At 53.6% G+C, this 57,671-nt stretch carries 52 protein-coding genes (1 of these 52 running past the window's edge); 9 read left to right on the top strand and 43 right to left on the bottom strand.

What is annotated here, in order from left to right; genetic code table 11:
* From phoU to BUA65_RS03235, 8 genes are all read right to left on the bottom strand, one after another.
* Positions 1–258, bottom strand: the start of a protein-coding gene (phoU, locus tag BUA65_RS03270; protein WP_072867342.1) for a phosphate signaling complex protein PhoU. The gene continues 402 nt to the left of window position 1, outside the view; the window shows 258 of its 660 coding nt (coding positions 1–258); its start codon is at positions 256–258; its stop codon lies off the left edge, out of view.
* Between the two features lie 71 nt (positions 259–329).
* Positions 330–1,091 (bottom strand): phosphate ABC transporter ATP-binding protein PstB, encoded by a 762-nt coding sequence (gene pstB, locus BUA65_RS03265; protein WP_072867341.1) that lies wholly within the window; start codon positions 1,089–1,091, stop codon positions 330–332.
* Positions 1,092–1,185: 94 nt separating this feature from the next.
* The gene (gene pnpS, locus BUA65_RS03260; protein ID WP_114281452.1) at positions 1,186–2,577 is read right to left on the bottom strand and encodes a two-component system histidine kinase PnpS; all 1,392 of its coding nucleotides are present in this window, start codon (positions 2,575–2,577) and stop codon (positions 1,186–1,188) included.
* 3 nt (positions 2,578–2,580) lie between these two features.
* On the bottom strand, positions 2,581–3,291 hold the full coding sequence (locus BUA65_RS03255) for a response regulator (RefSeq protein WP_072867340.1): 711 nt from the start codon (positions 3,289–3,291) through the stop codon (positions 2,581–2,583).
* A 25-nt stretch (positions 3,292–3,316) separates the two neighbouring features.
* Positions 3,317–4,135 (bottom strand): peptidoglycan editing factor PgeF, encoded by an 819-nt coding sequence (pgeF, locus tag BUA65_RS03250; protein ID WP_072867380.1) that lies wholly within the window; start codon positions 4,133–4,135, stop codon positions 3,317–3,319.
* 83 nt (positions 4,136–4,218) lie between these two features.
* Positions 4,219–5,781, bottom strand: coding sequence for an MBL fold metallo-hydrolase RNA specificity domain-containing protein (locus tag BUA65_RS03245; RefSeq protein ID WP_072867339.1), 1,563 nt, complete (start codon positions 5,779–5,781; stop codon positions 4,219–4,221).
* 318 nt (positions 5,782–6,099) lie between these two features.
* Positions 6,100–7,806, bottom strand: a complete 1,707-nt coding sequence (locus tag BUA65_RS03240; RefSeq protein WP_072867338.1) for an SSO2105 N-terminal domain-containing protein — start codon at positions 7,804–7,806, stop codon at positions 6,100–6,102.
* Positions 7,769–8,434, bottom strand: coding sequence for an IS607 family transposase (locus BUA65_RS03235; protein ID WP_072867337.1), 666 nt, complete (start codon positions 8,432–8,434; stop codon positions 7,769–7,771). The genes BUA65_RS03240 and BUA65_RS03235 overlap by 38 nt, the downstream gene beginning before the upstream one ends.
* Positions 8,435–8,661: 227 nt before the next feature.
* On the opposite strand from BUA65_RS03235, the gene BUA65_RS03230 reads away from it, so the two are divergent.
* The gene (locus tag BUA65_RS03230; protein WP_072867336.1) at positions 8,662–8,892 is read left to right on the top strand and encodes an FmdB family zinc ribbon protein; all 231 of its coding nucleotides are present in this window, start codon (positions 8,662–8,664) and stop codon (positions 8,890–8,892) included.
* 108 nt (positions 8,893–9,000) lie between these two features.
* On the opposite strand, the gene nrdG is transcribed toward BUA65_RS03230, so the two are convergent.
* The 35 genes from nrdG to BUA65_RS03055 form a co-directional block, all read right to left on the bottom strand.
* Complete coding sequence (nrdG, locus tag BUA65_RS03225) at positions 9,001–9,510, bottom strand: anaerobic ribonucleoside-triphosphate reductase activating protein (protein WP_072867335.1); 510 nt, start codon at positions 9,508–9,510, stop codon at positions 9,001–9,003.
* 24 nt (positions 9,511–9,534) lie between these two features.
* The gene (gene nrdD / locus BUA65_RS03220; RefSeq protein ID WP_072867334.1) at positions 9,535–11,553 is read right to left on the bottom strand and encodes an anaerobic ribonucleoside-triphosphate reductase; all 2,019 of its coding nucleotides are present in this window, start codon (positions 11,551–11,553) and stop codon (positions 9,535–9,537) included.
* Between the two features lie 98 nt (positions 11,554–11,651).
* Positions 11,652–12,116 carry a transcriptional regulator NrdR gene (gene nrdR / locus BUA65_RS03215; RefSeq protein ID WP_072867333.1) on the bottom strand — a complete coding sequence of 155 codons (465 nt, stop codon included), beginning with the start codon at positions 12,114–12,116 and terminating at the stop codon, positions 11,652–11,654.
* Positions 12,117–12,390: 274 nt separating this feature from the next.
* Positions 12,391–12,687, bottom strand: coding sequence for a YlmC/YmxH family sporulation protein (locus tag BUA65_RS03210; RefSeq protein WP_072867332.1), 297 nt, complete (start codon positions 12,685–12,687; stop codon positions 12,391–12,393).
* Between the two features lie 104 nt (positions 12,688–12,791).
* Positions 12,792–13,673, bottom strand: coding sequence for a stage II sporulation protein R (spoIIR, locus tag BUA65_RS03205; RefSeq protein ID WP_072867331.1), 882 nt, complete (start codon positions 13,671–13,673; stop codon positions 12,792–12,794).
* 181 nt (positions 13,674–13,854) lie between these two features.
* Entirely contained in the window at positions 13,855–14,628 is a 774-nt protein-coding gene (gene sigG / locus BUA65_RS03200) for an RNA polymerase sporulation sigma factor SigG (protein WP_072867330.1), read from the bottom strand.
* A gap of 124 nt (positions 14,629–14,752) precedes the next feature.
* The gene (gene sigE / locus BUA65_RS03195; RefSeq protein WP_072867329.1) at positions 14,753–15,484 is read right to left on the bottom strand and encodes an RNA polymerase sporulation sigma factor SigE; all 732 of its coding nucleotides are present in this window, start codon (positions 15,482–15,484) and stop codon (positions 14,753–14,755) included.
* A gap of 37 nt (positions 15,485–15,521) precedes the next feature.
* On the bottom strand, positions 15,522–16,433 hold the full coding sequence (gene spoIIGA, locus BUA65_RS03190) for a sigma-E processing peptidase SpoIIGA (protein WP_072867328.1): 912 nt from the start codon (positions 16,431–16,433) through the stop codon (positions 15,522–15,524).
* A 140-nt stretch (positions 16,434–16,573) separates the two neighbouring features.
* Positions 16,574–16,720 (bottom strand): hypothetical protein, encoded by a 147-nt coding sequence (locus BUA65_RS18145; RefSeq protein WP_165613184.1) that lies wholly within the window; start codon positions 16,718–16,720, stop codon positions 16,574–16,576.
* A 106-nt stretch (positions 16,721–16,826) separates the two neighbouring features.
* The gene (gene ftsZ / locus BUA65_RS03180) at positions 16,827–17,879 is read right to left on the bottom strand and encodes a cell division protein FtsZ (protein WP_072867326.1); all 1,053 of its coding nucleotides are present in this window, start codon (positions 17,877–17,879) and stop codon (positions 16,827–16,829) included.
* Between the two features lie 36 nt (positions 17,880–17,915).
* Positions 17,916–19,133: a cell division protein FtsA gene (ftsA, locus tag BUA65_RS03175; protein ID WP_072867325.1), complete on the bottom strand. Its 1,218-nt coding sequence runs from the start codon at positions 19,131–19,133 to the stop codon at positions 17,916–17,918.
* 71 nt (positions 19,134–19,204) lie between these two features.
* A complete protein-coding gene (locus tag BUA65_RS03170) occupies positions 19,205–19,552 on the bottom strand; it encodes a small basic family protein (protein WP_072867324.1) in 348 nt (115 codons plus the stop codon).
* A gap of 6 nt (positions 19,553–19,558) precedes the next feature.
* Entirely contained in the window at positions 19,559–20,266 is a 708-nt protein-coding gene (locus BUA65_RS03165; protein ID WP_072867323.1) for a DUF881 domain-containing protein, read from the bottom strand.
* A complete protein-coding gene (locus BUA65_RS03160; RefSeq protein ID WP_072867379.1) occupies positions 20,263–20,979 on the bottom strand; it encodes a DUF881 domain-containing protein in 717 nt (238 codons plus the stop codon). Before BUA65_RS03160 ends, BUA65_RS03165 begins: the two co-directional genes overlap by 4 nt.
* A 31-nt stretch (positions 20,980–21,010) precedes the next feature.
* On the bottom strand, positions 21,011–21,721 hold the full coding sequence (locus BUA65_RS03155) for a cell division protein FtsQ/DivIB (RefSeq protein WP_165613183.1): 711 nt from the start codon (positions 21,719–21,721) through the stop codon (positions 21,011–21,013).
* 195 nt (positions 21,722–21,916) lie between these two features.
* Positions 21,917–23,173 (bottom strand): UDP-N-acetylglucosamine 1-carboxyvinyltransferase, encoded by a 1,257-nt coding sequence (gene murA / locus BUA65_RS03150; protein ID WP_072867321.1) that lies wholly within the window; start codon positions 23,171–23,173, stop codon positions 21,917–21,919.
* 14 nt (positions 23,174–23,187) lie between these two features.
* Positions 23,188–24,099 carry a UDP-N-acetylmuramate dehydrogenase gene (murB, locus tag BUA65_RS03145; RefSeq protein WP_072867320.1) on the bottom strand — a complete coding sequence of 304 codons (912 nt, stop codon included), beginning with the start codon at positions 24,097–24,099 and terminating at the stop codon, positions 23,188–23,190.
* Positions 24,096–25,478 carry a UDP-N-acetylmuramate--L-alanine ligase gene (gene murC / locus BUA65_RS03140; RefSeq protein WP_072867319.1) on the bottom strand — a complete coding sequence of 461 codons (1,383 nt, stop codon included), beginning with the start codon at positions 25,476–25,478 and terminating at the stop codon, positions 24,096–24,098. Before murC ends, murB begins: the two co-directional genes overlap by 4 nt.
* Before the next feature lie 150 nt (positions 25,479–25,628).
* Positions 25,629–26,738, bottom strand: coding sequence for an undecaprenyldiphospho-muramoylpentapeptide beta-N-acetylglucosaminyltransferase (gene murG, locus BUA65_RS03135; protein ID WP_072867318.1), 1,110 nt, complete (start codon positions 26,736–26,738; stop codon positions 25,629–25,631).
* Positions 26,739–26,753: 15 nt separating this feature from the next.
* On the bottom strand, positions 26,754–27,863 hold the full coding sequence (ftsW, locus tag BUA65_RS03130; protein WP_072867317.1) for a putative lipid II flippase FtsW: 1,110 nt from the start codon (positions 27,861–27,863) through the stop codon (positions 26,754–26,756).
* A 446-nt stretch (positions 27,864–28,309) separates the two neighbouring features.
* Positions 28,310–29,689: a UDP-N-acetylmuramoyl-L-alanine--D-glutamate ligase gene (murD, locus tag BUA65_RS03125; RefSeq protein ID WP_072867316.1), complete on the bottom strand. Its 1,380-nt coding sequence runs from the start codon at positions 29,687–29,689 to the stop codon at positions 28,310–28,312.
* 43 nt (positions 29,690–29,732) lie between these two features.
* A complete protein-coding gene (mraY, locus tag BUA65_RS03120) occupies positions 29,733–30,734 on the bottom strand; it encodes a phospho-N-acetylmuramoyl-pentapeptide-transferase (RefSeq protein WP_072867378.1) in 1,002 nt (333 codons plus the stop codon).
* A gap of 129 nt (positions 30,735–30,863) precedes the next feature.
* A complete protein-coding gene (locus BUA65_RS03115) occupies positions 30,864–32,225 on the bottom strand; it encodes a UDP-N-acetylmuramoyl-tripeptide--D-alanyl-D-alanine ligase (protein ID WP_341349600.1) in 1,362 nt (453 codons plus the stop codon).
* A gap of 5 nt (positions 32,226–32,230) precedes the next feature.
* Complete coding sequence (locus tag BUA65_RS03110) at positions 32,231–33,715, bottom strand: UDP-N-acetylmuramoyl-L-alanyl-D-glutamate--2,6-diaminopimelate ligase (RefSeq protein ID WP_072867314.1); 1,485 nt, start codon at positions 33,713–33,715, stop codon at positions 32,231–32,233.
* Positions 33,716–33,843: 128 nt separating this feature from the next.
* Positions 33,844–36,027, bottom strand: coding sequence for a stage V sporulation protein D (locus BUA65_RS03105; protein ID WP_072867313.1), 2,184 nt, complete (start codon positions 36,025–36,027; stop codon positions 33,844–33,846).
* Positions 36,028–36,072: 45 nt separating this feature from the next.
* Positions 36,073–36,579: a cell division protein FtsL gene (gene ftsL, locus BUA65_RS03100; protein WP_072867312.1), complete on the bottom strand. Its 507-nt coding sequence runs from the start codon at positions 36,577–36,579 to the stop codon at positions 36,073–36,075.
* A 3-nt stretch (positions 36,580–36,582) separates the two neighbouring features.
* Complete coding sequence (gene rsmH / locus BUA65_RS03095) at positions 36,583–37,557, bottom strand: 16S rRNA (cytosine(1402)-N(4))-methyltransferase RsmH (protein ID WP_072867311.1); 975 nt, start codon at positions 37,555–37,557, stop codon at positions 36,583–36,585.
* Between the two features lie 24 nt (positions 37,558–37,581).
* A complete protein-coding gene (mraZ, locus tag BUA65_RS03090; RefSeq protein WP_072867310.1) occupies positions 37,582–38,004 on the bottom strand; it encodes a division/cell wall cluster transcriptional repressor MraZ in 423 nt (140 codons plus the stop codon).
* 145 nt (positions 38,005–38,149) lie between these two features.
* Complete coding sequence (locus tag BUA65_RS03085) at positions 38,150–38,953, bottom strand: histidinol-phosphatase HisJ family protein (RefSeq protein ID WP_072867309.1); 804 nt, start codon at positions 38,951–38,953, stop codon at positions 38,150–38,152.
* A gap of 2 nt (positions 38,954–38,955) precedes the next feature.
* Positions 38,956–40,026, bottom strand: a complete 1,071-nt coding sequence (locus BUA65_RS03080) for a uroporphyrinogen decarboxylase/cobalamine-independent methonine synthase family protein (RefSeq protein WP_072867308.1) — start codon at positions 40,024–40,026, stop codon at positions 38,956–38,958.
* 92 nt (positions 40,027–40,118) lie between these two features.
* Positions 40,119–41,036 carry a patatin-like phospholipase family protein gene (locus tag BUA65_RS03075; protein WP_072867307.1) on the bottom strand — a complete coding sequence of 306 codons (918 nt, stop codon included), beginning with the start codon at positions 41,034–41,036 and terminating at the stop codon, positions 40,119–40,121.
* A gap of 440 nt (positions 41,037–41,476) precedes the next feature.
* Complete coding sequence (locus BUA65_RS03070; RefSeq protein WP_072867306.1) at positions 41,477–44,293, bottom strand: 1,4-alpha-glucan branching protein domain-containing protein; 2,817 nt, start codon at positions 44,291–44,293, stop codon at positions 41,477–41,479.
* A 29-nt stretch (positions 44,294–44,322) separates the two neighbouring features.
* Positions 44,323–44,790, bottom strand: a complete 468-nt coding sequence (locus BUA65_RS03065) for a DUF4912 domain-containing protein (RefSeq protein WP_072867305.1) — start codon at positions 44,788–44,790, stop codon at positions 44,323–44,325.
* Positions 44,791–45,137: 347 nt separating this feature from the next.
* Positions 45,138–45,587 carry a Fur family transcriptional regulator gene (locus BUA65_RS03060; RefSeq protein WP_072867304.1) on the bottom strand — a complete coding sequence of 150 codons (450 nt, stop codon included), beginning with the start codon at positions 45,585–45,587 and terminating at the stop codon, positions 45,138–45,140.
* Between the two features lie 87 nt (positions 45,588–45,674).
* On the bottom strand, positions 45,675–46,889 hold the full coding sequence (locus tag BUA65_RS03055) for a D-alanyl-D-alanine carboxypeptidase family protein (RefSeq protein WP_072867303.1): 1,215 nt from the start codon (positions 46,887–46,889) through the stop codon (positions 45,675–45,677).
* A 192-nt stretch (positions 46,890–47,081) separates the two neighbouring features.
* Between BUA65_RS03055 and BUA65_RS18975 the strand changes: the two genes are divergently transcribed.
* From BUA65_RS18975 to BUA65_RS03015, 8 genes are all read left to right on the top strand, one after another.
* Entirely contained in the window at positions 47,082–47,216 is a 135-nt protein-coding gene (locus BUA65_RS18975) for a hypothetical protein (protein WP_278246255.1), read from the top strand.
* A gap of 332 nt (positions 47,217–47,548) precedes the next feature.
* A complete protein-coding gene (atoS, locus tag BUA65_RS03045) occupies positions 47,549–49,366 on the top strand; it encodes a two-component system sensor histidine kinase AtoS (protein WP_072867302.1) in 1,818 nt (605 codons plus the stop codon).
* Positions 49,367–50,731 (top strand): sigma-54-dependent transcriptional regulator, encoded by a 1,365-nt coding sequence (locus BUA65_RS03040; RefSeq protein WP_072867301.1) that lies wholly within the window; start codon positions 49,367–49,369, stop codon positions 50,729–50,731. It begins immediately after the preceding gene.
* A gap of 351 nt (positions 50,732–51,082) precedes the next feature.
* The gene (locus tag BUA65_RS03035; protein ID WP_072867300.1) at positions 51,083–52,000 is read left to right on the top strand and encodes a sulfite exporter TauE/SafE family protein; all 918 of its coding nucleotides are present in this window, start codon (positions 51,083–51,085) and stop codon (positions 51,998–52,000) included.
* The gene (locus tag BUA65_RS03030; protein WP_072867299.1) at positions 52,000–52,854 is read left to right on the top strand and encodes a TIGR02186 family protein; all 855 of its coding nucleotides are present in this window, start codon (positions 52,000–52,002) and stop codon (positions 52,852–52,854) included. The genes BUA65_RS03035 and BUA65_RS03030 overlap by 1 nt, the downstream gene beginning before the upstream one ends.
* A 524-nt stretch (positions 52,855–53,378) precedes the next feature.
* On the top strand, positions 53,379–54,563 hold the full coding sequence (locus BUA65_RS03025) for an MFS transporter (RefSeq protein ID WP_242656217.1): 1,185 nt from the start codon (positions 53,379–53,381) through the stop codon (positions 54,561–54,563).
* Between the two features lie 40 nt (positions 54,564–54,603).
* A complete protein-coding gene (locus tag BUA65_RS03020) occupies positions 54,604–55,914 on the top strand; it encodes a polysaccharide deacetylase family protein (protein WP_072867298.1) in 1,311 nt (436 codons plus the stop codon).
* A gap of 119 nt (positions 55,915–56,033) precedes the next feature.
* Positions 56,034–57,578: a class I adenylate-forming enzyme family protein gene (locus BUA65_RS03015; protein WP_072867297.1), complete on the top strand. Its 1,545-nt coding sequence runs from the start codon at positions 56,034–56,036 to the stop codon at positions 57,576–57,578.
* The last annotated feature ends 93 nt before the right edge of the window (positions 57,579–57,671 follow it).

Raw genomic sequence — 57,671 nt, 5'->3', positions numbered from 1 at the left:
GATCCCGGTAATGGCCACCCGCAAATCCCGGGCAATGGGTTGTTGGGTAGCAATCAATTTTACGCATTTATCTTCAATTTCCAGGTAAAGTTCGTCTATCATCTCATCGCCCATGATTACCTGGGCCGCCCCGGCTACATCCAGCTTGACCAGAGACTGTACCGCATCATAAATGGCCTGTTCCACCAGACTGGCCATGCGCAGGATATCCTGCTGAAGTTCGGCCAGGGCTTTATCAAAGGAAGAACGGGGACTCACGGTCATCCCTCCCGCAAAAACATGCAAGTTTTCGTCCTTTGCGCCAAAATTCGCAGGCGACCGGCAAACTCCTAGCCAAATCGACCGGTAATATAATCTTCTGTCCGCTGATCTTTCGGACGGGTAAAGATTTCATCCGTCGTCCCCCATTCCACCAGTTCGCCGTTTAAAAAATACGCGGTAATATCCGAAACCCGGGCGGCCTGCTGCATATTATGAGTAACAATTACAATGGTGTAATCTTTTTTTAGCACCTGGACCAGCTCTTCTATTTTCAGGGTGGAAATGGGATCCAGGGCAGAACTGGGTTCGTCCATCAGTAGCACTTCCGGTTCCACCGCCAGGAGACGGGCAATGCAGAGGCGTTGCTGCTGGCCACCGGAAAGGCCCAGGGCTGATTTAAATAAGCGGTCCTGCACCTCATCCCACAGGGCCGCGTCCCGAAGGCTTCTTTCTACAATCTCGTCCAACAACCGCTTGTTCTTGATACCGTGAACCCTCGGACCGTACGCCACGTTATCATAAACCGACATGGGAAAGGGATTCGGACGCTGGAAGACCATTCCCACCCGTTTGCGCAAGTAAACCACATCCACATCGGGGGCGTAGATATCCTGACCGTCCAGCAAAACCGTTCCCTCTACCCGCACTCCCTCGATAAGATCGTTCATCCGGTTTAAAGTACGCAAAAAGGTTGACTTACCGCAACCGGAAGGCCCAATAAGGGCGGTAATTTTATTAGCCTTTATATCTAAATTGATATCTTTCAGGGCTTGAAAATCTTTATAATAAAGGTTTAAATCTTTAACGGCAATTTTCACGCGTTCCTCCATCGGGCACCCCCCTAAAGTCACCTCATTTTTGTTATTGTGGCCCATTCTAACAAAGGAATGTTAATTATGGTTTACAAATAAGGTTATTTTTTAATTAACGGGATGCCGGTTCAGCCAGAGGCAGGGTAAAGTAAAACAAGCTTCCCTTGCCAGGGGTGCTTTCCACCTCAATCTTGCCCCCATGGGCACGGATAATATGTTTCACAATGGCCAGGCCGATACCAAAGCCCCCCAGTTCCCGGGAACGGGCCTTATCCACGCGGTAGAAACGTTCAAATACACGGGGTAGGCTTTCGGCAGGAATGCCTAGGCCGGTATCTTCTACCTCTACCCTCAACTGATCCTCCAGGACCATGGCCCGGATGGTTACGCTGCCCCAGGGCGGGGTATATTTAATGGCGTTGTCCAACAAATTAATTAACACCTGGGCAAGCATATCGGGATCACCATATACGCTGGGCAGATCCCGGGGCACTTCCAGGGAAAGGGTGAGTGCTTTTTCCTTTGCCTGCGGCCGGAACAGGGAAGCAACGCGGTTGATAATGTCTACCAAATTCACCGGCTGCCAGCGGTGCACCACCCGTCGTTCCTCAATCTTGGAGAGATCCAGCAGCTCATCCACCAGACGGGTCAGGCGTTCGGTTTCCTGACTCATTATTTCTAAAAACTGGCGGGAAGTTTTGGGATCATTCATAGCCCCGTCCAGAAGGGTTTCTAAGAAACCCTTGATGGAAGTTAATGGAGTACGCAGTTCATGGGAAACATTGGCCACAAACTCCGTACGCATCTGTTCCAGTTTTTTGCGTTCGGTAATATCCCGCAGGACCACTACTACTCCCCCGGTCTCCCGGCCAGAACCTTTTAAAGGAGTGGCATGGAGGCGAAAAATGCGGGGGTCGGGACCGGCCCCGAAAATCTTCACTTCCTCGCTGGTGGGCTTTTGCGTCTCCAGAGCCTTGCGCAACAAGCGCTCCACGTCATAGTTGCGGATAACTCCCAGGATTTTTTTCCCCAGGCAGGTTTCCTGCCTTAAGTCAAATATTTCCTCTACCACCGGGTTTATGAGCAGCACGCGGCCCTCCCGATCCAGGGCAATTACTCCGTCGGCCATGCTGTCCAAAATGGCGCGGGCCCGGTTCCTTTCCTCGGTGATCATGTCAATAGTGTTCCGCAGTTGACGGGCCATGTCATTAATGCTGCGGGCCAGTTCTCCTATTTCATCCTGGGTATAAATATGCAGTTCCCGGTCCAGGTTGCCCCGGGCCATATCCCTAGCCGCGGCAATGATTTCATTTAACGGACCGATGACCCTCTGGTATAATAGCCAGGCCAGTAATACCGATAGGGGCAGGATAATAAATAAAGCCCCTAATACGCTCAGTTTTTTAGCGGCATAAAGCTGCAAAAGGGCAAAAAAGATGGCCATTAGGAAAAAATAACTGACCACCGGCCGCCAGGAAATACCCCGTAGGAAGTTAAGCTTCACTCCTTAAGGCACCTCCCGGAAGCGATAACCCACCCCACGCACTGTTTCAATATACTGGGGTGCGTTGGGCACCTGTTCCAGCTTTTGACGGATATGGCGTATATGCACATCCACCGTCCGGGAGTCCCCAGCATAATCGTAACCCCAAATCTGTTCCAGCAGGTATTCACGGGAAAAAACTTTTCCCGGCTCACTAGCCAGAAAACGCAGCAACTCGAATTCCTTAGGAGTTAGGTCCTGTTTAACGCCGTCCACGGTAACCAGGAAACGATCCGGGTCAATTACCAGCCGCCCGCGGACCAGTCTCCCCCCCGGAGGGCGAACACCCCTGCCTTCGCCTTCCCCAGGCACCCGGCGCAACCGGGCTTTGACCCGGGCCACCAGCTCCCGCGGGCTGAAAGGCTTGGTGACGTAGTCGTCGGCTCCCATTTCCAGACCTAGGACCTTATCCAGCTCCTCCCCCCGGGCGCTGATCATGATCACTGGAATATGCCTGGTTTCGGCTTCCCGTTGCAAGGTGCGACAGACCGCCAGGCCATCCTGTCCAGGCAACATCACATCCAGGAGGATGAGATCGGGCCGCTGGGAGCGTGCCATCTCGATGGCTGTATTCCCGTCAGTGGCGGCTAGTACCTGGTAACCTTCCTTTTCCAGGTTAAAGCGGATTAACTCCACAATATGCTCTTCGTCATCCACAACCAGGATTTTAGCCATATACTCGCCTCCTTTAAGCGGCCGGTTAAGTTAACATGATCAGGGCCGCCATCCTCCCGGTACGCCCACCACTCCCCCGGTAGGAAAAAAAGAGATCCTGCCGGCAACAGGTGCAAACACCGGCTAAAAAAATGTTTTCCGGCACAAGGCCGGCTTCCACCAGAATGCGCCGGTTGGCCTCCCAAAGGTCGAGCTGCCATTTGCCGGACGGATTGGGAAATAGAAGTTCCTGCCAGAAGGGAAAATGTTGTTTAAATAGGTTAACTAAGGGCATGTCTACTTCATAGCAACAGGGTCCAATGGAGGGGCCAATGGCCGCCAGACAATCCCCGGGTCGGCTGCCAAAGAAACGGCCCATGGCCTCCACCGTTTTGGCCGCAATATCAAGGTAAGTCCCCTTCCAACCCGCATGTACCAGACCCACCACCCGCCTGACCGGATCCAGCAGGAAAACCGGCACGCAATCGGCATAATAACTGGACAGGGGTACCAGGGGTTCCCCGGTAATCAGGGCATCGGTGGCGGGCAGAGCATTTTCCGTTGTCCGGGCACCCCGGCCACGGTGAATCTTCCCGACCACCGCCACCCGGTCCCCGTGGACTTGTTGGCCGGCCACCAGGTGTGCGGGATTCATTTCCAAAGCCCGGCAGGCCCGCTCCCGATTGGCCAGCACATGATCAGGGTCATCCCCCACGTGAAAGGCCATATTTAAAGTGGCGAATTCCCCGGTACTGAAACCGCCATGGCGGGTGGTAAAGCCATGGCTCACCAAGCCGGTGTCCAGGAAGGCTTTCCAGACCAGCCACTTAACCGTCCCTTCTTCTCTCCACAGGTAACCGGGCACGGAAATCAATCCCTCCCCAAAAACCGGGAAAATTCCCGATTACACCATAATTATATCTGTACGCCTTGTTTTAGGCAATGTAATTAACTGGCCTGCTTTTGAATGGATGCCAGCAGGGCGTTCAAATGGTCCAGCTGTTCCATAATCTCCTGGTAATGCCCTCTGCCCAGGCCGCTGGCCAGCACATCCTGCAAACGGCTAGCCACTGCGTCATATGCCCGGCGCAACTCCTCCTCGCCCACTGGCAAAGCCGGGGTAAGCTGCACTTCTTCCTCAAGCACGGGAACGTGCACGGAATAACCGTAACGCCGGGCAATATCCTGCGCCAGAACATTCATGGAAGAAGGTTCCCCGTGCACCAGGAAAACCCTGGTGGGGGGTTTTTGCAAGTGTCCCAACCATTCCAGCAATTCTTCTTTATCCGCATGGGCAGAAAAACTATCGATACTTTTAATGGTCGCCCGTACGGCCACTTCTTCCCCGTGAATGCGCACGTATTTTGCCCCGTCTTTTATCTTGCGGCCCTTTGTTCCCGGGGCCTGATAACCAACAAAAAGAACCGTACATTCGGGACGCCACAGGTTGTGGCGCAGGTGGTGCTTGATCCGGCCGGCCTCGCACATGCCGCTGGCCGCTATGATGATGGCCCCGCTTTTAATTTTGTTTAAAGCCATGGATTCTTCGGTGGTGCGGGTAAACTCAAGGGTGGTCATGTTTAGGGGATCTTTCCCCTGGGCTATAAGCTCCTGGGTCTCTTGGTCAAAATAAGGTGTATATTTTTTGAAAACTTCTGTGGCCGCCACGGCCATGGGGCTGTCAATATAAATTTTCATGGGCGGGAAACGGTTGTTGACGATGAGAAGATTAAGATAATAAATTAAATCCTGGGTGCGTTCCACAGCAAAAGCGGGAATAATTAAATTGCCGCCCTTACGATAGGTCTCCCAGATAATATCGTGGAGCAGATTTAAATGATCTTCCTGGCCCGGGTGCATCCGGTCCCCATAGGTGGATTCCATGAATACATAATCTGCATGGTCGATAAATGAGGGATCTTTAAGGAAGGGCTTGCTCTTTTTCCCTAAATCCCCGGTAAAAAGAAGTTTGGTTTCTTGTCGCCCCTCCTTGACCGTAAGCTCCACCATGGCCGAACCAAGGATGTGACCCGCTTCTAAAAAGCGCACGCCGATTTCTTTGGTAAGATTCACCGTCTGGCCGTAATCCACTGGTTGGAAAAAATTCATGGCCCGGTTGGCGTCTTCAACGTTATAAATTGGTTCTATGAGCGGGCGGCCGGCCCGGGCGGCCTTGCGGTTAAGCCTTTCTACCTCCATTTCCTGGATGTGCCCGCTGTCGGGCAACATAACAGCACAAAGGTCAATGGTAGCAGGCGTGGCCAGCACTTTGCCACGAAAACCGCTTTTCACCAGCTTGGGAATTAAACCGCTGTGATCAATATGAGCGTGGGTGAGCAAAACATAATCTACACTAAGGGGTGAAACAGGGAAAGGTTGATAATTGCGCTCCCTCAAAACCCGGGGCCCTTGAAACATGCCGCAATCCACCATCAGCCGGTTGGGTCCCACTTCTAAAAGAAAGCAGGAGCCCGTGACCGTTTGGGCAGCCCCCAGAAAACGAACACGCATGTAACTCCTGGTTCAAAAAACCTAACAACTCCTGATACATTGTACCATTCCTTGTTAAGCGGCCTCCCCATGACCAGGCTTTCGCTCCTTTCCGGATTGGATTTGCCCGCCCCTGGGAGCAGACTGTAGCGACAGGGAGACCTCGGCCCCGGGAGTTACACCCGAACGGGAGAACTGCGCAAAACAGGCACTTCTGGCTTGCGCCTTCATCAATGTTGACTGTTTCGCGGTTCAGCACTCAAGTTTCTTAAATACCGAACGCCCCCCGCGACCTGTTAGGTACGGCCTACCGGTTTATCCGATACCGGCTAAACGGGGTCACCTACTCAGCAAAACCAGCTCCTTCAAGTCGTGCCAGACAGAATAAAACGATTCCTGCTTGTAACGATCCAAACCGTTATATACGGGAATCTTTTTGTCCAGCCGCTTGAAGAGCCGCTTCACCTTCCGGGTCATCCCTTTTCCTTCCCCAGGTAAGGAACCAACCTTCCGGATCAGCTTCTCTTTGACGGCTAGAATTTTTTGCTTCAACTCGTTGGTAATACGATCTCTAAAGTCTATCGCACGCCGGGCGATAGTTAATGCGGCGGCGTGGTGGATAATTACCCCGTACCGCTCCATGTACTTGTAATAGCCTATAGTGGACGTGTGCGCTGGCCTGACCGGCTTTACTCCGATACCTTCCTTGAATGCCCTCCCCATGACGGCCTCGATTATCTTCCTGAACGGAAAGTTGACCGCCATGCGGTTGAATTTCCGGTTCGTGTCCAGCCGGTCTTTCCCGAAGTACAGGTCCTCCAATGCAATGGGCTTGCCCAGAGCTTTTGCTATGTCCACCACCACTTTGGCCAGTACGCCAATTAAGTATGTGCGCCGGTACCCCCGGCTGTAAGCTAGTTCGGATACCTTAATGTAAAGAAAACCGTTCGGGTGTACCGTCACCTGGAATTCCCCGGCAAATTTGTGCAGGGCCTTCGGATGTGGTACAGTGAATCCTTCCGGCCAGGGTTCCGGCTGGCCGAAATAATCGACGTTGGCCAGAGCTATCCCGTCCGGGTTGGTGTCCATCCCCAGATAGCCCCGGCTGGGATTCGTCACCGGTTCAGGTGCTGTTATGGCGAAGGAAATGTGCACCCTGTACCGGCCGTCCCCACCTCTGATCAGTTCCACAGTGTAGGGCGCGCCCGATAAGAGCAACTCCCACACTTTCAACCGGTGCTTCTCCGGCAGCCAGAGCTTTCCCTCCACCCGGGGCGCCCTCGTCATTACCGGTCTGCCTCTGCTGTCTGTGCCTATTTGTTCCGATAGATGTGAGACGGTTACGGATAAGGCAAATTCTCCATTGCGATAGCTTATTTTGATGTTCGGGTTCCCACCTTTGGTTTCGTCTCCCCGGGCAAAAAGCCTGTTCTGCCGGGCTTGCCGCCACTCTTCTTTTGAAACCCGGCCTTTACAGATCCCCTTCCACAAAGAACGGCCCCCAAAAACTACGGCAGGTATGGTGCCGTTACTTTGATGGGTCTTCAGCTCATCCAGCTTCGTCTTCAGTTTTTTGACCCGTGCTTTGCACCCGTGTACGGCGTGCTTAGCTTTCTCGATTTTTACCAGGTCGTTTGCTTCAACCGCTTTGTCCAGGTCTTTTTCCGCCCAGCCGAGTTTCTTCCTGGCACGGGCCAGCTTCGTTTCCGTTTCTTCGATTTCCAGTGCCAGAAGTTCCTTCTGCGACTCAATGACGGCTTTTGCCTTTAACACGGCATCGTCACAAAAACGGGAGTTTATGCCAAATAACTTCTGGCCTTCTCTTTTAAGCTCTTCACGGGAACGGCCTTCCTGCAGCCGGTTGAACGCCCAGCGGGTACAGGCACAAAAAAGGCGCATCTCTGTGTCCAGAGGCGTTTCGTCTTCCTTGCCGTAAGGGTCGGGATGATAGTCCCAGAATAAGGGGAACCATTCGCCGCATACGGTGTACTTTATGCCATCGTCAGATTCAATGAGTTTCTTTTTGTTCTTTCCCCGTTTTTTCATCCCGCTCCACTCCCGCTATCAGCTCCCGAAACCCCTGCCTGACCTTCTTGCCTCCCCTGGCGCCGTACAACCGGGTCGAAAAGGTCGTGACTATGGCCAAAAGGTCCCGGACCAGCTCAGTATGAGCGTCCTCCGGCTCTTTTTCCGCAATGGCGATTATTTCTACGCCGCAGTACCTTAAATGGCGCTCGATATATTCATAACCAAACCGGGCCAGCCGGTCGGAATATTCGATGATGAGCTTCTTATACTCGCCCTGCTCGGCCAGTTTGAGTACGTTGGCTAAACCGCGGCGCTTCTGGTTCTGGCCGCTGGCTATGTCCGTGAATTCCGCCCTGATGGTAAAACCGTTTTCCCGGGCGTACTGCCGCAATCGTTCCATCTGACGGTCCAGATTGCCCGCGTCGGCCTGCTTTTTTGTGGACACCCGAGCGTATAGCACGACTGTCTCTCGCCCGTCAGTCAATTGGCCGGACTGCAAGAGCCTGTTGAGTTCGTCCAGAGAGTACCGGCGCTGGCCCCCGGGCAGACGGACGGGCTTGATTAAGCCGCGCTTTTCCCAATTGCGCAGGCTGTTGGGGTGAACGCCTAATTTTTTTGCTGCTTTACTGATGGTTAATAGTTCCATAACTTTATGGTAGCTGTTTTGTTATGTTTTGTCAATATTTGTTGGCCTGTTGGTAGCTGCTATAAACCTCCTAACTGCTTAAATCAGTTTTATATTAATTCCCTTTCAACGAGAACAATCCCTTCTAACCCAATGAAAAAGGTCTTCCTTGACAGGTGCCGGTCCGCGGCGTAAGCTAAAAATAGCCGGGAAGTCCCGGCTGTGAATGGGGAAAGGGGTGTTACGGAATGCCTATTTATGAATTTCGCTGCAACACCTGCGGTCACCGCTTTGAAAAATTATGCTCGCTGGGAGAAAGTGGTGAGCATCAGGTATGCCCGGCATGCCAGGCCACCGGCGCAAACCGGGTGATGAGCAGCTTTGCCTCCCCGGGCAACCGGGATGCCGGCGGTAGCAGCAGTGGTGGCAGCAGCTGCGGCGGTTGCGCCGGGGGAAGCTGCGCTACCTGCGGACATTGAAAAAAGGGGGTCTAACCCCCTTTTTCCATATAGAGACGACAAAACCCTTGACAACGTGATGAGATAAGGCAAGTACCGCCACCATGTACTTGCCTTGTTCTTGTTTGATTACCCGCCCCACGAAGCGATGATTACCTGGCCACAAGCAAGGGAGGCGGGTACATCGATAATGCGCTGGTTGCTGGAACCACGGAAGGGCAGTTCCAGATCCCTTTTTTCATGGATATAGGGACCGTCCACAATATAATCGGAAAGCCCCAGAAGCTCTTTTACCGCCCCATCCCTTTGGGCGAGCTCAAGGAGTTCCTCCCAGGTATAGCCCGTATAAGTAATCACATCCCGGCCCAAGGCGCGAACCTGCCGGGCCAGATAGGCCAGGGCACCGGCCTGGGCAAAAGGTTCGCCCCCGGATAGGGTTATCCCTTTTAAAAGGGGATTTTTCTTGACCATGGCCAGAACTTCTTCCACCTCAACCAAAGTGCCCCCAGCCGGATCCCAGGTATGGGGATTATGGCAACCGGGACAGCGACGGGGGCAACCCTGGGCAAAAACCACCAGCCGCAGGCCAGGCCCGTCCACCACACTTTCCTTAATTATCCCGGCTACACGTAACTGCATAAGTACCTCTCCTCGCCAGAGCATCTAACTCAAGCTGTGGGGCAAACGGTCGTTTAATTCCGCCACCTTGCTGTCGTTGAAGCGGTCGACGGTGGAAAGGTAACCGGTAATCCGCCGCACCCGCCGAATAGCTGCCGACCCGCAGCGGGGGCAATTGTTTTCGTTAATTACGCCCATTAAGTTGCAGCTGGTACAGAAGTCTACCGGGAAGTTAATGGCCGCATAACCCATGTCGCTGGCAGCCATGTGGCGGATAATGGCTTCCACCGCCTCAGGGTTGTGTACCGGCGGCGAGGCCATTTCCACATAGCTGATGTGCCCGGCATTGCAATATTTATGGTAGGGGCCTTCCAGGCTGATTTTCTCAAAGCTGCTAATGGGATAGTATACCGGTATATGGAAAGAGTTGGTGTAATATTCCCGGTCCGTCACCCCGGGAATAATGCCAAACTCCCGCCGGTCTAAGTACACAAATCGCCCGGAAAGCCCCTCGGCCGGTGTGGCCAACAGGGTATAGTTCAGGTCATATTCCTCACAGGCCTCATCAATACGCCGGCGCATAAAGGCCACAATCTCCTGGCCGATGGCCTGGGATTCCTCGCTTTGGCCGTGATGCCGCCCGGTTAAAGCCACCAGGGCTTCGGCCAGACCGATAAAGCCCATTGCCAGGGTGCCGTTGACAATAGCCGGTTCGATACAATCGTCATCCTTCAGCCCTTCCGAACCCAGGTAAATGCCCTGCCCCATGACAAAGGGCATGTCCTTAACCTTGAGCCTGGCCTGCACCCGGAAGCGATGGTAAAGCTGCCTGATTGCCAGGTCCATAACCTCCGATAAAAGCCCATAGAACCGCTTGAGATTTCGTTCGGCCCTTATGCCCAGCCGGGGCAGATTGATAGTGGTGAAGGACAGGTTCCCTCTACCCGGCGTGACCTCCGGGCCCCGCCTGTTAGCCATCACCCGGCTACGGCAGCCCATATAGGCCACCTGATCACCGTAAGGACGGTTGAAAGAAGAATCCATAAAGGCAAAGGAAGGATTCAACCGTTTGCTGGCTACCCGAATGGCTAACTGGAACAAATCATAGTTCGGGTCCCCGGGTTCAAAGTTGACCCCCTTCTGTACACGGAAAATGATATTGGGGAAAATGGGGTTTTCCCCTCTCCCCAGCCCGGCCTCGTAGGCCAAAAGCAAGTTGCGGGTTACCTTACGCCCGGCCTCGGAAGTATCGGTGCCCAGGTTGATGCTGGAAAACGGCACCTGGCTCCCCGCTCGGGAGTGCATGGAATTGAGGTTGTACACCAGAGCTTCCATGGCCTGGAATGTCTCGCTTTCATCAGCATCTTCTACAAAGGGAGCCATTTGCCGGTCAAAGAAGGGAAAGGACTGCCCGCCAAACATATCGTTTTGTGAACTCTGCAAAATGATTGCCGCCAGGGCTGTAGCCGAAGTTGGCCGTTTCGGGGGCCGGATATACCCGTGACCGGTATTAAAGCCTTCGGTTAACAGCCTGTCCAGGGGCAGTTGCAGGCAGTTCAAGGTTTTTGCGTACCAGTCGAGATCGTGGATGTGGATGTCTCCCCGCATATGGGCATTGGAAAAATCCTCGTCCAGAAGGCGGGTAAGGTAATATTTCTTGCTGGCTGCACTGGCAATCTGCAACATTTTGGCCGAGGGGGAATTGCCCACATTGGCATTTTCCCGGTTGGTTTCCGCCAGGATTTCCTCCACCGCATCCATTAAATCACCTTTGGCTTCCCGGATGCGGGTTCGCTTGTCCCGGTAGAGAATATAGGCCTTGGCCGTGCGGGCGTGACCAGCTTCAATGAGCACCTTTTCCACCACGTCCTGGACATCTTCCACGCCGAAGACCTGGCCGTTGTATTTCTTTTTGAGCATCTTGAGGACCTCAATGGTGAGCTCCATGGCCGTCTGACGGTCCTCACCCCCTACCGCCCGGGCGGCCTTAAAGATGGCATCGGTAATTTTGGTCTCATCGAAGGGCACTTCCCGCCCATCCCGTTTGCGGATAACCTTGAACAAATTTGTTTCCTCCTCTAACTAAGGTCTGGATAAATATCCAGCGTCCTGCCTTTTTATGTAAAAGATCTGACTTGTAACTCCAGCTGCTACAGTTTAAGCTAAACTTTTACGGCGTTTTCGGATAAGCGCTGGATTTCCTGTAAAAATTCCTGTACATCCCGGAACTCCCGGTAAACCGAGGCAAAGCGTACATAAGCCACTTCATCAAGCACACGCAGCCGTTCCATAATCATTTCGCCGATTTGCCGGCTGGAAACCTCCAGCTCCGCTGTGCTGCGCAATGTGCGCTCCACCTCGTCCACCAGGGCCTCCAGGGCGGCCATGGATACGGGACGCTTTTGGCAGGCCTTCACCAGCCCGGCGAGGAGTTTATTGCGACTAAAAACCTCCCGCCGGCCGTCCTTTTTTACCACCACCAGGGGAAGCTCATCCACCCTCTCGTAGGTGGTAAACCGCCGGGCGCATCCCGCGCATTCCCTCCGGCGGCGTATGGAATAACCATCCTCCGCCGAGCGGGAATCCAGCACCCGGCTTTCCGAAAAACCGCAAAAGGGACAGCGCACGCTGCTTCACCACTCTTTTCCATCACGGGCCCGGGGATAAATAATCACTTTTCTTCACATATATAGTACAGCTGGTGAAGACATTATACTATATATAGGGGTAAAACAAAAACGTGAAAAGGGTACCCCTCGCGAAACCAGAAATAATTTCCTCCTCCTTGGTCTACCAGAGGCACCCTTTTCACATTTTTCCGTTGCGATGATGCTTGTCTCCTACTTTATCAATCCAGGACAGTTGCCACCCGGGCCAGAAACTGAAATTAGGAATTTCTTCTTAGAAATATCGTTCTTTCCCGTTGGCCGGAAAACCACCCTCGGGTCGCACGTCAGTAACATCCCGCAAATCGATTAGGATTACGTCCAGGCCGATTTTTTTAATTTTATGCCAGGGGACCACAATTTCCTCTTCCCGGCCGAACAACCCTAAAAGGCGATTCCCCTGACCGGGGAGAATGATAGCGCTGATACGCCCCTGTTCCAGGTCAATGTCAATATCCTTAATCGGCCCCATACGGCGCCCGTCAGCAATGTTAATTACTTCCCGCATGCGCAAATCCGATACCTTTACCATTGCCTGCACCCCCTGGCATATTATATGCCGCCAGGTAGGCAGGCTGAACCCGGGACTCACCTAAATAAGGGTTATCTAATGGTGCGGACTGGCTATATGCGGTTTTAATCTCCTGCGTAGTTACCTGAAAACGGTGAGTGCCGGGCACTCCAGAGACGATTAAACCAGCCCTGCGCACCGGCAAACAAGTCCAGGATGCGGAAGCGAAATTCCACGGGGGTACCGTCGGAGGAATTTGCTCTTAAAATGGTACCCTCGCCTTGGCCGTTCCGGTGGGTGGGAGCCAAGGTGGCTACGGCGGGGGGCCCGGTCCATTTAAAAGCCGGCTCCGCCTTTACACCCGCCGCGGCACCTTCATCCGACGGAGAGGAAGGTTTTTGCTCCGCACCTTCTTTTGCTGGATCGTGCTTCAACCCGGAGTCCCGCCGGGGCGGGTTTTCCCGTTCACCGGTACAAGGTCCGGCAGCATTTTGAACATCTACAAAACATAGAGGAGGGAATAACACGCACCACCAGTTGGCCCCGGCACCCCGGCCGATGACCACTCGCACCGCTTCATATTCGCCGGCAGGCAGGGTCAGGTCATGAACTCTCCCCGGGTTGGCATTAGCCACGTGATAGGTTTTTGCCGGAAACCGGTAGTGACCCAGGGACACGGTAACGGGGTAGTCCGCCCCGGCGTCGCGGATTGCTTGCCTAGCCAGTTGCTCCATGTAATCCAGGTAGGTCCGGGCAATGATCCTGGCTTCTTCAATATCACGGGCCTGCTGGAAGCGAGGGGTCATGGACTGGACAAGCACATCCCGCACCCGGAATTTCAGCGCCTGGTCGGCAGGCGAATTGCTGTTGGCAATCACATGGAAGCGGATCAGGTGATCGGGACGGTAGGGGTTATCCATGACATGCCGGTACCAACCCCAGCTAGCCAGCAGCGTCACCACCAGCACACCCGCAACCCAAAAGCCGATCCGCCTTTGCGAGAGCATTTTCTCGTTCCCCCATTACTTAACTTGCAAATATTTGTTCTACCCCTAGTTTTACCCGTATTTCGACAGCTTAAACCTGGAGTAATGGGGGCACAAAAAAGCAAAGCACCGGTGAGTTTTGCCTCCTGGGAACGGTCAGAAGGGACAATACCGGCGGCAGAAAGAAATGCCAAAACAAAACCTATAAATATTTGCGCATGTTATTTAAAGCGGCCTTTTCCAGGCGGGATACCTGAGCCTGGGAAATGCCGATCTCTTCCGCCACCTCCATCTGTGTTTTCCCCTCGTAAAAGCGCAAGGTGAGAATTAATTTTTCCCGGTCACTCAACCTTCTCAAGGCATCCCTGATGGCGATGCCTTCCAGCCAGTTATGGTCGTGGTTTTTTTCGTCCTTTATCTGGTCCATGACAAAGATGGGGTCCCCGCCGTCATGATAGATAGGTTCAAAGAGGGAAATGGGTTCTTGGATGGCATCCAGGGCAAAAACTATTTCCTCCCGGGGCAGCTTCAATTCCCCGGCAATTTCGTTAATCGACGGTTCCCGGGAATACTTGTTTACCAGGTTGTCTCTTACCTGCAGGGCTTTATAGGCAATATCCCTTAAAGAGCGGCTTACGCGAATGGAATTGTTGTCTCTTAAATAACGCCGGATTTCACCAATGATCATGGGAACGGCGTAGGTGGAAAACTTAACGTTCTGGGAGAGGTCAAAATTATCGATCGCCTTCATCAATCCGATGCAACCCACCTGAAAGAGGTCGTCCACATATTCACCGCGGTTGGTAAACCGCTGGATTACCGAAAGGACCAAGCGCAGGTTACCATTAATCAACTGGGTTCGGGCTTCCTGGTCTCCATTATGCATTGCTTCGAATAACTGGCGCATCTGGGCCCCCGTTAACAGGGGGAGTTTTGAGGTGTTCACACCACTGATCTCTACCTTGTTCAGCAGCATGGAAGACCGCCCACCTCTTTTCAAGTTTTTATGCGTTTGGCCATAACCTCATTATTACCCCGACCCCCTGCCTTTATACATGGATAAAAAAAGACCCGGCGGACTTTGGAGCACTTAAGCCACCCTATTCCAGCCGGTGCATTTCCTTCTTTAGACGCTTGATAATTCTCTTTTCCAGCCGGGAAATGTAGGACTGGGAAATACCCAGTAAGTCGGCCACCTCCTTTTGAGTCTTTTCTACCCCGTTGTTCAAGCCGAAACGTAGTTCCATAATCTTGCGTTCCCGGCCGGTCAATTTGTTCAGGGCCATATACAAAAGCTTTTTATCTATCTCATCTTCAATATATTTGTAGATAATATCGTTTTCCGTACCCAGCACATCGGATAGCAATAGCTCGTTACCCTCCCAGTCAATGTTCAGGGGTTCATCGAAGGATACCTCAGCCCGGGTTTTATTGTTCCGGCGCAGGTACATGAGAATTTCGTTTTCAATGCACCGGGAAGCATAGGTGGCCAGCTTGATTTTTTTTGCGGGGTCAAAGGTGTTTACCGCTTTAATTAAACCAATGGTTCCAATGGAAACAAGGTCCTCTATCCCCACGCCGGTATTTTCAAACTTGCGGGCTATATACACCACCAAACGAAGGTTGCGTTCAATGAGCACGGTGCGTACGGCGTTGTCCCCGGCCTCCAGCTTGTTAATCAAAAAGGATTCTTCATCGGTGGAAAGGGGTGGCGGGAGCGCCTCGCTGCTGCCTACATAATAAATTTCCCGGTGGTAGCCCAACCAGGCCGCCATCCTGATCAGTAGCAAGCGGCAATGCCACTTTAGTTGTACAATTTTCGGCAAAGACATACTTTCCCACCCCACCTTGAATATTGTCCCCGGTCCGTCAGGCTGCTTTGACCACTGCCGGGGGTACCAGTGCTTGATAGTTTCCCAGCGCATGCTTGTAAATGCCCACAACCACCTGATGAACCCCGGTACTGCCGTTTTTTTGGAGAATTTCCACCCGGTCCGGTCGAATACCAATCAGCATCCCCTGCTCCTGGCCCACGGAGCGGAAGGGAATCAAACAAAGGCGGGCCGCCCAGCCGGTTCCGGCCAGGGCTGCCAGCCCGGAGAGGTCGCTGGAATCCCCTGCCTCCTCGATAATTTGCCGTACCGCCGGAGGCAATATGGGCAGCAAGGCGGTGTACTCTACGACAATCACCGGGTGACCGGTAAGGGGGTCCCTTAAACTGTTACCCGTATCTACCAGGCCACACACCTCTACCCGCCGCCCCTCCACTTCCACCACCAGCCCCACCCTGTGCGTCTGCTGCTCCAACCGTAACTGCATCAACAGGGCTAGTACACGCCCTCCCCCGACCAGTGTTGCGAGAGCCAGCAAAAGGCCGGGCCAGAAATAGCGCTGAATAATGTGCAACGTCTGGTTTAATGCGGTAGCGAAATCGCTATTGGAATAAAGAAAATAAATAAAACCGAGCCAGATGCCTCCCAGGGCAAAAGACAACAGGTAAAAAAATACAAGACAGGAGAGCAGTCTTTTCACTGGCAGAGGGGCAAAAGCTCCCACGACCATTAAGGAGGAAAAGAACATTTTAAAAGGCAAACTAAATAACTGGTTAAAACCCGGGACAAAAAAGAACAAAGCGTATACACTGCCCAGGGCGCTGGATAAGACCAGCCGGAATATAGTTGTCCTCACCTGTGATAGTCGCCCGGCCGTCCATAATAAAATATAATTGAGGAGCAAATTGCCTGCCAGGACCTGATCAACATAGACGACGTAACCGGTCATCAAGCCCACTCCCACCTGGCCATGCACAGCCCTCTACCATTATATGGCCACCTCTAGATCTTTATGATAGCCTTACAAATCAATGGGCAAAAAGAAAAGTCTGGTCTTATTATACTATACCAGACTGGTAAAATATGTCATTATATGTTTCCCAGGCTTTCTTTTTTTCTCTTATTCTCCGGCCCCCGTTCGGGATCTACCAGGCGCTGGGTACCCCTGATACGGTTAAGATCTTTCTTGCGATTTCCCTTTACTTCTACAGTTTTCTCGTGCTCCGGATGCTCCAAATGTGCATCTCCTCCTTCCGCTTTATTATGCACAAAAAATAAAAAAGCCATGTCCTTACGACCGGCTTTTGCAACAAATTTGTTTATAAAATCGCTACCCCAAAATCTAATTGCGCCGGCGCAAAAAGGCCGGAATGTCAAGGTCGTCGTGGCTGGTAAAGGGCTTAATTTCTAACTCATCTTTAGCCCGTTCTTTTTTAACCACCCTTTGATCAAAACCGGTAGCAATAACTGTCACCCGCACTTCATCCTCCATGCGCTCATCGATGACCGCACCAAAAATAATGTTGGCCTCGGGATCGGCAGCCTGGGAGATAATTTCCGCCGCCTCATTTACCTCAAAGAGCCCCAGGGAGGTTCCACCGGTAATGTTTAGTAGTACGCCCCTGGCTCCTTCGATGGAAGTTTCCAGCAACGGGCTGGATATGGCCATGCGGGCGGCCTCGGTGGCCCGGTTCTCACCGCTGGCCACTCCGATGCCCATGAGGGCGGAACCGGTATCCTTCATGATCGTTTTCACATCGGCAAAATCCAGGTTAATCAAGCCGGGTACGGCAATCAAATCCGAAATGCCCTGTACACCCTGGCGCAGAACGTCGTCAGCTATGCGAAAAGCCTCAACAATAGAGGTATGCTTATCAATAACCTGCAGCAAGCGATCGTTGGGAATGGTGATCAAGGTATCCACCTTACCCTTAAGGTTCTGAATTCCCATCTCCGCCTGGTTCATCCGCTTCCTTCCTTCAAAGGTGAAAGGCTTGGTCACCACCCCCACAGTCAAAGCACCAAGTTCCTTGGCCACCTCGGCCACCACCGGTGCCGCCCCGGTACCGGTACCGCCACCCATACCGGCAGTAACAAAAACCATATCTGCCCCCTTTAAAGCCTGGATGATATCATCCCGGCTCTCTTCAGCCGCCTTCTGCCCAATCTCCGGATTGGCACCAGCACCTAGCCCTTTGGTTAACTTGGCCCCAATTTGAATTTTGTTGCTGGTTTGGGCCAGCTGGAGGGCCTGGGCATCGGTGTTAACGGCAATGAATTCCACTCCCCGCAAACCGGCCATGATCATCCGGTTAACGGCGTTGTTGCCTGCCCCTCCCACCCCGATGACCTTAATATTGGCGAACTGGTTGTTTTCAAGCTCGAAGTCAAGCATGACAATCCCCCTCTATGGTTTCTCAAGCAAGATAACTTAACCGTCAGTACCGCTTCCATGAGGGTAACTCCGGCGTATATGGGCAAAAATTTGTCTCACTCCCCGCGGCCCTAACCGGAACTCCCCGGCTGCCACCGCCAGCCTGTGATTTTCCCCCCTGGCTACTCCTGCCGCTGCACGCCTGGCCAGAAAACGGGCAATCTGCCAGTCCGGTTCCGTTGTAGCTACCCGGACGGGCAATTGCAAAACCCGAGAGGCCAGATCGGGCAATCCTCTTAGACAGGAGCCGCCGCCCGCGAGTACCACCCCCCCGGGCAATGCATTCCCCCGGACGAGCCTGTCAATGCTTTGCTTAATTAGATCCAAGATCTCCAGCACCCTGGATTCAATAATCTGCCTGATGGTAGCCAGGCTGGCCCGCCGGGAGGCCTGGCCTCCCATGGTAGGTAATTCCACCCAAACTGTTTCTTGCGGAAGGAGGCCGGTCTCCCGTTTCACCTTTTCAGCCGCATCCAGGGATGTTCTCACTCCAATCGCCAGGTCGCTGGTAATATGTTCCCCGCCCACGGGAATAACGGTCATATCTACCAGGGTGCCACCTTTGAAGAACGTAACGGCAGTAGTTCCACCGCCTAAATCCACCAGAACCGCGCCAAGTTCCCTTTCGACGGTGCTCAATACTTCCTGCGCCAATACCAGTGGGTTTAACACGACCTCCGCTACCCGTAGTCCTGCTGCTTCCACGGTGGCAATTAACTGATCAATCACCTGACTATCTACAGTTACCACCCGTGCTTGCATGGATAGCCTTGAACCAGTACAGTCGATGGGGCTATCCCTCCTGGGTACGCCGTCAATCATAAACTCCACTGGCAGTACCTGCAAAACCCGCCTTCCAACAGGAACCTCCACCTGTCTTAAAGTTTGTCTCAGGTCAGCCACATCACCGGAGGTAATTTTTCTGCCGTGACCAATGATTATATCGGCATGTCTGGTGAGCACATTTACGCCATGGCCGGAAAAACCCACGCAAACAGCGCCAACCCTGAACCCGGCCGCCTCCTGGGCCATCTCCACAGCCCGCCTTACTGCCTGGGCTGCCCCTTCCAGGTCAACGACTATACCCTTACGCATTCCTACGGATGGGCACCAGCCGATTCCAGACGCCCGTTCAGGATCGGCAACCCGGGTTACCACCGCCACCATACTGGACGTACCCACATCCAGGCCGGCCACAACTTCCTTTCCAGTCAAGCGGGGCACCCCCCTACCAGTTACTAAAAATGTAAAATTCAACGTTAGCGGTCTTTTCCCTTTAAAACTTTTTATTTTATTTTTTTAAACAGGTAGCGCCGGATAATGGCCAGGTTTTGAAACAGCCGCACCCCGAAGGCCACCACGGCAGCTAAATAAAGATCGATCCCCAGGCGCTCTCCAATGAAGGCCAGACCGGCAGCCAGCAGGGCATTGCTGAAGAAACCGGAAATAAAGACTGTGTTATCAAACTGGTCTTCCATGGCTGCCCGGATGCCTCCAAAAACCGAATCCAGGGCTGCCAGAGCTGCCACGGAAAGATACTTGGCGTAAACTTGTGGCAGCACCAGAGGAATATTAAGCCCCAGTAGCACTCCCAAAACCAAACCGGCAACAGCCAGCCAGATACCCAACCACATTTTTTCTCACCCTTTTACCACTGGTTTGGCATAGCGAAACTCCGTTGTGCGGGAATAACCCGGGATGGTAAGCCGGTCATAAGGCTGAATCTTTACCTGGACCCCCAAATCCAGCAAGTACTCCACCAGTCCGCCCGGGATCTCCAGGGCGCTTTTTAAATTATCCGGCTTGCCAATGGCCAGAATGTGATAGGGCGGCACCACCCTCGTCAAATTAACATTAATAAAGGGGGCAGCCCAGCGGATTTCAGAGTGGGCCACTATGCGCTGGCCGTTAATGGAAAGGGCCTCGGCCCCCGCACCCCGCAGTTCATTGATCACCCGCAAAAGGTCCTCATCCCGGATGACATAAAGGCTGGCGGCCCCCCCTCCACCGGGTTGCTGGGGGGGATTGTCCAGGGTTACCTCAATACCGGGTCCGGTAACGGAAACCAAACCGGCCAGCAACCTGGCTTTGGCCAGCTCATCCTTGAGGGCCTTCTCTGCTTCGGTTTGACCCCGGGTAACCTGCTCCAGTTTAAGGCTTAAGTCATTGGCCTCGGCCTCGAGCTTGCTCTTATCCTTTTCCAGCTGGCGCAGTTCCAGAGCCAGCTCCTGTGCCCGGCCGGCCGGTATGCCCTGTTCAATGTGCCTGGTGACCCGGAACTGGAAAACAATCAGCACACCCAAAACCAGGGCCACCAGTCCTAGGGATAGATAGGTGGACAGCTTCATCGTTTTACTCCCTCCTCCAGCGGGCGGGCATACTCAAAGCGCACCCCTCCCGTGTAGGCAGGCACCGTTAGTTGCGCTACTTTTTTAACCTCCACCTGAATAGCCCAAAAGCGCAGTTGCTCCACTACCCCACCCCGCATGAGCAGGGAATTAATCAAATTATCGGGATTACCAATGGCGGAAATAACAAAAGGAGGGGTCAAGCGCTGGTTGCGGTTGGTTAAAATGGTCGGGCCGACACATCGTATTTCACTGGTGGCCAGCATGCGCTGACCGTTGATGGCTATAGCTTCAGCCCCGGCAGCTTTTAACTCGTTGATAATTTTCAGCACATCCTCATCGTGTAAAACATAAAGGTTTGGATTTTGTCCCGGCTGCAAAATCTGGTTGCTATCATTTAAAGTTACTTCCACCCCCGGGCCGCTAACCTCTACCAGGCCGGCCGCAATACGCACCCGGTTCAACTCCTCTTTTAACGCGTTCAAGCGGGGACCGGCTGCTACTTCATCCAGGCGGGCCCGCAGGTCACTTACCCGTCGCTGGAGCTCATCCCGTTCTTTTTTAGCTTGATTAACCTGGGCAGCCAGGGTTTGCGTTTGCTTAACGGGGGGCGTTTCCTGGATATCCCTGGTCAAACGGAACTGTACCGCCAGCATCAGACCCATAACCAGCCCCACCAGAACCAACGCCCAGTGAAATCCCCTGATTTTCACGGTCATGCCCCCCATTTTATACCTCCAAATTTTACCTGACATATTTGACTACAGGAACACCGGTAAGATCTACATAGGCTATCTGCCGGCCCTTTACCTGTTCCAGAACCTGCAGGAGAACCCCGGCCTTTTTGTGGATATCCACGGGAGCACCCAGGCGGCATTCAACCCCGTCCAGGGTGTACAGCACCACCTGACCCTGGGCATTAACGTGTATTTCGGATAGCTTACTACACAGTGACCCAGGGAGCTGGTTGATCACCTGCAGGGCCGTACCCAGTTTTGCATCCCGGATCACCTCTCCCGGAGCAGGAGTGGGAACTACCGTCCCCGTCACCACCGGGAGGGAACCGGCCACTCCGCTCTCCTTCAGGCACACCCCTTCCCGGTCCACCTGCATAAAACCGTCCTTTATGGGAAGCAAAGCCACTGCTTTTCTTTCCTCTACTGCAATCACGATGCGGGACGGAAATTCGCGAGTAAGACTGACATCTTTGATGAGCGGCACGGTGCGGATCCGGGCCTCGGACTCTTTTAAATTAACCCTGAAAATATTTGTTCCGATGGTAATCCCCGAAAGCTCCACAATTTTTTTTTCCGGCAGAGCACTGTTGCCGGTAACTTCAATCTCGCGCACCTCGAACAGAGGTGAACCCAGGAGGATAAAGGCGGCCAGCAAAACCACAAAGGCAAACAAAATCCTTTCGACAAGATATTTTCCGGTATGCCGCGGTATGCCCAACCTCACCACTCCTTATTTTGTCCTGGAACCGGCAGAATTGATGCCCGCGGATACCTGGTATCCCCTGTTACCCGGCCAGCACGCCAGCTGGCCCAAACAAACAATAACACCCAGTTTTCCCGTTCCCGGATTATTATACCAAAATATTATAGCAACCGGAAAAACTTGTCCACCAAAAACTAAAAAAGAACCACGTTAAGTGGATACCCTCATAATTCTAGCCCCCAGGGCGGTATACTTTTGTTCCATCCTTTCGTAACCCCGGTCGATATGTTCCACGCCTTCAACCACGGTACCGTTATCGGCAGCAAGGGCGGCCAGGACCAGGGCGGCACCCGCCCGCAAGTCCGTGGCCATAACCGGGGCCCCGGTGAGCCTTTCTACCCCCTTGACGATGGCTGTCTGCCCCTCCACCTTGATGTCGGCTCCCATCCGCCGGAGTTCACTCACATGTTTAAAACGGTTCTCAAAGACTGTTTCGGTAATCACGCTGGTTCCTTCTGCCAGGCAGGCCAGGGCCATCATCTGGGGCTGCATATCGGTAGGAAAGCCGGGATGGGGCAGCGTTTTGATATCTACTGCCAGCGGCCGCCGATCCTGAGCCGCCACTCGCACATGTTCATCACCCGTCTCTACTAAAAAGCCCATTTCCTTCAGCTTAGCGAGCACAGGCTCCAGATGTTCGGGAATAACGTTGGTTACCGTGACATCTCCGCCGGTAATGGCGGCAGCCACCAGGTAGGTTCCCGCTTCAATGCGATCGGGAATTACGGCGTGTTCCACGGAGTTAAGGTGTTTTACCCCTTCGATCCGGATTACATCGGTACCCGCACCCTTGATGCGCGCTCCCATCCGGTTCAAAAAGTTTTGCAGGTCTACGATCTCCGGTTCCTTAGCCGCATTACGAATGATGGTTATGCCCTTGGCCAGCACGGCAGCCATCATAATGTTTTCAGTAGCACCTACACTGGGAACATCCAGGTGGATTTCGGCGCCCTCCAGTTTAGCAGCCTCCACAGTAATATAGCCGAATTTTTCTTCAATCCTGGCCCCCAGAGCCTTGAGCCCCTTTAAATGCAGGTTCATGGGCCGGGACCCGATGTTGCAGCCGCCGGGGTAGGAGATTCTAACCCGGCGAAAGCGTCCCAAAAGGGGCCCCAGCACCAGGTTGGACGCCCGCATCCGGCGCATCAAGTCTTCCCCTACTTCCACGGACTGGATATGCGTAGCGTCTACTCTAATGGAATCCCCTTCCCTGTTTACCCGAGCACCCAGGTGTTCCAGGACATCACACATGGTCGTTACATCTTTTAGCGCCGGCACCTGCTGGATTACGTTAGGTGCCCCGTGCAAGAGACAGGCGGCCAGTATTGGCAGGGTAGCGTTCTTGCTTCCACTGGCCCGCACAGTGCCCCGCAGGGGATTACCGCCCGTAATGAAAAACCTGACCATGCTGTCACCCCCGCTCAATCCTCACCGAGAACCTGTACCTCGAGAGTTAAAGTTATCCCGAAACGCTCGTAAACCAGTTGCTGCACCCGGTGGATCAGGAGTTGCACATCCCGAGCGGTAGCCCTCCCCAAATTGACTATAAAGTTGGCGTGGACCAAAGATACCTGGGCATCACCCTGGCGCATACCTTTGCACCCGGCCTGTTCAATTAACCAGCCGGCTGTTTTCCCGGGAGGATTCTTAAAAACGCTGCCGGCACTGGGGTAAGACAGGGGCTGGGAAGCCCGGCGGCGGGCGAGATACTGCTCCATATCCGCCCGGATCTGGTCCGGGTCCCGGGCCACGCCCCGGCAGGTCACCTCCAGAACCACCAGCGAACTGCCCAGCAAATTGCTGGTCCGGTAGCCAAAACCCAGCTCGCCGGCATTCCGCCGTTCGAGTTCACCTGATAAATCCATAACCATAACTTCCTGTACCAGGTCGGCCATGGATGAACCGTTGGCGCCGGCATTCATTACCACCGCCCCACCTACCGTTCCGGGAATGCCGGTGGCAAACTCCAAACCGCCCACGCCGCTCTTCTGGGCTGCAGCCGCCAGCACACCCAGCATGGCCCCGGCCCCGGCGATCAAGGTTGTTTCCTGCACCTGGACCTTACCGAAGGCACGACCAATTTTCACTACTATGCCGCGGATGCCCCCATCCTTTACCAGCAGGTTGGAACCGTTCCCAATAAAATAAAGGGGGAGGTCGCGGCCGTGTACCCAGGTAACTAGCCGGGCCAGTTCCTTCACTCCCGCCGGTTCCACAAAGATATCTGCCGGCCCACCGATACGCCAGGTGGTATGGCGGGCCATAGGCTCATTGGCCTTCACCTGTCCGGGCAACAGGGCATTTAATTCTTTAAAGCCGATCGGTAAAGTCATGATGTTTTCTCCCTCAACCTATTTAACAGTTCCAAACCACAGAGCCAGATATTTCCCGCACCCATGGTTAAAATTAAATCACCGGGCAGAGCCATGGCAGCCAGGTAATTGACTATTTGTTCCCTGGCCGGCAGATAAACCACTGGCGGGCGGCCATGGTTTTTTATGGCCTGGACAATCAGCTGGGCGTTAACCCCTTCTATGGGTGGCTCACCGGCACTGTATATCTCATTAACTATCACCAGATCGGCTTCGCCAAAGGATTTTCCAAATTGTTCTTTTAATAAGGCCGTCCGGGTGTAGCGATGAGGTTGAAAGACCACGATCAGGCGCTTTGGCCTCGTCTGGCGGGCCGCCTGCAGAGTGGCTTTTATTTCGCTAGGATGATGGGCATAGTCATCCACCACCCGCACATTCCCCACTTCACCCAGCAGTTCAAACCTTCTTCTGGCTCCCCGGAACTCCTTGAGGATCGGAGCAATGAGGTGGAAATCAAGTCCGATCCACCGGGCAGCAGCCACCACGGCCAGGGCGTTTAACATATTATGTTTTCCGGGGACGGAAAGTTCCAGGGAGCCCAGGTGTTGATCGCGATAATACACTTCACCGCGGGAACCTTCACCTTCTAATAATAAATGGCGCAGGACATAGTCGGCAGCGGGACTTTCGGTGCCGTAAGTAATCACGGGGCGGCCCAAATCCTGCACTGCTTCCCGCACATTGGGATCGTCGATACAAGCAATAACCAGCCCGTATTCCGGCACATTACCCATGAACTGCCGGAAAGCCTTTTTTATTTCCGCCACCGAACCGTAATGGTCCAGGTGATCATCTTCAATATTGGTCACGATCACTGCCAGCGGATGTAACTTTAAAAAGGATCCGTCACTTTCATCGGCTTCAGCTACCAGATATTCCCCCCGACCCAGTTTGGCGTTTCCGCCAATATCGTTCAATTCACCTCCGATAACAATGGTCGGGTCAAGTCCGCTCTTTTCCAACACCAGAGCCAGCATGGAAGTGGTAGTGGTCTTGCCATGGGCCCCCGCAACGGCAATACCCTTTTGCCGTTGCATCAGCCAGGCCAGTAGATCTCCCCGGTGTATAACCGGGATACCCTTTTCCCGGGCAGCCAGCAATTCGGCGTTATCTGGTTTAATGGCCGAGGAAACCACCACCAACTGCGTGGTATCCAGGTTCCGGGAAGCGTGGCCCACATGGCAGACGGCTCCCCGTGATTCCAGCCTGCGGGTGATATCAGTGGAGGAAAGATCCGAACCGGTAATCTCATAACCCAAATCAAGAAGGATGCTGGCCAGGCCACTCATGCCAGCCCCACCAATGCCGATAAAATGTACCCGCCGGGGTAATACCTGCAATGACTTTCAACTCCTTTCCGGGTTCCAGCTCCTGGCAAACGTGACAGCTTCGCGATACACCATATACTATGCCCGGGTTAAAGAAGGTGTGCCATTACCGGGCTTGTCCAGCCGTGCTACCCGGACCATGAAGGGCAATAGCCACCGTCTTTACCGGGCCAGGTTATCTATTATCTCAACTATTTCATCCAGTGCCCGGGCACGTCCCAGGCGGCGGCTGGCCCCGGCCATCGCCTTCAGTTTTGCCGGTTGCGCCAGAAGCTGAACCAGCTTTTCGGCCAGCAAAGGCCCCGTCAAATCCCGGTCCCTGATAACCAGGGCGGCACCTTCCCGCTCCAGGGAACGGGCATTGTATTCCTGGTGATTCCCGGTAGCATAGGGGTAGGGTATGAGAATGGCCGGCAACCCTACCACCGTCAATTCCGACAGGGTAGCTGCCCCGGCACGGCAGATGACCAGGTCAGCCGCCGCCATTGCCCGGGGCATTTCATCAAGATAGGGTACAAGGATAATATTGCCATTTTCGGCTATACTTAAACCCGCCTCCCTGGCCCGGGCGCAAAACTCCTCATAATGGCCGGAACCGGTCACATGGAGGAAATAAACTCCCTCCCGGCCGTTAAGCTGCTTTAAAACCTCGATCATGGCCAGGTTGATCATCCTGGCTCCCTGACTTCCCCCAAAGGAGAGGACTAGTTGAGCATCTTCAGGAATACCCATGGCTCGCCTGGCCTCGTCCCGCCGCCAGGCCAGCACCTCCGGACGCACCGGAAGCCCGGTAACTTTAACCCGGGCTTTACGGGGAAAATATTTCCGGGCATCTTCAAAAGTCAACGCCACCTGGCTGACAAAACGGGACAGCAGCCGGTTGGTTAAACCGGGCAGGGCATTTTGCTCGTGAATCAGGGTGGGAATACCCAGCAAAACGGCGGCCAGAACCACCGGCCCGCACACATATCCACCGGTACCCACTACCACCCGCGGCTTGAAATCGGCCAGAATCTGCCGGGCCAGAAGAACCCCCCGGGCTGCCTGCCAGAAAACCAGCAGGTTGCGCGGAGACAGGCTGCGCCTTAAACCGGTTACTGGAATGGCACGAAAGGGCAGGTTCGCCCTCGGCACCAGGTCGGCCTCCAGACCGCCGTCCCGGCCGATGTAAAGCACCCGGGCTTCAGGGTATTTGGCCAACAGTCCCCGGGCAATGGCCAGGGCGGGGTATATATGCCCTCCCGTACCACCCCCGGTTACCACAAAATGCAAACGCTCCACCCCCCGTCATTTGGGAGCACTGTAGCGGGATATGTTCAGTAAAACCCCTACCCCCAGCAAGGTGAACACCAGGGATGTTCCTCCAAAGCTGAGAAAGGGGAGGGTAATGCCGGTTACCGGCAGGGAGCTTGTGACCACGCCGATATTAATGATTGCCTGGATGCCTACGCCGGAAACAATCCCGGCGGCAAGCATGCTGCCGAAAGGATCCGGAGAGGTGATGGCCACTTTCAATCCTCTCCAGATAAACAAAATGAACAGCAGGATAACCAAACAGGCACCAATAAAACCCAGCTCTTCTCCAATCACGGCAAAGATAAAGTCTGTCTGCCTTTCGGGGAGATAAAGGAATTTGGAATGACGACCCTGCCCCAATCCGGTGCCCAATAGGCCGCCAGAACCAAGGGACATGAGGGAATTCAAAATATGCCACCCCGAGCCCGAGGGATCTTTTTCCGGATCAAGGAAGGCTAGGAATCGCCTCATGCGGTAAGGCTCCGTCCAGATGGCCAGGGCCAGGGCGACCGTCCCCAATACACCCAGGGCTCCCAGGTGTACCAGGGAGGCACCGGCTGCAAAAAGCATCAATACGATGGTCCCGGCCACGGTCACGGCCGTACCTAGGTCCGGCTGCATGAGGATCAGCCCAGCCGCCAGGCCCATTATGGCGAGGTACGGCAGCACTCCCTGGCGAAAATTGGTGATTCGTTCGGGCCGCCGGGAAAGGCCATAAGCCGTAAAAACCACCAGGCAAAGTTTGGCAAATTCCGATGGTTGAAAACTCAAGGGACCCAGGTTCAACCAGCGCTGGGCTCCCAGCTTCGAAACGCCAACTCCCGGAATGAGCACGCCAACCAACAGAGCAAAGGCCAGGATCAGCAATCCTCCCGCCCACCTTTTCAAACGCCAGTAGTCGTAATTCATCATCACAAACATACCCGTGAGGCCGATGATGGCCCAGATGGACTGGCGGATCAAAAAATGAAATGGATTATTAAAGGGCGGAAACATGGCATAGTAGTAACTGGAACTGAAAACCATCACGATGCCCACGCTTAAAAGCATAAGTACGGTCAGAAAGAGGATAAAATCCGGTGGCCGCCTACGTAAGCGCATGGGAGTCTCCCTACCTTCTCCGGGTGAATGCTCAGCAAAACCGTAATGACGAGGATGCGGCACTGTCCGGAGCGAACGACTTGCGAAGCGCCGGTAACAGCACCCGGCAACCCAGCACTCACCGGCAAAAAATGCTCATTCCAAGGCAAACGCAAAAGGTAGTAGAAAATTTGGCCTCCGCCGTATAGCTTATTCAGTGAGTGCTGGGCGGCTCGGCTCTCGAGGACGCAAGATTGACTAAGCGTAAGAAAAGTTTGAAATACATTAGTTAACAGCTTACAACGAAGTGCAATTAGTCACGGGCAATCCGCAGAGAGCCAGAGCCGGCCCGAAGCGAACCGCGGTGCTGTCGGCGCGAAGCACTGGAGTGAGCGAGGACAGCGCCGCATCCAACCGGGTTCGCTGAACATTTACTTCTCCGGTGAGGAAATGTTCAGCAAAACCGTTCACTGCCCCCCGGCCATTTCCCGTATAATCAGCTCATGTACCAGCTTTTTAAACACTTCCCCGCGCTCCTCGTAACTTTTGAACATGTCCCAGCTGGCGCAGGCCGGCGAAAGCAGGACCACTTCCCCCGGTCGGGCTGCCCGGTGGGCTTGAAATACTGCATCCTGAAAGTCCTTGGCCCTTATAATTTCCCCGACCCCGGCCGCTCTGGCGGCCGCTTCAATTTCCCCGGCACATTCTCCCAGCACCACCAGCACCCTTACTTTCTCCTTCACCAGGCGGGCAAAGGCGGTAAAGTCGTTGCCCTTGTTCCTGCCCCCGGCCAGTAAAACGATGGGCTGATCATAAGCCTCCAGGGCTTTGATGCTGGCCTCGGGGTTGGTACCTTTGGAATCGTTGATATATTTCACGCCGTTGATCTCGGCGACAAATTCCAGACGGTGGGGAACGCCGGAAAAGTGGTTCAGCGTGGCAGCCAGTTGCTTTTTCCCGATTCCCAGCACCCAGGCGCAGGCTACAGCAGCCAGAGCGTTTTCCAGGTTATGGGCCCCCGGAATGCGCAGGGCGCTGGCCGGTAAAATGGGATGAACAGTTTCCCCTTGCCTTACCGCTATGTAACCATTGTGCACTATTACCCCCTCTTCCAGATTATGCCGCCGGCTGAAAAATATAACCTTTCCAGGACATAAGGATGCTAGATTCCTGGTCAGGGGGTCGTCGTAATTTAAAACCGTATAATCGTCCCCGGTCTGGTTGGCAAAAATGCGCGCCTTGACCGCCACATAGCCTTCCATATTTCCATGCCGGTCCAGGTGGTCGGGAGTTATGTTTAAGATGGCGGCCACCCGGGGGTGGAAAAGACTAGTGGTTTCCAGCTGAAAGCTGCTGACCTCCAGAACAATCAGGTCGTCCGACCCGTATTTATCCACTTCTGAAATCAGGGGTTGGCCAATATTGCCGGCCACCAGGGTTCTAATTGCGGAGTCGGCAAAAATTTGCCCTACCAGGCTGGTAGTAGTGGTTTTACCGTTAGTACCGGTAATGGCCACGATGGGCGCTCTGGCCAACCTGTAGGCCAGTTCCAGCTCGCCTGTCACCGGTATCCCCAGTTCCCGGGCCCGGGCTACCGGCGGTATGGTCAGGGGGACCCCCGGGCTTACTACCACCAGGTCAAAGCTGTCTTCCCCCACCTCCGGGTAACGACCCAGCACCAGTTCCACCTCCGGAGGTAGGAGAGATTGCAAGGGCGGGGCAAAGGAAGCCTGTTCCTTCCGGTCGGTTAAGACGACATTTGCCCCCTTACCCGCCAGAAAACGACTGACCGCCACTCCGCTTTTACCTGCCCCAATTACCAGAACTTTTTGTCCTTCAAATGCCAAGTCCCTTACCTTCCTTCTTTAACAAATATGCCATTTTAAATACTTAACCTAGCTGATACAACCCGGCCATCCCCAGGAGGGCCAGTACAATGGCGAACCCCCAAAAAATATAGACCACCCGCTGTTCACTCCAGCCACCAAGCTCAAAGTGGTGGTGCAGGGGACTCATCCGGAACACCCGCCGGCCAAAGAGCTGGAAGGAAATCACCTGGATGATTACCGATAGAGCCTCCAGTACATAAACGCCTCCGATAACCAGAAGGAACAACTCACTTCTGGTTAATACCGCCGCCGCTCCCAGTGCCCCTCCCACGGCGAGCGAACCGGTGTCACCCATAAATATCCGGGCTGGATGGTGGTTGTAGACCAGAAAACCCAAGCAGCCTCCCACCAGGGCGGCCATGATGATAGCAATGCCCAATTTATCCATTAAGAGGGAAATAAACATAAGAGCCGCAGCCACTGGTACGGTTACTCCGGCGGCCAGGCCGTCCAGGCCGTCGGTAAGATTCACCGCATTGGCCGTAAAAACCACTACCAAAACGTCAAACAAAAGAAACCCCCAGCTTTTCAGCTCCAGGGTTACCCCCCCGGGAACAAAAAAACCGCTGAAAGGGATTACCACATCCGTCCCCCGGCCAAAGGTGGAAACAGCCAGCAAGGCCAGCAGCACACTTAAGATAGCCTGGCCAAAAAGCTTTTCCCGGGCCCGCAGGCCCAGGGATCTCTTTAATGCTACCTTAATGTAGTCGTCCAGAAAACCAATCAACCCGAATCCCAGGGTAACCCCGAGCACCAAAAGACCATCTGGAAAATGGCGAGCAAGCCAGAGCCCGGCCACGGTTGTTCCGGCCAGGAACATGATTCCGCCCATGGTGGGGGTACCACCCTTGGAAAAGTGAGTGACCGGCCCATCATCGCGGATACTCTGACCGAACTTAAGCCGGCGCAAAACGGGTATGGTCAGGGCTCCTAAAAGAAGGGTTACGACCAGAGAAATAAGCAAAGCCTTACTTAAAAGAAGCCACAAATCGTTATTGCCCATCCGGTACCACCTGCGGCGGTTTTCCTCCTTTCCGCAAGTCAAAGGTACATGCCGGGCGCCGTTCATCCCGCGCCACCATAGCCAACCGTTACCAGCTTATGTGTTTTATAGCAAAAAGGTGTATTTTTCCTAGACCAGGGCCTGCACAATTTCTTCCATGCGCATGCCCCGGGAGCCTTTCACCAATATGACATCCCCGGGCCGGACTAGATTTTTTAATAATTTAATAGCCTCACCTTTTGATGCGCACCGGAAGATATACCCGCCGGGCATTCCGGCCGCCAGCGCCCCATCGGCCATAAAACGGGCTAAATTACCCACCGTAATCAGGTAATCCACCACCCCGGCGGCATCACTGCCCACCCGGCGATGAGCGGCCTGAGCTTCGTCTCCCAGTTCCAGCATATCTCCCAGAACGGCAATGCGACGCCCTTTGGCATCCGTTTCAGCCAGCACCTGCAGAGCAGCCCGGGTTGAGGACGGGTTGGCATTATAGGCATCGTTAATGATTTGTAGCCCCTGGCAATCAATTATTTCCAGGCGCATGGGCGTCAAGACCGCCCCGGCCAAGCCGGCGGCAATGTCTTCTAACGCCACACCCAGCGCCCAGGCTACTCCCACCGCGGCCAGGGCGTTTTCCACATTGTGCCGCCCCGGCAGGGGTAAATATATTTCCGCTTCCCCCCCGTCGGGCACCCTCACCCAGAACCGGTTGCCACCCTTTTCCGGACGGATGTCCCTACCAAGAACATCCGCTTCGCCACCGATGCCGAACAAATACACTCGCCCCCGGCAACGGGCCGCCTCCCGATGGATATAGGGGCTGTCCCGGTGCAAAACGGCAAACCCTTCAGGGCCGATGGTTTCCAGGATTTCTCCCTTGGCCCGGGCAATGTTATCTACCGACCCCAGGCGCTCTATGTGGGCCTCCCCAATATTGGTGATCACTGCTCCCGTGGGTCTGGCCAAGCGGCAAAGGAAGGCAATTTCCCCCGGCCCCCGCATGGCCATTTCTACTACCACTGCCTGAGAGCACTCATCAAGCTCCAGGAGGGTAAGGGGCAAGCCAATTTCGTTGTTCCTGTTGCCTGTGGTTTTCAAAGTGTTAAACCGCCGGGAGAGGGCGGCTGCCACCAGGTCCTTGGTGCTGGTTTTACCAGAACTGCCGGTAATACCAATCACCGGCACCCGGTAAGCCTCCCGGTTATAGCGGGCCAGTTTTTGTAAAGCGGCCAGGGTGTTGTCCACCTGAATTACGGCAGCCCCGGGATTTATGCCGGACACTACCCGCTCCACCACCACCCCGGCGGCACCAGCGGCCAGAGCCTGGGGCACAAAGTCATGGCCGTCATGCCGTTGCCCCCGGAGGGCAAAAAACAACTCGCCTCCCGTAAGACTGCGGCTGTCTATGGAAACGGCCTGGACCCGGATGCCCGCGTCCCCCTGATAAAGCCTCCCATTTATGGCCCGCGCCACTTCCTCCAGGGTCATGGTCTTCACGGCGCATCTCCTCTACTCAAAAGGTCGTCCAGTACTTTAGTAACTTCACTGCGATCATCAAAAGGATATTTAGTTGTACCGATAATTTGATAATTCTCATGTCCTTTGCCAGCAATAATGACCGTATCCCCCGGGGCGGCAACCCCTAGGGCAAAGCGAATGGCTTGCCGCCGATCGGGCACCACCTGGTAGTCGGAACGGATCCGCCGCACCCCTTCTTCTACCTGGGAAATAATCTTCATGGGATCCTCGGTGCGGGGGTTATCCGAAGTAATCACCGGAAGGTCACTCAGGCGCGCGGCAATCTCCCCCATGAGGGGCCGCTTGGTGGGATCCCGATCGCCACCACAACCAAATACAGTAATCAACCTACCCCTGGTTATGGCCCGGGCGGTGGTGAGGATGTTTTCCAGCCCGTCGGGGGTATGGGCGTAGTCCACCACTACTGCAAAGTCCTGCCCCCGGTTTACCAGTTCAAAGCGACCCGGCACACCTTCCACCGACTCCAGGGCCCGAACCGCCAGCGGTAAGGGAACACCCCCGGCCAATGCCGCCGTGAGAGCGGCCAGGGCATTATAAACGTTGAAATAACCGGTTAATTTTAAGTTAACCGGGCATTCTCCCCAAGGTCCGGTGACGGTAAAAGAAGCGCCCCGGGGGGTAACTTTAACCTCCTGGGCCCGCACCTGCGCTTCCGCCGAAAGGCCGTAGGTATAAACGGGCACTTTTGTTGCCGCCGCGATCCTTTCCGCCCGGGGATCGTCGGCGTTAATGACCGCCAGGGCAGGCTTGCCATCCCGGCCCAGCCCCCGGAACAACAGCGTCTTTGCCGCCAGGTAATCCTCCATGTCCCGGTGGAAATCCAGGTGGTCCTGCGTAATATTCGTAAACACCCCGGCATCAAAGGCACACCCGGCCACCCGGTTTAAAGCCAGGGCATGGGAACTTACCTCCATTACCGCCACTTCAATACCATTATTTACCATTTCTGCCAGCAACTTTTGTAGGTCCAGGGATTCAGGGGTAGTGTGGGATACGGGCAATACCCGGCCACCAATCCAGTTGGCAATGGTACCAATAAGTCCCACCTTATTTCCCACCGCCCGGTAAATGGCTGCCAGCAAATGGGTGGTAGTGGTTTTACCGTTTGTCCCGGTAACCCCGATTAATTTTAACTTCCGGGACGGATAACTGTAATAGCGTGCAGCCAGCAAAGCCAGAGCCAGGCGGGTGTCGGGCACCCGCGCGAAGGCAATACCGGAAGGAAGGGGGATTTCCTTTTGCACCACCACGGCTACTGCACCCCTGGATACCGCCTGTTCCACATAACGGTGGCCATCGGTGGTGAAGCCCTCCACGGCAACAAACAGAAAACCCGGTTGCACCTGCCGCGAGTCGTAAGCAATGCCCGCTATATGTACCTGTTGATTGCCTCCTACAGCCAGACAGGTTTGCCCCTCGATCAACTCGCTAAACAACAAGCGAAATCCTCCTTCCTTACCAGAAAGGTTCCCGTGGTTATACTACCACCCCTGCTGTGACAATGCAATAAGAGCCCTTCTGTCCTTTTTATGGTATTATTTCCAATTTTATTATTACACAACTCATGTTATGGCCTCTCCACAAATTTCCCCACCGGCCGGGCAGTGGCAGGGGGTGCCTGAGACAACCCGGATCTGGGTGTGAACTCTACCCTCACTGTGGTACCCCGGGGGACTTTTTCCCCGGGCCGGGGGTTTTGACTGGCGGCTTCCCCAACCCCCACCGCCTCCAGGCGGAGATCCATACCCGCCAGCAGGGCGGCCACCTCGGTGATGGTAAGGCCCGTAAGATTGGGAACAGTAACCGGTCCTTCCCTTGATTTACCCCCGGGAGGCTGCAGATCCAGCACCACCGAGGTGCCGCTTAACACCTCCGCCCCCGCTTTAGGTGTCTGATCCTGGACGATGGCCCCCTCCCCCCGGACTACAAAGGATAGTCCTCCCTCGCGCAAGATATTCTGGGCCGTTTCCAGGGGATAATTCACCACGTTTGGCACCCGGACCTTAACCCGGAGCTGTTCAAAGTACACGAAGGGATCCTTTGGTTTTTCGAGGCCAGGTGTTTCGGGTACCTGCAGGTAATGCAGAGTGTCCCGGACCACTTCCCGGAACACGGGAGCGGCCACCTGGCTACCGTAATAGATACCTCCCTGGGGCTCGGCAACCATAACCAGGGCGGCAACCCGCGGGTTATCTGCCGGGGCAAAGCCGGTAAAGGAAGCCACGTATTTCCCGCTTACGTAGCCGCCCCCTTCCCCAACCACCTGGGCGGTACCGGTTTTGCCGGCCACCCGGTAGCCGTCAATGAAGGCATTTCTACCGGTACCCTTCATGACCACCGCCTGGAGCAGACCCGCCACCTGGCGGGCCTTTTCCTGGTCAAGCACCCGGCGCACCACATCGGGCTGGAAGGTCTTAATTACCTTGCCTGCCGGGTCACGGATTTCTTTTACCAGATGGGGGCGCAATAAAACACCACCGTTGGCCACAGCGCAGGTAGCAGTTAGCAATTGAATTGGCGTTACGGCAATGGACTGGCCTATGGCCATGGTAGCCAGGTTAAGGTTAGTTGCCTTTTTTTCGGGAATGAGAATACCGGTGGCCTCCCCGGGCAGGTCAATGCCGGTTACATCTCCAAATCCAAATTTCTTGATGTATGAGTAAAACTTTTCCTTTCCCAGGCGCAGGCCCACCTCTACAAATCCGGGGTTACAGGAATTCATCACCACCTGTTCAAAGGTCTGGCTGCCGTGGCCGCCGTCAGCCCAACAGCGTATGTAGCGGTCGGCAACCTTTATGTAGCCCGGATCGAAGAACTGGTCATCGGCCTTAACCACCCCTTCGCTGATGGCTGCTGCAGTGGTAATGATTTTAAAGGTGGAACCCGGCTCGTAATTGTACCAGATGGCTGGATTACGATCCCAAACCCCCTGCGGGGCAGTCATCCAGTTTTTCGAATCAAAGGTGGGGCGATTACCCATGGCCAGGATTTCCCCAGTCCGGGGGTCCATAACGATAATCACCGCCAGTTTGGGGTTATATTTGGCCACCACCCGGTCCAGTTCCCGTTCAACAAACTGCTGGATGGTTTCATCCAGAGTCAACACTAGGCTGTTTCCCTGCCGGGGGGGAATATATTTATGCAACGCCCCGGGAACCTCCCGTCCGGTGGCATCCTGTTCCACCACAATGCGGCCGCGGGTTCCCTGTAATTCCCGGTCAAAGGTCTTTTCTATGCCCATGAGCCCCTGGTTGTCTATCCCTGTAAAGCCCAGGACATGGGGCGCCAGGGAACCAAACACGTAATGCCTGATGCTTTCTTCCACAAAAAAGAGACCGGGCAATTTGAGCTGCTTAATTTTCTCCACTGTCCCCGGTTCTAATTTGCGGGCAACCCATTCATAGCATGATTTGCGGGAGAGGATTTGGTAGAGGCGTTCCACTTTCATATCCAGGAGAGGTGCAAGCTGTTCCGCAACCCGGCGGGGATCCTTTACGAGGTAGGGGATGGCATAAAGAGACTCCGCGCTGACGCTGGTTACCAGTAGACGGCCGTTCCGGTCGTAAATATTTCCTCGCTTGGCCTCCACCGGAATATCCCGCATCCGCACTTCCAGGGCCTTTTGCTGCAGTTCATCCGCCCGTACAAACTGGATCCACGCCAAACGGCCTATTAAAGCAACGAGGGCCGCAGTGGCCAAAAGGAAAAGAGAAGTCAACCTGCGGCGGATAATGATGTTGGTGGTGCGCATACCCTTCTCCTCCAGATAGCGCCCACCCGTGAAAAAATGTGTTCTTTAGCCGGAATGTTTTGAGGAACGGTGAATGACCAGATCGGTCAGGGCCTGCAGGATCCAGTGATGCTCCCTGGGTGTACGCCCCTTCTCCGTATCACCGGACGCAGATTTTTCGGCCGGCCTGGGTTCCGGGAGGGCATCCTGGAACTCGCCTGCAGCCTTCACCAGTACCACCTGGCGCTCGTCTGGCTTCACCATGCCCAAGCGGGTGGTGGCCACGGCCTCCACCCGTTCCAGGGAGGATAGCCTGGACACCTCCTCGGCAAGACCCCGGGTCTCGATTTCCAGCTCTGCCAGCTCTTTTTGCATGCGGGTGATCTGATACCCGGTAATGAGTACCCGGGAGTAGAAAATCGAAATCAAGATACCCAATGCAAAAACGAGCAGGATCAGGAGCATTAATACCAGATGTTCCCGGGGCCGTGCTTGCGGCCGGGGATGACCCGCGGGGGTTAACCCTTTCCCGGGCGGGCTTTGGTGGTAAGGTTGTTCCTTGGCTACTATCAAAGCTTATTCACCCCCCGTGGCATTTAGAACCGGGCTTAATTTTTCTGCCACCCTTAAGCGGGCACTGCGGGAGCGGGGATTTAAATTTACCTCCCTTTCCGAGGGTGCCACCCCCCCGGGTGTAAGTACCCGCAGCACAGGCTTTTGCCCGCATATGCACTGGGGAAAACTGGGTGGGCACACGCATGGATTGGCCAGCCGGCGAAATGAATTTTTGACGATCCGGTCCTCCAGTGAGTGAAAAGTGATCACCAGAATGCGTCCTCCTGGCAAAAGTAGGTCAACCGCCTGGCGCAAAGCTTCCGGCAGAACCTCCAGTTCCCGGTTTACGGCAATTCTTAAGGCCTTAAAGGTTCGCCGGGCTGGGTGGGGGCCGCTGCGCCTGCTTTTTGCCGGAATTGCTTCTTTGATTATTTCCACCAGCTGGGAAGTAGTTATTATGGGCTGGTGCTGTCTTTTCCGCACAATGAAGGAAGCAATCCTCCTGGCCCAGCGTTCCTCGCCATAGCGGGCAATGATCCCGGCCAGTTCCTCTTCTCCCAGGTTATTGACCAGGTCGGCGGCAGTGTGGCGCATAGCCGGGTCCATGCGCATATCCAGGGGACCCTCGTGGTGGTAGCTGAAACCCCGTTCAGGAACATCCAGTTGAGGAGAACTCACACCAAGGTCAAAGAGTATGCCGTTTACAGCCGGAATACCCAGTTCATCCAGGACCTGGGGCAGGTTGATAAAGTTTTCCCTTACCAGGGTGACTCGTTCCCCGTAAGGAGCCAGGTACCGGGCGGCCGCTTCCAGGGCATGGGGGTCCTGGTCCAGGCCGATCAGGCAGCCGGCGGGGCTGCTCTTTTCCAGGATGGCTGCAGCGTGCCCCCCTCCCCCGACGGTGCAGTCCACATAGGTGCCCCCGCTTTGCGGGTTCAACCATGCCAGCACTTCCTCCAGCAATACCGGTTGATGAGTGAACTTTCTTTCCTCCATCCCCTGATCTTGCCCTAACGCCTCTCAAAGCACAATTTTCTCCGCAATTTCTTCCACCTGACCGGCCGCCTGGGAGTTATAGGCCTCCCACCGCTCAGCAGACCAGATCTCCACCCTGGCGGAAACACCAATCACCACTACGTCCTTTTCGATACCCGCATATTCCCTTAAGTTTCCTGGAATAAGTATTCTACCCTGTTTATCTACCTCGCATTCACAGGCACCGGCAAAGAAAAAACGCACAAAGGCCCGGGCGTCGGCCCTGGTCAAGGGTAAGGACCGCATCTTATTTTCCATTTCCGCCCATTCTTGAGGGGGGTAGGCGAAAAGGCATCCGTCCAGACCCTTGGTCAAAACGAATTTTTCGCCCAGGCCTTCGCGGAAGCGGGCTGGTATAATCAACCGTCCCTTGGCATCAATGGTATGCCGGTACTCGCCTAAAAACATGCCGGATGCCCCACTATGATCCACTTTGATTCCACTTCACTCCACATCTCACCACCCTAAATTCTCCAGAGAGAAATGAATTCCTGCAGGCTCACAGGAAAAAAATAAAAATAGCCAGCTTTTTCTGGCTATGTCAAGGCTACTATTAGAGAGGTATTGTCTCCCGCACCCGTTCTTTGAACACCACCACCTCACGGTAGCCGGCAACTTGCAACCATTGCCTTGCCTGATCCCAGCCGTAAGCAACCAGGTGGGGTTGGTGGGCATCGGAGCCCACGGTCACCGGAACGTGGTAGCGGCGGCAGAGCTTGAGGAAATCTAAAGAGGGGTAAATTTCCCCGGCGGGCATGCGCAAACCAGCCGTATTGACCTCCACGCATACACCACCCTCGGCAAAGGCCCGGGCCGTCTCTTCGTAAAGCTCCTGCAAGTCTATGCGTGCCCGGTAACCAAACTTTTTGATTAAATCCGGGTGGGCGATGGCATCAAAAAGACCCGCGCAGGCCGCCTGCTGCACCAGTTGAAAGTACTGCCGGTATAATTCATCAACATCCCGCCGGATGTATTCCTCCACCAGGTCCGGGTTATCAAAACCCCAGCCGTCCAGGTAGTGCACCGAACCTAGAACATAGTCGAAGGGGTAACGGGAAAGGAGCACACCCAGGTGGTTTTCGTAACCCGGTATATAATCGCACTCTATCCCCAAATAGATGGTCAGAGCGGAACAGCTCTGCTTAAGCTTCCGGATTGACTCAACATACCGGGGCAACTCCTCCTCGCTCATGGCCAGTTCCGGATCCCGCTGGCCGGGAGGCAGCCAGTACATGGGAACATGATCGGCAAAACCGATATGTTTAAGACCCCGGTAGCGGGCCATAGCAATATACTCCTCCATATCTCCCGTGGCGTGCCCGCAACGTCTGGTGTGCAGGTGCAGGTCGGGCAGCACGATTAAAACGCCCCCTCATTAACCCGCTCCGACACTTGCCGGGTGAGACGGTAAATATGCTCGGCCAGTTCCGGGGCCAAAAGCCCGGTGCCACAGGCAGGGGTAATCATGGACTGGCGGTGCAACAGCTCAGCCGGGATACCCCGCTCTACCAGGCCCCGGATAAGTTCTTTCCATCTCAACAGCAGGGATTCCGCGTCTTCACCAAAGGCCTTTTCAGAGGTGGGCACGATACCCCACGCAATGACCCCACCTCTTTCAATGAAGTCCCTTAATTCTCGGGCGTAAACAAACAGGGATGGTCCAAAGTTATAGGCATCCAAATTGATAATGTCCAGATCACATTCACAGAGGATGGACCAGTCTATGGCATCGCAGGAATGCACCCCGGCCAACCCGCCCGCCTGGTGAATAAAGTGAAAAATGGCGTTGAGATCGGTTTTGATCATCTCCCGGGTGACGGTAATATAAGTGGACTGGCCGTAGACGCTGATGGCCGGCTCGTCCACGAAAATGATGGGTGTCCGGTTAAGGCCGGCCAGGGTACGGGCCTGCCAGTAAGCGTGGGCGGCCAGGGTTTTTACCACCAGGTCCCGCAGCTGGTCCTCGTAATAGGCCACCCGGCCCCGGCGGTTCTTCAATTGAAAGGCAACGGTAAGGGGGCCGGCCAGGTGGCCCTTGAGATAAAGGGCCTCCCCCATATCCCTGGCCATTTCTTCCATGAAGGCATAAAAACCTGCCGCTGCCTCGCGGGGCAGGGTAAAGTATTCCAGGGCGGTGAGGTCTTTTTCTTCCACGGCCAGGTAGGCCGTATAAAAGTTAGTGAGCTTTTCTGGCCAGTGGGGGTTTTCATCATCAAACACAGCCCCGTCATTTTCCATCAGCAACAACTCAAAGTGGACCAGGGGTTGTAAAAACTGGTACACAAAGCCCTCGACACCACCCCTTTGGGGCAGCTGGGGCCAGTGGGGAATAACGGGCATGTTTTCTCTAATCAGGGGCAGGGCCTGTCCCGGGTCGGTATAAGGCAGGCTACCAATACCTGTAGCTAAACCGCCGGGAGAAAAGGTCATCACAAATCCCTCCTTTTCTAACAAGGTAATTATATACCGGCCTTATCCTAAAGCAAAGTAAAAAAATAGCCCCTACCCTAGAAAGGTCGGGGCTAACTCCGGCTTCTTTTTTCCTGCAACACGCGTTTTAACTCGGGGAGCGATGCTCTAGCGGCCTTTTCTCCCTGAGCAATGCAGTAAGCATTGCGGGAGAAGTCCCAGGGGGTAACCCCGGTGAGAACGGGGCGGATCACTACGTCGGCATAGTTTTCCAATTTAACCCGGGTAACCTCGCTGCCGATAATATCCAGCGATTGAGTGAGTAACTGGACCATATTTTCAATTGGCTTATAGTGCTCTCCTTCGTACCCCACATCTACTCCCACCACCACATCGGCGCCAAGAAGATGAAGCACTTCCACCGGTACATTTTCCCGCAGACCGCCGTCGACTAACAGCCGGTCGCCAATTTTCTTCGGTTCAAATAGTCCCGGAACGGAACAGCTGGCCCGCACCGCCCGGGCCACCGGTACCCCGCGGATAAAATAAATATCCTCGGGTGGAGGGCTGTAGTTGACATCTTCACTGACGAAAATAATACGGTGTCCGGTGTGAATATCCACTGAAGTAATGGCGAGCAACTTCCTCAGCTGGCGGAAGGTTTTCCGCTCCACCAGGCGTTCCACCCAACTTTCCAGCTTGCAACCCGACATTAACCCCAGGGGAGAAGGAAAGGGTACGGGCAAATGAAATAAATCGATGAGAACCTTAACGGCCATGGCTCCCAGGTTAACAAACATAGGCCCCAGATCGTAAATATCCTGGGGATTTACTTCCAGGGCCAGCTTTTCCATTTCCCGGATGCTCCAACCGCTGCAGTAAAGCGCGGCAACTATGCTGCCAGCACTGGTTCCTGCTACCAGGTGCGGTTCAATCCCCTCGACAGCCAACACTTTCAACACACCAACATGGGCTATACCCCGCAAAAAGCCGCCACCCAAAGCCAGTCCCAGCTTAACCCCGCCCCCCATGACTATCCCTCCTGGAGGATCAATCATGCTATTTTCATGGTATGAGGAAAGATACCCGGCGGTTCCTGATGTTTCTCTCCTTCTAACCAAAGAACCGGCTGCCTTTTACTAAATTTTGTCGCTCCTTTCATGCCTCCTCTCTCTTAATGAATTAAAAACCGGTTCCGCGTAACAGAACCGGCATCTTTAAATCTAGATCACCACTATTACAATAACCGCAATGAGTACAAGCACCAGCAGGAATACCCCGCCGACGATCCACCACGGGCTAATTTTATTGATTGGAAAAGACTGTAGCCAATCTGTAAATATCCCTTCTAGCTTCATCGAAACCCGACACCCCTTGTTTTTTAATTATCATATTATGGCATTGGCCAAATGGTTCCAGATAACAAGAGGTTACGGGTATTTTTTGATGCTAAGGAACAACTTACCGCTGGCTATAGGCCTCTACGCCAAAGAGAGGCAACCGGTCTTGCTACGGCCCGGCAATAAGTCTGGTGTGTTTCTTCGGCAATGTATTGCCAATCGTAAATGGTAATAACCTTACGCCAGGCACGCCGGCACATTTCAACGGCCAGTTCAGGATAAAAGAGCAGCTGGGTGATATAATGGGCCAGCATGTCCGGTCTACCCGGCGGCGCCTTGTAACCATCTACCCCATGCTCTACAATTTCACCCAATCCACCGGTGTCGGCAACCACTACCGGAACCCTGGCAGCCATAGCCTCTAGAGCCACGATCCCAAAGGGCTCGTAAAGGCTGGGGAAGACCGCTACCCGGGCCATTTCCAAAAGGCGGTTACGCCCCAGATCATCCACAAAACCCACAAACTGCACCTTCGGTGACAGCCCCAGTTCCTCAACACGACCCTTCAAATATTCCTCGTAGGGGCCCCGGCCGGCCACCAGCAACCGGGTACCTTTAACCCGCCCCGAAATGGATGCCAGAGCCTCTAGGAGCACCTGCACTCCCTTTTCAGGCACCAGACGGCCCAGGAACACGATGTTCGGGTCCCGGTGATACAGGTCTTTGCAATCCGGTTCTAACGTCCTCCCATCGGTTAAATTGGCCGGATCCACCCCGTTGGGAATTACCTTTACCTTTTCCCGATCCAGCTCAAAAAGACGACTTATTTCCTCGGCCATGTAATTGCTGCAACAGATAACCAGAGCAGCCCTCTGGGTGAGCTGGTATTCCTTTTCGTGGATACGGCGCTGCAAGCCGGTACGGATGCCCCTGTTCCGCCCGTACTCCGTGGCATGGATGGTGGCTACCAGGGGAAACCCGTACTGTTCATGCAGGTGTTCACCGGCCGCCCCCACCATCCAGTCATGGGCATGGACCAGGTGCGGCGCCCCCCAGTCGGCGATGACTTGACCGGCGAGCTCGATCATGCCCCTGTTTAACTGTCCAACCCAAGTCAAAAAATCCTTGGCGTTAAGCTGCTCCGGCAGGAGCCGGTGCACGTGGACTCCCTGTTGGAGGGAGTAAGCTTTTTCCCCCGGCACGGGACAGGTAATGACATGCACTTCGTCCCCCAGGCGGACCAGGGCACGGGAAAGATCGTAAACATGCCGGGCTAGGCCACCCACAGTAGCAGGTGGATATTCCCAGGATAGCATTAAGATACGCAAAGGTGACCTGGTCCCCACGCAGATGCCGTTGTATCGCCGGTGGCGGCTGTAAATGCGGTAGTCCAGCTGGGAAAAAATGTTGTCCCTGTATTCCATTTCCTGGAGCACCGCCTCGTCAATATACCCATTTTCCAATTGCTCCGCCAGGAGGTTAAACCTGCCAATATGCTCGGTGAATCTTTTCCGGGCATAGTCCACGGCGGTTTCCATTCTAAGGATAAAGGCCCAGTCACTGCTTTGGGCTAAAAGCAATTCCCGGGCAGCCTGATTTAAGGCCCTCTTTTTCACCCCGGCAGCGTCCGGATGCAAGTCGGCCAGGTCTGCCATGGCGGCCTCGGCCCGGTGGAGGTGGCGGTAAATCCAGTCATTGCTGGGATTCAGCCAGACATGGTTGTAACCCCCTTTCCCCCAGCTGCTCATGGGCAGATCCACCACCTGCAAATCGGGGTGCAGGGACAGGTACCGGCCGGGAGTAATCATCTGGATAACATCCTGATCGAAGCAAATTTTGCGGCAAAGCAAGTCTATCCATTGAGGACCTTCATACCACCAGTGACCAAACAACTCCGCGTCATAAGGAGCAACTACCAGCGGGGGGCGGTCCATCTTTGCCCCGTGACGAAGCACCTGCTGTTGCCGACTGAAAAGAAAGTGAGCGGCATGCTCCGCTGCCCGTTCCCGGGCTAGCTCTGGACGGTAAGGTTCTTTATGGGGGCCCGGGCCGGTAATACGGTAATACTTAAACCCGGTATCCACCCGGATAGTACCCGCCGGCAGATAGGGACGCAAATAGTCCAGATCCAGGTCATAACCAATATCCCGGTAAAACTCCCTGTAGAAAAAGTCGCCGGGATAACCCGTTTGCCTGTCCCAAACCTGACGGGAACTCTCCGGGTCTCGTCCAAAAACGGCCACTCCGTTGGCACAACTGGCCGGGGCAAAAACACCGTAGCGGGGAACGGGATCCGCGTACAATAACCCGTGAGTCTCAACAAAGAAATAACTAATACCGAATTCTTTAAGCAACTCCTCCACGCCAGGTGTATATCCGCATTCCGGCAACCAGAACCCATCGGGAGGCCCGCCGAAATGCCGCGCAAAAAACTCCACTCCCACACCAATTTGTGCCCTTCTGGCCTCCCTGGTCTGCATTAGCGGTAAATATCCATGGGTGGCGCAAGTGGTAATTAGCTCCACTTTTCCTGACTTCTGCAAGGTCCGGAAGGCGCCAATCAGATCGCCTTGGTATTTATTTGTATATGCCCTTTGGACGTCATTTAACTTTTCCAGATACATCAAGGCCAGCGGGTGCAGACTGGCGTCTCCCGCGGTACGCCGGCACTCCGCCTCCCCCAACTGGATCATTGCCTCCAGGTGGTTTAGGTAACGTTTTTGAAGCAATGGATCGGCAAGCATAGCTAAAAGGGGCGGAGAAAGGGATATGGTTAGCTGAAAGGATACTCCGTCCCGGACCAACCCTTGCAGCACTTCCAGCAGGGGAATGTAGCACTCGGTTAGAGCCTCAAAGAACCAGCGTTCTTCCAGGCACTCGGGCATCTCCGGATGCTTTACAAAGGGTAAATGGGCGTGCAGCACTAGCGCCAGGTAGCCTTCGGGCATTGCGATGTTACCCCTTTCCAGTTAGTAAGTTAGCTCCTATGCACTAAATCCATTGAACTGTATCCTCCCCAAAAAGCATTGCTATCACCTTGTTCTTCTGCGGTGTCTTTGTTTGTAGTATCCAGAATAACAGTCTTAACTTTCAAAAACCGAACCATTCCCTCCACTGGCCGGGTACGGGGCGTAACGACCTTATTGGAACGAAGCAGTGGATAAAACTCTCCCTCCGGCCCGTAATAACCAAGTTCGGCGTGGTAAGTATGCTCAGGGAGCACATTGCGAAAATACCAGTCGTTAGTAAAGGGGGGAAGAGACACTTCCTTTAAAACGGTACTCACCCGGTTCGACCCGGTAGTATAAAGCCGTAAAACTAAAAAACGCTCATCTCCCAGGGACTCCCACTGCCCCCGGGACAATTCCCAGTAACTGAAAATGATAGTGGGTTCCTGTACCATCAAAACCAGCCTGTTTTCATTGTAGTGCCGCGGCAGTTCCATGCTTAAATACCCCCCTCGTGTATCTGGGAAAAGTCCGGTATCACTATCATACTCCACCAGCTTGTACCAATACAACCATCTCAAGTCAACTTTAATGTGAAATTTACAAATGCTCTTTTGATATGTGACTATTTTCACATAAGTAGGCACAAAACAGTCTTTGCCGGAGACTTTTTATATACGTACACCCCTCTCTTTAATATTGAAAAATGTTCGTTACATACATCATAGTACACAATCCAAGGCCTGTGAACACTAGTAATTAACCTTATGGTAGCTGTTGCTAATAGCCACTTTGATTGTGAAATTTTTCACGCTCCTGCGAAAAAAGTTCTTTTTGCAAACTCTTAATCCTCCTTTACTGCACATTCCTTACAATATCCAAAAAATTTTAACTCGTGGTCGGTAATGGTAAAGTTATAGGCTTCCGTAACCTGTTTCTCTAGATCCTCCAATAAATCTTCATTAACCTCTATAATTTTTCCGCAACTGGTACAAACGAGATGATGGTGATGGTGTCCTTCTCCCCGCTCACCACCAAACTCATAGCGTTTGCGTCCGTCGCCGAAATCAATGCTGTGGATAATATCAAAATCCAAAAAGAGTTCTAAAGTACGGTAAACTGTGGCCAGTCCCACGTCGGGAGCTTTTTGTTTAACCAGATTATAAATCTCCTCCGCACTTAAATGTTTGTCTTTATTTTCCAAGAGCACGCGCAGGATATGCTCCCGGCGCGGCGTAAGTTTAGAATCGCCGGCCCGGAGTTTTTCCTCCACCTCGTTAATGACTCTTTGCATCCGGAGCTCACCCCGCCATTAAGCCCTTTGTGTAAGTATAATGAACATACAGAAAAAAGTCAATGGCAGCTTTGAAAGAAAACTAGCTTAGCGTAAATATGGCGGGTAGCGCAGCCGCCGGCGCCGGCGGCGTACCATAATGGTTCTTAATCGCAAAGCCACAATAAACACAATCGTACCCAGAAGCCAAGTAGACCAACGCCTGGTTGCACTAATCTCTACGGCCCGGGCTGATAACAACTCCACCCTTCCTAGCTCCTCACCCCCAGCTTGGATAAAAACCAGTTCCCCCACCTTTTGCCCTGTGGACAGAGGTGCCCGTAGATCGTGGCGCATAACGATTTTCCGCTCAAAGGATGGCTTTTCACCGAAGGGAAAATTAATATAAAAACTATTTCCGGTAATGGCCTCAACTTCTTCAGCACCACCGGGCACAGAAAAGGAAGACACCTTCTCCCCCTTTTCCACCAACTTAACAGGTTCAAAGGCGGAAAAGCCATAGTCAAGCAGGGCCCGGGCATCACTGTAAACAGCGGCCCCCTGACTGTTCAAGATCACGGCAATTAATTCCCGGTTATCGCGTTGGGCGGCGGCCACCAAGCATTGCCCCGCCTCAACGGTATAACCGGTCTTAACCCCGATGGCCCCTTCGTAAAGGGAAAGAAGCCGGTTGTGATTCCAAAGGTGCTCCTGGGGAGGTCCTTTACTTCTGTCCGCATCCGGCCGCCGGATCTGCTTCAAACGGGTGGACACAATGGTTCTGAAGGTAGGATTTTGCATGGCATACCGGGCAATCAGGGCCAAGTCGTAGGCAGTAGTATAATGCTGGGGGTCGGGTAGACCGCTGGGATTCTGGAAACTACTTGCCCGGGCTCCGATTAAGCGCGCCTTTTCATTCATTAGAGCAGCAAAAGCAGGGACTGAACCGGCTACATGTTCGGCAATGGCTATAGCCGCATCATTGGCTGAAGCCAGCAACAGTGCATACAGTAGATCCTCCATGGTGAGCCTCTCGCCTTCCTGCAAGCCGATGGCAGATCCCTCAACCCGGGCGGCTTCCCGGGAAACAGTAACCACTTCATCCAGGCGGGAATGTTCCAGGGCTATAATGGCCGTGAGAATCTTAGTAGTACTAGCCGGATACATGGGTGAACTGGCATTTTTCTGGTATAGAACCTGCCCGTTCCGCGCGTCCATCAGTAAAGCCGCTTCCCCTAATGTTTGCGGTAGTGACGCTGCTTGGGCAGCTTGGGAAAATAAAAACAAAAAGCAACAAAAAAAGGTTGTCCACAAGCGCCGCATGGTCTACCCCCGTACGATGTTCCCTAAATGTACAACTTTTAAAAAAATAAAGGTTGGTGCAAAAAAAACAACGAGAGCGACTTTATTATATTCAAATTTCAAGGCCATTTCAACAGAAAGTACAATCTAAGTTTTGCACAGAGGGACATAATAAAAATACACTTCAAGAAAGGAGGGTTCAAGAGGAAGAAGATGGACATTCGAGGAATGGAATTTGCCGACCTGAACGACATCCAGCTCAGCCAGCTACAGGAAGTAGAGAAAAAATTAAATGCCGGACGGCAGGGCAAAGAAATAATTCTTTTAGCCTTCACCCGTGAATCATAAAATAAAGCTATTTTTGCAAGGGTGGGAAATTTTCCCGCCCAACTTTTTGCCCCGCGTTTCCCAGCTCTATCTCCAGATCCTGGCACCAGTTTATAAAGGTTCTGCAGCCCTAAAAAGACCTTTTCCGCATCACGGATGGACTTCATCTCCGGCGAAAAGCGTTTCAGGCGCCCCCACACTTCCAACCATATCCGGCAGCCTTCTTTCTTTTCCTTCGCTGCGGAGACGGCCGCCTTTCATAATATCTTGCCTGAAAAGCATGCCCCCGTAAACTCTGCAGGGTATTGAAGCCTACGCAATAAGATAGTATGCTTAAAAGCGGGGGATGCATCATGATTTTTCAAAAAAGGGGGTTTAAAAACCAGATCTTGGTTCTAATTGCCCTGCTTCTGGTTTTACCCATTGTGCTGGCAGGATATATGTTAAACGTCATACACAATACCCAGTTAAGCATGATAGAAAGCCAGAAGAAAAAAATAGCTAAAGCCATGGAGCTTCTGGATGCCAGCTTGACCGCATCCTTTGACGACCTTTTAACCAGAGCGAATGCTGCCCAGGCCCCCCGCCGGGATAAAGTTAAATTACTAAACCGGCAACTAAAACCGCTGATTGTAAAAATAAAGGAGAACTACCCGGAACTGGAACTGGGATTCTATTCCCGCGACCTGGATGTTATTCTGGACGGCGATGAAAACAGTTACGGCGAAAATTTCTCAAAGCGGCGCAAGCGGGCCTTTGACGAAACCATCAGCACCAGTAAACCGGTAGTGGAAACCCTGGGCCTTTCCGAGGGGGGACAACTGGAGATGTACCGGCCCCTGATGCGCCATGGGAAAGTCATCGGTGCCGTCTGGGCCACGGAAAATCTCTCCGCACTCTACCGGCGGGTAGACCGGGTGCAGCGGGACGCTTACCTGGTTATTGCCGTAGGCTTGCTGGTTGGACTGGGAGGTACCTTTGCCCTCATCCGTAATCTGGTGGCAGCTGTAAACCAGGTCAAAACAGGGGTCCAGTTGCTGGAAACAGACCTCACCTATGTTCTGCCTCCTGCCACCGGTGAACTGGGAGAGATTACCGAAGCCATCAACCACCTGGCCACCAAACTGGTAAACGTACAAAATTACAATGAAATTATCCTGGCCAGCATTGACGACGGCATCCTGGCCGTAGACCTGCGTGCAGTGCTCATTGGGGTCAATGCCGCGGCAAAACGCATACTCGGCCTGCCGGAAGACTGCCTGGATAAGCCCCTGGAAGAAACCTTCCCACCGGATTCCCCCTTTTATAATTACCTGACAACCGCATTGCATGAGCACCGGCTGGTAAAAGACCAGGAAGTGCTGCACCCTGCCAGCGAAGGGAAGACGCTGCACCTTTTGATTAGCACCAACCTGATGACCAACATCCGCCGGGAGATCATAGGAGTGGTGTTGACCTGCCGGGATATCACCGACAGGGTGCACCTGGAAGAACAAATCCGGCGCCAGGAACGGCTGGCCTCCCTGGGCAAGCTGGTGGCCGGTGTGGCGCATGAAATCCGCAATCCTTTAACATCTATCAGCGGCTATATTCAATTCTGGCAGAAAAATCCCACCCCCTCTCCTCGCTCGCTTTCTATCATCCAGCGGGAAATCAACCGGTTAAACACCATTGTAGATAAGCTGCTGCATTTTGCCAGGCCAGCCCAGGCCGTTTTCGGTATCCACGACGTCAACCTGCTGGTCAACCGGGTAGCCCAGTTTTTCCAGGATGCTCATAATTCAGAGGTTGAAATCAAAAGAGAATTAACCGGAGATCTTCCACCGGCCTGGATGGACCCAAGCCAAATGGAACAGGTCCTCTACAACGTCCTGTACAACGCCGCTCAGGCTATGTCCGGCAGGGGAACAATTATCGTTTCCACAGAACTTGAGGCAGAAAAAAATATGGTTTTAGTAAAGGTAAAGGACTCGGGTCGGGGCATACCACCGGAAATCATGCCCCACCTGTTTGACCCCTTTTTTACCACAAAGCCCAGGGGAGTGGGTTTGGGGTTGGCCATTGCCTATGAAATAATTCGTGCCCATGGCGGGGAAATAGAGCTGGAAAGCCAGCTCGGACAGGGCACTACCTGCAAAATTTACATTCCCGTGGCAAAGGAGGAAGGATAAATGGCACTGGTGCTGGTGGTAGACGACGAAGAAAGTGTCTGCGAATTTTTAACTGAAGTGCTGGAAGATGCCGGATACCGCGTCCAGACAGCCCAGGATGGCCCGCGAGCATTAGAATTAATTAGCCAGAACCCACCCGATGCCGTCTTGCTGGACATCCGCATGCCAGAACTGGACGGCATGCAGGTAATGGACCGGATTCAGCAACAGGACAACCGCCTGCCGGTAATCCTGATGACTGCCTTCGGCACTACCGAAATGGCCATTCAGGCCATGAAAGCCGGTGCCTTTGACTATATCATCAAGCCCTTTAACCTGGACGAGCTGGTCCTGACGGTAAAAAAGGCCGTAACCATGAGACAGCTGGCCATGGAAGTAGAAGCCTTGCGGGAAGGCCGCACGCCGGAACCCCTCTCCATGGAAACCATGATTGGACAGTCGCCGGCCATGCAGGCAGTTTACAAAAACATCGGCCGGGTGGCGGCAAGCAACGTCACGGTGCTCATTCAAGGAGAAAGCGGAACGGGCAAGGAACTGGTGGCCCGGGCCATTCATAACAACAGCAGCCGGCGGGACGGCCCTTTCATTAAAATAAATTGTGCCGCCATACCGGAAAACTTGATGGAAAGCGAACTCTTCGGCCACGAAAAAGGTGCCTTTACTGGAGCCGGGGCCAGGAAACCCGGCAAATTCGAACTGGCCCACAGGGGAACCATCTTCTTAGATGAAATCGGGGAACTGAGCCTGGCCACCCAGGCCAAGTTGTTGCGGGTATTGCAGGAAAAGGAATTTGAACGGGTTGGAGGCACGGAAATCATCCGGGTGGATGTACGGATACTGGCAGCCACCAACAAGGATCTGGAACATTGCGTTCAGGAAGGAACCTTCCGGGAAGATCTCTACTTTCGCCTGAAGGTTGTGACCATCTGGCTTCCCCCTTTAAGGGAAAGGATGGAAGACGTTCCGGTGCTGGCCCGGGCCTTTTTGCAAAAGTACAGCCGGGAGCAGAACAAAAGCGTGACAGATTTCTCTCCCGAGGCTATGGCCCTGTTAATGCAATATGGCTGGCCGGGAAATGTGCGGGAGTTAAGAAATGTTTGTGAACAGGCAGTAGTGCTAACGAGAGGACCTGTGATTCTGCCGGAAGACTTACCCCACTCGCTACGATTTCCTCAACACGCAATCAAAGAAAATTTCATCAAGCCGGGCATGACCTTAAAGGAAATCGTAGCCGATGTGGAGCGGCAGGTAATTTTAAAGACCCTGCAGGAACACAACTGGAACCGGACCGCCACTGCGCGGGCTCTCGGTTTAAACCGGCGATCTTTGTATGCCAAAATGAAGGAGCACGGTCTATTATCCTGAACCCCGTGAAGAGAATCACAAAAACAAATACTAGCAAGTTATTTTCTGAGCTAAAGTGACACTTTCAAAAAACGTGGCGGGCAATTTCTGCCCACCAGTGGGCAAAAATTGCCCGCGCCATGACCGGCCGGATGGTAGAATACAGCCCTCCGGCCTTGATTTTTCCGCATGTTTGCCCGGCAACCGGTTATATCTGATCTGGCACCGTCATTGCTCTTTTAAATGTGCGACAAGGAACAAAAGAGAGGGGGGTGCATACCGGGAGGCATTTTGTTTTCACCCTTTTAGTGAATGCGCTTACAAGAACGTTCGGAACTTGCCTTTATTCTTCCGCATTAGGGGGGAGAAAAAATGAGCATTTTTTTGCCCATCGCCGGCGTACAAATGAGCATTTTCCTGGTGCTGGGGCTGGGCGGCCTGGTCGGCCTTTTATCCGGCCTGTTCGGAGTAGGCGGAGGTTTTTTGCTAACTCCCCTATTAATGATGGCCGGCATACCACCGGCAGTGGCTGCAGCCAGCGACACCAACCAGATTGTGGCTGCCTCCATTTCGGGAACCTGCGCCCACCTGCAGGCTGGCAACGTCGATTTTAAACTAGGACTGATCATGGTTGCCGGAGGACTTGCAGGCGGCACCGCCGGCACGGCATTGGTTCGCCTTTTAAGACAGTTGGGAAATTTCGAATTTACTCTAAAAATCATTTATGTAATCATGCTCCTGATCATAGGCAGCTTCATGTTCATGGAAAGCCTTAACGCCCTGCGAAAAAAAGGAACTGCCCCCCAACCGCAGGTTAACAAATCCCGGGAGTCGTCCCTGCTCAACCGCCTCCCCCTGAAAGCATATTTCCCAGTTTCCGGAATTGAATGTTCCATGATCTCACTGTTCGGCCTGGGTTTTCTGATTGGAGTACTGGCAGCTTTAATGGGCGTCGGCGGCGGGTTTATCATGCTCCCGGTGATGATCTACATCCTGGGCATTCCAACATTAAAGGCCGTGGGCACCAGTCTGTTTACGGTGCTATTTACTGCCGCCAATGTTACCCTGGTCCAGGCCGTAGTAAATAGAACGGTGGATGTCGTCCTGGCTCTACTGCTACTTCTGGGGTCAGCCGCCGGCGCCCAGTTGGGAGCACGTATTGGTCGCAGGTTAAAAGCAGAGCAACTGCGCATCGTTTTTTCCGTGATTGTGCTGGGGGTAATGGTCAAAATGGCTTACGACCTGCTGGCTACTCCCTCCAGCCTGATTGTACTGGGAGGTGGGCATTAATGTCGGCAAAAGCAGTAACCTGCCTGGTCATCGTAGCCCTAGTGTTAGCATTGAGTATCCCTGCCTGGGCTGGGGTAGTGAACGTAACCGCCAGTCCTGACCGCATTGATGTAGGGCTGAATTTCAGCGGGCAGAAAGTATCCATTTCAGGAATCGCCCCTCCTGATAGTGATATCTACGTTAAACTGGTTTCGCCCACAATAAACGTTAAGTTAAACAAAAAAGGCAAGTTTGGATTTCTATGGATGAATGTCAGTCATGCCATAGTCCACAACATACCTGGTATGTACCTGGTTTATTCTTCAGCACCGTTAGAGCAATTAAGCCCTGCACTGCAGAGAAGAATGGGTATCGATTCAGACTTCCAGGCAGTCCGGGACAAAGCCATCATCAAAGAGACTGCCGGCAATCATACCCGTACGCTTACAGGTCTACAAGGAAAAGATTATCTGGATGCTCTGTTCAACATGTACGAGAAAAGTGGGCTGTATCGGGTTAAGGAAAATGCCATCCAGCGGGAAGGCAGGCAGTTTCACCTTACCGTCACACTGCCCGGCTCGGCAACACAGGGTAAAACAGCTATTATCGCCTACGCAGTGAAAAACGGCCAGATCGTGGGTACCTCCAGGAGCACCCTTGATATTTGCCCGGTGGGAATGGTCCGCTGGGAGCGGACTACAGCACAAACCAAAGGCCTGCTTTATGGCACGTATGCAGTTTTAATTGCCCTGGCTGCCGGCCTGATAATCAACTTCTTATTTCACTTCTTGGAAAAACGCTTTGCTGTGTTGATGAGCAGGCTGTCAGGGAAATTACCGGCAGAAAGGAGGGAAGTCTCCACAGAAATCCACTGAGAGCGGGTTGTCAAGTTCTACCCGGAGCGGCGGTCGTCCCCCGTCGCTCCGTGCTACGGGCCAGACGAAACATCGGCTTACCCCGGAACGAACCTGGCAGCACTGCATATGCGCCGGAATTTTTCCTCATGGATAGTTATAGCATGAGCAGCTCAATCATTCTCTCGATATTGTTACCAGCGCGATTCGCGCTGCCGGTTCGCTAACCTCAGCCCAGCACTCACTGGAGCAAATTTTCTGCACAAGCGGCCAAAAGCCTATGAAGAGCAAGTAACGCATTTCGAACTTTTCCCCTCGTAGCCAGCTTCGATGCTGTTTTCAATGTGGAAACTCCTCCAATGGTTTTTCCCAGGTACGTTCCAGAGCAAAGCAGAAAATGGAAATTATCGTGAGGATGCCCGACACCTGTGCAGCAGCTAAGGAAATTAAGAAAGCTGCAGGACCCCTGATTTTTGGGATTCCTTGTAGTGCTTGTTATTCTACGGTATAATTATTAAATGAAAAAAACCTCGACTCAGGGGGCTATGTGGCTGTTGCTGCCGACAAACCTTACCCGCCAGGAATGGATATTGCTTGCCATTCTCTTTATGACGGAATTTGCCAGAGGGGCCTTTTTCCTTTCCTTCCTCCCCATTTATGCCGTTAAGCACCTGGGCCTGTCCATAACTGCAGCTGGTTTTGCGGTTTCCGCCCATTATTTTACCGAAACTGCCTCCAAAACTGCCGCAGGCTGGCATTTCGACCGTACGGGCAGGCCGGTGTTGCTGATTGGTCTAATTACCGGCCTGGCCTCCCTGATGGCCATGAAACTGTGGCCTTTGCCCGTTATTCTAGTGGGTGCCTCAGCCCTTTTTGGCCTGGGCATGTCCCCTGTCTGGCTGGGAGTAATGAGTGAGGTGGCCCCGGTAGAGATGCCCGCACGGACCAGCCGCATCGGTCTGGTTTTTGCCGCATGGTTGGCCGGAGCCGGCACCGGGCTGGTAGCCGTAAATTTCATCTTACACAGGGGGTTTGAGCTGGCCTTTTCCACGATCATCATCCTGTGGCTGGTTTCCGTAGTTCTTACCCTGTTTATTTTACCTTCTAGGGCTCGCCGCGAAAAGCAAACAAGGCAGGGTTTTTTTCTTTCCCTTGCCCGACTGGCAACCAATCCGGCAGTAACACGGATCTTAATCCCGGGAATGTTTTTGCAAACCTTGTGCGCAGGTCTGTTGTTACCCGTACTGCCCCTTTTTGCGCAAAATCAGCTGGGTTTAAGTTATAACCAGTACGGCCTGTTGCTTCTAGCAGGTGGAGGAACCGCCGTGCTTGGCCTCCTTCCGATGGGAATGGTATTGGGCCGTCTAGCCCTGAATAGCCTTTTAGCCGCCGGATTTGGGTTAAGCGCCCTTTGTCTGGGTTTACTTGCCGCCAGCCACGGCCCCCAAAGTGCCTTTCCCCTGGCTATCTTGCTTGGTTTTTCCTATGCCATAATCCTGCCAGCCTGGAACACCTTGCTGGCCAGGGTTATCCCCCCGGAGCGACAAGCTACGGGATGGGGTGTTTTTGCTACCGTTGAGGGTTTAGGAGCAGCCATCGGTCCGGCCCTGGGCAGCCTGATGGCCAGGTACGGAGGTATCACTGCTCCTATCATGCTAGCGACGCTGCTCCTTATAACCGTAGCTATCTTTTATACCTTTTATCCCATGGAAAAATTTCTCGTTAAATAACATTATTTTCTCAAGACTTTCTTTTGCTGGAGAGAAGAGCATGACGCAATCTCTGTTTAAAATAATCACTTTTCTCTTGGGGATATATGCCTTCTTACCCACCGCCCTGGCTCGCCTTTGCCATATCGGGGTCATCTGGCAGGGACCCCGGAGCGGGAAGCTGGTAGCCATTACCTTTGATGACGGCCCCGATCCCGTCTATACTCCCCAGGTTTTAGACATCTTAAAGCAATATAAGGTACGGGCATGCTTTTTTGTACTCGGTCACAAGGCCAAAGCACATCCGGAATTGATCACCAGAATGACTGCCGAAGGGCACGAAGTGGCCAGCCACGGTTATCACCATCATTTTCCCTGGTTTTTAGGGCCCCGGGCTATGATCAGGGAGGTAAGGGAAGCTAGCCGGGTAATCGCGGAAATCACCGGCCAGCCGCCGCGTTTGTACCGGCCGCCCTGGGGTTTATTTAACCTTTTCTCACTGCTCCACAGTTACCTGTTTGGCCAGCGGGTGGTATTATGGTCTTTTATGAGCTGGGACTGGGGACGCCGGTGCACCCCCGAATCCATAACCCGCCAGGTTCTTTCCCGTGTGCGAGAGGGTTCAATCCTTGTTTTCCACGATAGCGATGATACTCCGGGGGCAACTCCGGGAGCACCTGCAAAAATGCTGGCAGCACTGCCCTTAATTATAGAAGGACTACAAAAACAAGGGCTCTCCGTCGCCCCGCTAGCAGAACTGTATTTACCCCAGGAAAATTTCTGGAGCCGCCTGGGGCAAAGGATGGACTCTTTTCTTATACGATTATTCGGTATAAAGGAGCTGTACTTTGAAGGCCGCCCTACCCTCTTTCGTCTCCGGATCAAGCGTTATCGCGGCAAGCCTCTGGCTCTATCCGATGGGACAGTTTTACAACCCCGGGACCTCATTGCTGAACTTCACCTGAACAATGAAATGCTCAAAGAAATCACTCGCACCGGGAAAAGCCCGGAAAGGATTGCCCTGCTTACTTTAAAACAAGTAAAGCGTTCCCTTCCCGCCCTTGCCCGTTGGGTGCAAAGTACACCCCAGGGGAAAAATATCCGGGCTGTAGTTGGGTTAACGATGCTTTACCGGGGAACGGAACGACTAGGTTTTACCGTCAGTGAGCCTCCGGCTATCATGAAAAGCCTGGCCACCTGGTATCAAGGCTGGCTTCTGAGCCTTTATCACTCCGATGGCCGGTTACACCTACGCCGCCATAAGGAAAAGCTTTCCCCGAAAATCGTGGCTATGGGGAGGGAAGAACTGCTCCGCCGTTATTTACGGGTAACAGAAAGTGACCCCGGCCGGCGGAAACATGACACAAAATAAAAGATATAACCGCGGCAGGAATTTGTTTGATCAAAAGAGAATTTTTTAAATAAATAAACTGGCTGGCTCAATATTCTTTCGTCTTACTTTGCTCCGGGCTACACAAGGAGGTAAACATAATGAACCTGGCCCTGAGGCTAGCCGAAGTCGGCCGGCTTTTCCCCGATCACGAAGCTCTGGTTTTTCACGATCAACGCACACCCTATGCCACCCTTAACTACTGGGTTAACCGTTTCGCCAACGGTTTAAAAAAGTTAGGGCTGGCGCCTGGTGAACGGGTGCTCATAGCGCTGGAAAATTGCCCCGAATTCGTGGTTTCCTTTTACTCAGTCATAGGTGCAGGGGGCGTTGCCGTTCCCATAGATCCTCTTTATACCATTCATGAAGTGGCTGTTATTGTCCGGGACGCTTCCCCTGCCCTTGTCATTTGTAACTCGGCAAATATCTCCATATTTACCGAACTTGCCAGTGAACTCCCTATTCCCCGGGGCTTCATTGTTACAAATGTCGCAAAAACTATTCCAAATGCCTATTCCTATGAGGAATTACTAGTATCGCCTCCCGCCGACGACCCTGCCCGGCCCAGAGAAAGGGATGACGTGGCGGAAATACTTTATACTCCCGGAAATACCGGTAAGCCCAAGGGAGTGATGTTAACCTACGGCAATCTTTACAGCAACGCCTTCACCTTTGCCCGCTTGTGCAGGCTTACCTCCCAGGACCGGACCCTGCTAGTAGCACCGGCCTACCACTCGGCAGCCCAGACCTGTGTACTACACGCTTCCCTGATCACCGGGGCCACGGTGGTCATCCATGAAAAATGGCCTGGGGCCCGCGCGGTTTTACAAACCATCCAGGATGAAAAGATCACCTTTTTCTTTGGCCCGCCTACCATGTATGTGTTACTGCTGGAAGAACCGCAGGCCGAGAACTTTGATCTAAGTTCCTGGAAAATTGCCTTTTGCGGTGGCGCTCACCTGCCCGTTCAGGTTTTTCACGCCTTTGAAAAAAAGTTTGGCCTGCAGATTACGGAGGGTTACGGACTTACCGAAACTTCCCCGGTAGTATGCTGCAACCCCGTGTTTGGTATCAAAAAACCAGGTTCCGTCGGTCCCCCCATTCCGGGCGTGGAGGTAAAAATTGTAGATTATGAGGATCAACCCCTACCTACCGGTCAGGTGGGAGAAATCGTGGTCCGTGGGCCAAACATAATGAAGGGGTACTTCAACCAGAAAGAAGAAACCCAAAAGGTACTCCGCAACGGCTGGCTGCATACGGGAGACCTGGGCTATATAGACAAAGATGGCTATGTGTTCATCGTTGGCCGTAAAAAGAACGTGATCATCCGTGGAGGATTAAACATCGATCCCCGGGAGGTCGAAGAGGTTCTCTACCAGCATCCTCAGGTTTTCGATGCCGTTGTTATAGGTGTCCCCGATCCGGTGATGGGAGAAGAAGTGACGGCCCTGGTCACGCCCCGGGGCCACGAAAGGCTTGATCCTGCGGAAATACAGGCATTCTGTGCCCAAAGGCTAGCCCCTTACAAGGTACCCCGTAAAATACAGTGTATTGAAGACTTGCCCAAAACAACTTCCGGAAAACTTTTAAAGAAGGAAGTAAAAAGGATGTTAGAACATATGCATCGAGTAGGAGGGGGCGGCTAGCCCCCGTCCTCTCACACCACCGGACATGCGGGTCCGCATCCGGCGGTTCACCAAGCTTGACGAAGACTTTGATAGCGTTCGGTTAAGCTCATC

Source organism: Desulfofundulus thermosubterraneus DSM 16057 (genome assembly GCF_900142025.1).
Classification (GTDB): domain Bacteria; phylum Bacillota; class Desulfotomaculia; order Desulfotomaculales; family Desulfovirgulaceae; genus Desulfofundulus; species Desulfofundulus thermosubterraneus.
The sequence above is the reverse complement of the archived record's forward strand: the minus strand, read 5'-3'. Positions and strand labels throughout refer to the sequence as shown.

Excerpts from the sequence above, each read along its gene's own strand:
- pstB (WP_072867341.1), bottom strand. The coding sequence starts at position 1,091 with ATGGAGGAACGCGTGAAAATTGCCGTTAAAGATTTAAACCTTTATTAT.
- BUA65_RS03255 (WP_072867340.1), bottom strand. The coding sequence starts at position 3,291 with ATGGCTAAAATCCTGGTTGTGGATGACGAAGAGCATATTGTGGAGTTA.
- BUA65_RS03245 (WP_072867339.1), bottom strand. The coding sequence starts at position 5,781 with ATGCGTGTTCGTTTTCTGGGGGCTGCCCAAACGGTCACGGGCTCCTGC.
- BUA65_RS03240 (WP_072867338.1), bottom strand. The coding sequence starts at position 7,806 with ATGAAAAAACGGGGAAAGAACAAAAAGAAACTCATTGAATCTGACGAT.
- BUA65_RS03235 (WP_072867337.1), bottom strand. The coding sequence starts at position 8,434 with ATGGAACTATTAACCATCAGTAAAGCAGCAAAAAAATTAGGCGTTCAC.
- BUA65_RS03230 (WP_072867336.1), top strand. The coding sequence starts at position 8,662 with ATGCCTATTTATGAATTTCGCTGCAACACCTGCGGTCACCGCTTTGAA.
- nrdG (WP_072867335.1), bottom strand. The coding sequence starts at position 9,510 with ATGCAGTTACGTGTAGCCGGGATAATTAAGGAAAGTGTGGTGGACGGG.
- BUA65_RS03210 (WP_072867332.1), bottom strand. The coding sequence starts at position 12,687 with ATGGTAAAGGTATCGGATTTGCGCATGCGGGAAGTAATTAACATTGCT.
- spoIIR (WP_072867331.1), bottom strand. The coding sequence starts at position 13,673 with ATGCTCTCGCAAAGGCGGATCGGCTTTTGGGTTGCGGGTGTGCTGGTG.
- sigG (WP_072867330.1), bottom strand. The coding sequence starts at position 14,628 with ATGCTGCTGAACAAGGTAGAGATCAGTGGTGTGAACACCTCAAAACTC.
- sigE (WP_072867329.1), bottom strand. The coding sequence starts at position 15,484 with ATGTCTTTGCCGAAAATTGTACAACTAAAGTGGCATTGCCGCTTGCTA.
- spoIIGA (WP_072867328.1), bottom strand. The coding sequence starts at position 16,433 with ATGACCGGTTACGTCGTCTATGTTGATCAGGTCCTGGCAGGCAATTTG.
- ftsZ (WP_072867326.1), bottom strand. The coding sequence starts at position 17,879 with ATGCTTGACTTCGAGCTTGAAAACAACCAGTTCGCCAATATTAAGGTC.
- BUA65_RS03170 (WP_072867324.1), bottom strand. The coding sequence starts at position 19,552 with ATGTGGTTGGGTATCTGGCTGGCTGTTGCCGGTTTGGTTTTGGGAGTG.
- BUA65_RS03165 (WP_072867323.1), bottom strand. The coding sequence starts at position 20,266 with ATGAAGCTGTCCACCTATCTATCCCTAGGACTGGTGGCCCTGGTTTTG.
- murA (WP_072867321.1), bottom strand. The coding sequence starts at position 23,173 with ATGGTCAGGTTTTTCATTACGGGCGGTAATCCCCTGCGGGGCACTGTG.
- murB (WP_072867320.1), bottom strand. The coding sequence starts at position 24,099 with ATGACTTTACCGATCGGCTTTAAAGAATTAAATGCCCTGTTGCCCGGA.
- ftsW (WP_072867317.1), bottom strand. The coding sequence starts at position 27,863 with ATGCGCTTACGTAGGCGGCCACCGGATTTTATCCTCTTTCTGACCGTA.
- mraY (WP_072867378.1), bottom strand. The coding sequence starts at position 30,734 with ATGGGCAATAACGATTTGTGGCTTCTTTTAAGTAAGGCTTTGCTTATT.
- BUA65_RS03115 (WP_341349600.1), bottom strand. The coding sequence starts at position 32,225 with ATGACCCTGGAGGAAGTGGCGCGGGCCATAAATGGGAGGCTTTATCAG.
- BUA65_RS03105 (WP_072867313.1), bottom strand. The coding sequence starts at position 36,027 with ATGCGCACCACCAACATCATTATCCGCCGCAGGTTGACTTCTCTTTTC.
- rsmH (WP_072867311.1), bottom strand. The coding sequence starts at position 37,557 with ATGGAGGAAAGAAAGTTCACTCATCAACCGGTATTGCTGGAGGAAGTG.
- mraZ (WP_072867310.1), bottom strand. The coding sequence starts at position 38,004 with ATGTTTTTAGGCGAGTACCGGCATACCATTGATGCCAAGGGACGGTTG.
- BUA65_RS03080 (WP_072867308.1), bottom strand. The coding sequence starts at position 40,026 with ATGACCTTTTCTCCCGGCGGTTTAGCTACAGGTATTGGTAGCCTGCCT.
- BUA65_RS03075 (WP_072867307.1), bottom strand. The coding sequence starts at position 41,036 with ATGGGGGGCGGGGTTAAGCTGGGACTGGCTTTGGGTGGCGGCTTTTTG.
- BUA65_RS03070 (WP_072867306.1), bottom strand. The coding sequence starts at position 44,293 with ATGCCCGAAGGCTACCTGGCGCTAGTGCTGCACGCCCATTTACCCTTT.
- BUA65_RS03065 (WP_072867305.1), bottom strand. The coding sequence starts at position 44,790 with ATGGAACTGCCGCGGCACTACAATGAAAACAGGCTGGTTTTGATGGTA.
- BUA65_RS03060 (WP_072867304.1), bottom strand. The coding sequence starts at position 45,587 with ATGCAAAGAGTCATTAACGAGGTGGAGGAAAAACTCCGGGCCGGCGAT.
- BUA65_RS03055 (WP_072867303.1), bottom strand. The coding sequence starts at position 46,889 with ATGCGGCGCTTGTGGACAACCTTTTTTTGTTGCTTTTTGTTTTTATTT.
- BUA65_RS18975 (WP_278246255.1), top strand. The coding sequence starts at position 47,082 with ATGGACATTCGAGGAATGGAATTTGCCGACCTGAACGACATCCAGCTC.
- atoS (WP_072867302.1), top strand. The coding sequence starts at position 47,549 with ATGATTTTTCAAAAAAGGGGGTTTAAAAACCAGATCTTGGTTCTAATT.
- BUA65_RS03040 (WP_072867301.1), top strand. The coding sequence starts at position 49,367 with ATGGCACTGGTGCTGGTGGTAGACGACGAAGAAAGTGTCTGCGAATTT.
- BUA65_RS03035 (WP_072867300.1), top strand. The coding sequence starts at position 51,083 with ATGAGCATTTTTTTGCCCATCGCCGGCGTACAAATGAGCATTTTCCTG.
- BUA65_RS03030 (WP_072867299.1), top strand. The coding sequence starts at position 52,000 with ATGTCGGCAAAAGCAGTAACCTGCCTGGTCATCGTAGCCCTAGTGTTA.
- BUA65_RS03025 (WP_242656217.1), top strand. The coding sequence starts at position 53,379 with ATGTGGCTGTTGCTGCCGACAAACCTTACCCGCCAGGAATGGATATTG.
- BUA65_RS03020 (WP_072867298.1), top strand. The coding sequence starts at position 54,604 with ATGACGCAATCTCTGTTTAAAATAATCACTTTTCTCTTGGGGATATAT.
- BUA65_RS03015 (WP_072867297.1), top strand. The coding sequence starts at position 56,034 with ATGAACCTGGCCCTGAGGCTAGCCGAAGTCGGCCGGCTTTTCCCCGAT.